54 protein-coding genes and 2 other annotated features (1 of these 56 running past the window's edge) are annotated in these 57,671 nt (G+C 36.7%); of the genes, 42 read left to right on the top strand and 12 right to left on the bottom strand.

Annotation, left to right across the window (positions count from 1 at the left end; genetic code table 11):
- Nucleotides 1-159, top strand: a binding site (T-box leader) (it extends 75 nt beyond the left edge of the window).
- 269 nt (nt 160-428) lie between these two features.
- From BCR23_RS08340 to BCR23_RS08290, 11 genes are all read left to right on the top strand, one after another.
- Complete coding sequence (locus tag BCR23_RS08340; RefSeq protein WP_141706719.1) at nt 429-2,105, top strand: peptide ABC transporter substrate-binding protein; 1,677 nt, start codon at nt 429-431, stop codon at nt 2,103-2,105.
- Nucleotides 2,106-2,128: 23 nt separating this feature from the next.
- A complete protein-coding gene (gene pepT, locus BCR23_RS08335) occupies nt 2,129-3,367 on the top strand; it encodes a peptidase T (protein WP_069635033.1) in 1,239 nt (412 codons plus the stop codon).
- Between the two features lie 67 nt (nt 3,368-3,434).
- Nucleotides 3,435-3,662 (top strand) — a binding site (T-box leader).
- A gap of 323 nt (nt 3,663-3,985) precedes the next feature.
- Nucleotides 3,986-5,350, top strand: a complete 1,365-nt coding sequence (trpE, locus tag BCR23_RS08330; RefSeq protein WP_069635032.1) for an anthranilate synthase component I — start codon at nt 3,986-3,988, stop codon at nt 5,348-5,350.
- Complete coding sequence (locus BCR23_RS08325) at nt 5,347-5,940, top strand: anthranilate synthase component II (protein ID WP_069635031.1); 594 nt, start codon at nt 5,347-5,349, stop codon at nt 5,938-5,940. Before trpE ends, BCR23_RS08325 begins: the two co-directional genes overlap by 4 nt.
- Nucleotides 5,924-6,937 carry an anthranilate phosphoribosyltransferase gene (trpD, locus tag BCR23_RS08320; protein ID WP_069635030.1) on the top strand — a complete coding sequence of 338 codons (1,014 nt, stop codon included), beginning with the start codon at nt 5,924-5,926 and terminating at the stop codon, nt 6,935-6,937. Before BCR23_RS08325 ends, trpD begins: the two co-directional genes overlap by 17 nt.
- Complete coding sequence (gene trpC / locus BCR23_RS08315) at nt 6,938-7,696, top strand: indole-3-glycerol phosphate synthase TrpC (protein WP_069635029.1); 759 nt, start codon at nt 6,938-6,940, stop codon at nt 7,694-7,696. It begins immediately after the preceding gene.
- Complete coding sequence (locus BCR23_RS08310) at nt 7,693-8,286, top strand: phosphoribosylanthranilate isomerase (RefSeq protein ID WP_069635028.1); 594 nt, start codon at nt 7,693-7,695, stop codon at nt 8,284-8,286. The genes trpC and BCR23_RS08310 overlap by 4 nt, the downstream gene beginning before the upstream one ends.
- Nucleotides 8,279-9,472, top strand: coding sequence for a tryptophan synthase subunit beta (trpB, locus tag BCR23_RS08305; protein ID WP_069635027.1), 1,194 nt, complete (start codon nt 8,279-8,281; stop codon nt 9,470-9,472). Before BCR23_RS08310 ends, trpB begins: the two co-directional genes overlap by 8 nt.
- A complete protein-coding gene (trpA, locus tag BCR23_RS08300) occupies nt 9,469-10,242 on the top strand; it encodes a tryptophan synthase subunit alpha (RefSeq protein ID WP_069635026.1) in 774 nt (257 codons plus the stop codon). Before trpB ends, trpA begins: the two co-directional genes overlap by 4 nt.
- 76 nt (nt 10,243-10,318) lie before the next feature.
- On the top strand, nt 10,319-10,888 hold the full coding sequence (locus BCR23_RS08295) for a GNAT family N-acetyltransferase (protein WP_069635025.1): 570 nt from the start codon (nt 10,319-10,321) through the stop codon (nt 10,886-10,888).
- Between the two features lie 32 nt (nt 10,889-10,920).
- Nucleotides 10,921-11,535 carry a DUF1054 domain-containing protein gene (locus tag BCR23_RS08290; RefSeq protein WP_069635024.1) on the top strand — a complete coding sequence of 205 codons (615 nt, stop codon included), beginning with the start codon at nt 10,921-10,923 and terminating at the stop codon, nt 11,533-11,535.
- Nucleotides 11,536-11,636: 101 nt separating this feature from the next.
- Here the strand turns inward: BCR23_RS08290 and lepB are convergent, their stop codons facing one another.
- Complete coding sequence (gene lepB / locus BCR23_RS08285; RefSeq protein WP_069635023.1) at nt 11,637-12,182, bottom strand: signal peptidase I; 546 nt, start codon at nt 12,180-12,182, stop codon at nt 11,637-11,639.
- A gap of 180 nt (nt 12,183-12,362) precedes the next feature.
- Here lepB and BCR23_RS08280 point away from each other — a divergent pair, with 180 nt between their 5' ends.
- Nucleotides 12,363-13,448, top strand: coding sequence for an ABC transporter permease (locus tag BCR23_RS08280; protein WP_069635022.1), 1,086 nt, complete (start codon nt 12,363-12,365; stop codon nt 13,446-13,448).
- A 17-nt stretch (nt 13,449-13,465) separates the two neighbouring features.
- The gene (locus tag BCR23_RS08275; protein ID WP_069635021.1) at nt 13,466-14,137 is read left to right on the top strand and encodes an ABC transporter ATP-binding protein; all 672 of its coding nucleotides are present in this window, start codon (nt 13,466-13,468) and stop codon (nt 14,135-14,137) included.
- A 234-nt stretch (nt 14,138-14,371) separates the two neighbouring features.
- Here BCR23_RS08275 and rpsD read toward each other — a convergent pair whose 3' ends face one another.
- Complete coding sequence (gene rpsD / locus BCR23_RS08270; RefSeq protein ID WP_069635020.1) at nt 14,372-14,983, bottom strand: 30S ribosomal protein S4; 612 nt, start codon at nt 14,981-14,983, stop codon at nt 14,372-14,374.
- Between the two features lie 286 nt (nt 14,984-15,269).
- Nucleotides 15,270-16,604, bottom strand: a complete 1,335-nt coding sequence (locus BCR23_RS08265) for a TPM domain-containing protein (protein WP_069635019.1) — start codon at nt 16,602-16,604, stop codon at nt 15,270-15,272.
- A 417-nt stretch (nt 16,605-17,021) separates the two neighbouring features.
- Between BCR23_RS08265 and BCR23_RS08260 the strand changes: the two genes are divergently transcribed.
- From BCR23_RS08260 to BCR23_RS08250, 3 genes are all read left to right on the top strand, one after another.
- On the top strand, nt 17,022-17,819 hold the full coding sequence (locus tag BCR23_RS08260; RefSeq protein WP_069635018.1) for a formate/nitrite transporter family protein: 798 nt from the start codon (nt 17,022-17,024) through the stop codon (nt 17,817-17,819).
- Nucleotides 17,820-17,919: 100 nt separating this feature from the next.
- Entirely contained in the window at nt 17,920-18,567 is a 648-nt protein-coding gene (locus tag BCR23_RS08255) for a DNA alkylation repair protein (protein ID WP_069635017.1), read from the top strand.
- 22 nt (nt 18,568-18,589) lie between these two features.
- Entirely contained in the window at nt 18,590-19,366 is a 777-nt protein-coding gene (locus BCR23_RS08250; protein ID WP_069635016.1) for a Cof-type HAD-IIB family hydrolase, read from the top strand.
- Nucleotides 19,367-19,428: 62 nt separating this feature from the next.
- Here BCR23_RS08250 and def read toward each other — a convergent pair whose 3' ends face one another.
- Nucleotides 19,429-19,992 (bottom strand): peptide deformylase, encoded by a 564-nt coding sequence (gene def, locus BCR23_RS08245; protein WP_069635015.1) that lies wholly within the window; start codon nt 19,990-19,992, stop codon nt 19,429-19,431.
- A gap of 284 nt (nt 19,993-20,276) precedes the next feature.
- On the opposite strand from def, the gene rpsO reads away from it, so the two are divergent.
- The 6 genes from rpsO (at nt 20,277) to BCR23_RS08215 (ending at nt 27,591) form a co-directional block, all read left to right on the top strand.
- Complete coding sequence (gene rpsO, locus BCR23_RS08240) at nt 20,277-20,546, top strand: 30S ribosomal protein S15 (RefSeq protein ID WP_010761818.1); 270 nt, start codon at nt 20,277-20,279, stop codon at nt 20,544-20,546.
- A gap of 211 nt (nt 20,547-20,757) precedes the next feature.
- A complete protein-coding gene (pnp, locus tag BCR23_RS08235; protein WP_069635014.1) occupies nt 20,758-22,872 on the top strand; it encodes a polyribonucleotide nucleotidyltransferase in 2,115 nt (704 codons plus the stop codon).
- Nucleotides 22,873-23,058: 186 nt separating this feature from the next.
- Nucleotides 23,059-23,919, top strand: a complete 861-nt coding sequence (gene mreC / locus BCR23_RS08230; protein WP_069635013.1) for a rod shape-determining protein MreC — start codon at nt 23,059-23,061, stop codon at nt 23,917-23,919.
- Between the two features lie 7 nt (nt 23,920-23,926).
- Nucleotides 23,927-24,436: a rod shape-determining protein MreD gene (gene mreD / locus BCR23_RS08225; protein WP_069635286.1), complete on the top strand. Its 510-nt coding sequence runs from the start codon at nt 23,927-23,929 to the stop codon at nt 24,434-24,436.
- Nucleotides 24,437-24,674: 238 nt separating this feature from the next.
- Nucleotides 24,675-26,003 carry a PcsB-like coiled-coil domain-containing protein gene (locus BCR23_RS08220; RefSeq protein ID WP_069635012.1) on the top strand — a complete coding sequence of 443 codons (1,329 nt, stop codon included), beginning with the start codon at nt 24,675-24,677 and terminating at the stop codon, nt 26,001-26,003.
- A gap of 286 nt (nt 26,004-26,289) precedes the next feature.
- Nucleotides 26,290-27,591: a coiled-coil domain-containing protein gene (locus tag BCR23_RS08215; protein ID WP_069635011.1), complete on the top strand. Its 1,302-nt coding sequence runs from the start codon at nt 26,290-26,292 to the stop codon at nt 27,589-27,591.
- Nucleotides 27,592-27,694: 103 nt separating this feature from the next.
- Here BCR23_RS08215 and BCR23_RS08210 read toward each other — a convergent pair whose 3' ends face one another.
- Nucleotides 27,695-29,503, bottom strand: coding sequence for a M3 family oligoendopeptidase (locus tag BCR23_RS08210; RefSeq protein ID WP_069635010.1), 1,809 nt, complete (start codon nt 29,501-29,503; stop codon nt 27,695-27,697).
- A 114-nt stretch (nt 29,504-29,617) separates the two neighbouring features.
- On the opposite strand from BCR23_RS08210, the gene BCR23_RS08205 reads away from it, so the two are divergent.
- Nucleotides 29,618-30,121, top strand: a complete 504-nt coding sequence (locus BCR23_RS08205; RefSeq protein ID WP_071870072.1) for a VanZ family protein — start codon at nt 29,618-29,620, stop codon at nt 30,119-30,121.
- A 127-nt stretch (nt 30,122-30,248) separates the two neighbouring features.
- Nucleotides 30,249-30,458, top strand: coding sequence for a hypothetical protein (locus BCR23_RS08200; protein WP_069635009.1), 210 nt, complete (start codon nt 30,249-30,251; stop codon nt 30,456-30,458).
- A 46-nt stretch (nt 30,459-30,504) separates the two neighbouring features.
- On the opposite strand, the gene BCR23_RS08195 is transcribed toward BCR23_RS08200, so the two are convergent.
- From BCR23_RS08195 to BCR23_RS08185, 3 genes are all read right to left on the bottom strand, one after another.
- Nucleotides 30,505-31,698 (bottom strand): MalY/PatB family protein, encoded by a 1,194-nt coding sequence (locus tag BCR23_RS08195; protein ID WP_069635008.1) that lies wholly within the window; start codon nt 31,696-31,698, stop codon nt 30,505-30,507.
- Between the two features lie 11 nt (nt 31,699-31,709).
- Nucleotides 31,710-33,263, bottom strand: coding sequence for a maltose/glucose-specific PTS transporter subunit IIBC (gene malX / locus BCR23_RS08190; protein ID WP_069635007.1), 1,554 nt, complete (start codon nt 33,261-33,263; stop codon nt 31,710-31,712).
- Nucleotides 33,264-33,397: 134 nt separating this feature from the next.
- Nucleotides 33,398-34,168: a MurR/RpiR family transcriptional regulator gene (locus BCR23_RS08185; RefSeq protein WP_141706716.1), complete on the bottom strand. Its 771-nt coding sequence runs from the start codon at nt 34,166-34,168 to the stop codon at nt 33,398-33,400.
- 150 nt (nt 34,169-34,318) lie between these two features.
- On the opposite strand from BCR23_RS08185, the gene BCR23_RS08180 reads away from it, so the two are divergent.
- The 3 genes from BCR23_RS08180 to BCR23_RS08170 all read left to right on the top strand — a co-directional run bounded on the left by BCR23_RS08180 (nt 34,319) and on the right by BCR23_RS08170 (nt 36,069).
- A complete protein-coding gene (locus BCR23_RS08180) occupies nt 34,319-35,044 on the top strand; it encodes a YebC/PmpR family DNA-binding transcriptional regulator (protein WP_069635005.1) in 726 nt (241 codons plus the stop codon).
- Between the two features lie 86 nt (nt 35,045-35,130).
- Nucleotides 35,131-35,655, top strand: coding sequence for a GyrI-like domain-containing protein (locus BCR23_RS08175; RefSeq protein WP_069635284.1), 525 nt, complete (start codon nt 35,131-35,133; stop codon nt 35,653-35,655).
- Nucleotides 35,656-35,670: 15 nt separating this feature from the next.
- Nucleotides 35,671-36,069, top strand: a complete 399-nt coding sequence (locus BCR23_RS08170) for a DUF1801 domain-containing protein (RefSeq protein ID WP_069635004.1) — start codon at nt 35,671-35,673, stop codon at nt 36,067-36,069.
- A 72-nt stretch (nt 36,070-36,141) separates the two neighbouring features.
- Here the strand turns inward: BCR23_RS08170 and BCR23_RS08165 are convergent, their stop codons facing one another.
- The 3 genes from BCR23_RS08165 to BCR23_RS08155 all read right to left on the bottom strand — a co-directional run bounded on the left by BCR23_RS08165 (nt 36,142) and on the right by BCR23_RS08155 (nt 38,396).
- Nucleotides 36,142-37,068, bottom strand: coding sequence for a LacI family DNA-binding transcriptional regulator (locus BCR23_RS08165; protein WP_069635003.1), 927 nt, complete (start codon nt 37,066-37,068; stop codon nt 36,142-36,144).
- 21 nt (nt 37,069-37,089) lie between these two features.
- Nucleotides 37,090-37,377, bottom strand: a complete 288-nt coding sequence (locus BCR23_RS08160) for a hypothetical protein (protein WP_069635002.1) — start codon at nt 37,375-37,377, stop codon at nt 37,090-37,092.
- Nucleotides 37,378-37,454: 77 nt separating this feature from the next.
- Entirely contained in the window at nt 37,455-38,396 is a 942-nt protein-coding gene (locus BCR23_RS08155; protein ID WP_069635001.1) for a 1-phosphofructokinase family hexose kinase, read from the bottom strand.
- Nucleotides 38,397-38,592: 196 nt separating this feature from the next.
- Here BCR23_RS08155 and BCR23_RS08150 point away from each other — a divergent pair, with 196 nt between their 5' ends.
- The 6 genes from BCR23_RS08150 to lacD (BCR23_RS08125) are packed head-to-tail and all read left to right on the top strand — an operon-like array spanning nt 38,593 to nt 43,540.
- Complete coding sequence (locus BCR23_RS08150; protein WP_069635000.1) at nt 38,593-39,360, top strand: DeoR/GlpR family DNA-binding transcription regulator; 768 nt, start codon at nt 38,593-38,595, stop codon at nt 39,358-39,360.
- Between the two features lie 14 nt (nt 39,361-39,374).
- The gene (locus BCR23_RS08145) at nt 39,375-39,818 is read left to right on the top strand and encodes a PTS sugar transporter subunit IIA (protein WP_240482538.1); all 444 of its coding nucleotides are present in this window, start codon (nt 39,375-39,377) and stop codon (nt 39,816-39,818) included.
- A gap of 18 nt (nt 39,819-39,836) precedes the next feature.
- On the top strand, nt 39,837-40,115 hold the full coding sequence (gene gatB / locus BCR23_RS08140) for a PTS galactitol transporter subunit IIB (protein WP_069634999.1): 279 nt from the start codon (nt 39,837-39,839) through the stop codon (nt 40,113-40,115).
- A gap of 16 nt (nt 40,116-40,131) precedes the next feature.
- Nucleotides 40,132-41,487: a PTS galactitol transporter subunit IIC gene (locus BCR23_RS08135; protein ID WP_069634998.1), complete on the top strand. Its 1,356-nt coding sequence runs from the start codon at nt 40,132-40,134 to the stop codon at nt 41,485-41,487.
- Nucleotides 41,488-41,489: 2 nt separating this feature from the next.
- Complete coding sequence (locus tag BCR23_RS08130) at nt 41,490-42,530, top strand: galactitol-1-phosphate 5-dehydrogenase (protein ID WP_069634997.1); 1,041 nt, start codon at nt 41,490-41,492, stop codon at nt 42,528-42,530.
- 11 nt (nt 42,531-42,541) lie between these two features.
- Nucleotides 42,542-43,540, top strand: a complete 999-nt coding sequence (lacD, locus tag BCR23_RS08125) for a tagatose-bisphosphate aldolase (RefSeq protein ID WP_069634996.1) — start codon at nt 42,542-42,544, stop codon at nt 43,538-43,540.
- Between the two features lie 476 nt (nt 43,541-44,016).
- Here lacD (BCR23_RS08125) and BCR23_RS08120 read toward each other — a convergent pair whose 3' ends face one another.
- Nucleotides 44,017-44,724, bottom strand: coding sequence for a GntR family transcriptional regulator (locus tag BCR23_RS08120; protein ID WP_069634995.1), 708 nt, complete (start codon nt 44,722-44,724; stop codon nt 44,017-44,019).
- Between the two features lie 178 nt (nt 44,725-44,902).
- Here BCR23_RS08120 and BCR23_RS08115 point away from each other — a divergent pair, with 178 nt between their 5' ends.
- From BCR23_RS08115 to ald, 9 genes are all read left to right on the top strand, one after another.
- Nucleotides 44,903-46,675 (top strand): glycoside hydrolase family 35 protein, encoded by a 1,773-nt coding sequence (locus BCR23_RS08115; protein ID WP_069634994.1) that lies wholly within the window; start codon nt 44,903-44,905, stop codon nt 46,673-46,675.
- 17 nt (nt 46,676-46,692) lie between these two features.
- Nucleotides 46,693-47,169: a PTS sugar transporter subunit IIB gene (locus tag BCR23_RS08110; RefSeq protein WP_069634993.1), complete on the top strand. Its 477-nt coding sequence runs from the start codon at nt 46,693-46,695 to the stop codon at nt 47,167-47,169.
- A 271-nt stretch (nt 47,170-47,440) separates the two neighbouring features.
- Nucleotides 47,441-48,328, top strand: coding sequence for a PTS mannose/fructose/sorbose/N-acetylgalactosamine transporter subunit IIC (locus BCR23_RS08105; RefSeq protein WP_069634992.1), 888 nt, complete (start codon nt 47,441-47,443; stop codon nt 48,326-48,328).
- Nucleotides 48,315-49,124 (top strand): PTS system mannose/fructose/sorbose family transporter subunit IID, encoded by an 810-nt coding sequence (locus tag BCR23_RS08100; RefSeq protein ID WP_069634991.1) that lies wholly within the window; start codon nt 48,315-48,317, stop codon nt 49,122-49,124. Before BCR23_RS08105 ends, BCR23_RS08100 begins: the two co-directional genes overlap by 14 nt.
- Before the next feature lie 16 nt (nt 49,125-49,140).
- Nucleotides 49,141-49,545: a PTS sugar transporter subunit IIA gene (locus tag BCR23_RS08095; RefSeq protein ID WP_069634990.1), complete on the top strand. Its 405-nt coding sequence runs from the start codon at nt 49,141-49,143 to the stop codon at nt 49,543-49,545.
- Nucleotides 49,546-49,563: 18 nt separating this feature from the next.
- Complete coding sequence (locus BCR23_RS08090; RefSeq protein ID WP_069634989.1) at nt 49,564-50,742, top strand: SIS domain-containing protein; 1,179 nt, start codon at nt 49,564-49,566, stop codon at nt 50,740-50,742.
- Between the two features lie 22 nt (nt 50,743-50,764).
- Nucleotides 50,765-51,757 (top strand): tagatose-bisphosphate aldolase, encoded by a 993-nt coding sequence (lacD, locus tag BCR23_RS08085; RefSeq protein ID WP_069634988.1) that lies wholly within the window; start codon nt 50,765-50,767, stop codon nt 51,755-51,757.
- 158 nt (nt 51,758-51,915) lie between these two features.
- Nucleotides 51,916-55,878 (top strand): endo-alpha-N-acetylgalactosaminidase family protein, encoded by a 3,963-nt coding sequence (locus tag BCR23_RS08080; protein WP_069634987.1) that lies wholly within the window; start codon nt 51,916-51,918, stop codon nt 55,876-55,878.
- A 254-nt stretch (nt 55,879-56,132) separates the two neighbouring features.
- A complete protein-coding gene (gene ald, locus BCR23_RS08075; RefSeq protein WP_069634986.1) occupies nt 56,133-57,245 on the top strand; it encodes an alanine dehydrogenase in 1,113 nt (370 codons plus the stop codon).
- Nucleotides 57,246-57,671: the final 426 nt, after the last annotated feature.

Genomic DNA, 57,671 nt, shown 5'->3' with positions numbered 1-57,671 from the left:
ATGAGGAAGAAAATGGCCTTTGAACAAATTGATCGAACACGTTAAGATCAATTCAGGTGCGCCTGTTATAGCGCCTCAGTATGTTTGTACTGAAAGAGTGGACTTGATTTTAAGTCAATTAAAGGTGGTACCGCGAAAGTTTAGGCTCTCGTCCTTTTATAGGATGAGGGCTTTTTGTTGTGAATCACTACGAATGGCTTCGCCAGAGTAGATGATGAACAATACTTGGCGACCAGAGGGAGCGAAGTCCCCGAACTAGTGAATCACGCCCTGTTGTTTGGATTACATCAAATTCTAAGAGTCAAAGCTCAAAAAATTGAATGACTACCACTGGCTTCGCCAGAGTAGATGATGAACAATACAAGGCGTGCAAAGGGAGCGAAGTCACAGCTTTTCTGAAATTCACACAAACAAGGTAGGAGTAGTTAATGTATACAGTTATTGAAGGGAGAAATAAAATGAAGAAAAAATTATTCGTCATAAGTGCAGTATTAACGGGATTGTTACTAACAGCATGTGGGGGCAATGAAAAAAAAGAACCAACGAAAACCGAAAATACAGGAATCGCAGCAAGCCAAAAAATCAAGATTAGTTCACCAGCACCGCTTTCAACCTTAGATACAACACAAACAATGGACAAAAATACCTTTACGATCGTCCAACATCTGTTTGAAGGATTGTTTCGTTTTGAAGATGATAGTACACCGATTCCAGGTTTAGCGGAAAAAGTCGATATTAGTGAAGATGGTTTAACTTATAAATTTACATTGAAAGATGGCATAAAATGGAGCAATGGTGAGCCAATCACAGCAAAAGATTTTCTTTATTCTTGGAAAAAACTAGTGACACCAGCAACAATTGGTCCAAATGCTTATCTGTTAGATAATGTGAAAAACAGCAAAGCAATCCGTAACGGTGAAAAATCGATTGACGAAATCGGTCTTTCAGCACCAAGTGATAAGGAATTTGAAGTAACGTTGGAACAAGCACAACCATCATTTTTAACTGTTGTTTCAATTGGTTGGCTTGCACCGCAAAATCAGGCATACGTTGAAAAACAAGGGAAAGACTATGCTGCAGATAGCGAACATTTGATTTACAGCGGTCCTTTTATCTTAACAGATTGGGATGCTTCATCAGATTCTTGGACGTTGAAGAAAAATACAGCGTATTATGAGGCAGATAAAGTAAACCTTGAAGAAGTAAAAGTTACTACGATTAAAGAAGAAAATACAGGTATTAATTTGTACCAATCAAATGAATTGGATCTTGCTCGAATCAGTGGTCAGTATGTTCAACAATATAGTGATGACGATGGTTATGTGACGCATTCTGATGTAGCGAATTACTACGTAGATTTCAACAAAAAAGCTGGGACAGCTCCAGCCAATATTCATTTGCGAAAAGCAATTGCTCAAGCAATCGATAAAGATGCCTTAACAAAAAGTGTATTAAATGATGGTTCTAAACCATTAAACGGTTTGATTCCAAGAAACTTGTATAAAAACCCCGAAACTTCTGAAGACTTCAGAAAATTTAGTGGTGACCATTTAGTTTATGACGTGAAAAAAGCACAAGGTGAGTGGGAAAAAGCCAAAGCGGACTTAGGGGATAAAATCAAACTATCACTGTTGGTCTCAGATGATGACAATGGCAAAAAGATCTCTGAATATGTGCAAAGTCAACTACAAGAGAACTTAAAAGGCTTAGAAATCACGATTAATGCGCAACCTAAAAATAATCTTCTGCAAACACGTAAAGATAAAAAATATGAATTGTCACTCTCTGGTTGGATTGCAGGAAGTAGTGATTTAGATTCCTATTTTAACCTGTATGCTGGAGATTCTGCGTATAACTATGGTTCATACAAAAGTGATGCGTATGATAAGCTGATCACGGATGCACGGACAGTCAATGCCAATACGCCAAATAAACAATTTGATGATTACAAAGAAGCAGAAGATATTTTATTAGATCAAGATGCAGCACAAGTACCCCTTTACCAAAGTGCGTCTAATTATTTGATTAATCCAAAACTCAAAGGAATTAGTTATCACTTGTACGGTGATTATTTCAATCTGAGAACAGCCTTTTTAGAAGATTAGTATTTGAATTTAGGAGGTAAATAATGACCCAACTATTAGAACGATTTATTCGTTATGTTAAAATCAATACTCGCTCAGATGCAGCTAGTCAGAGCGTCCCTACAACCAAAGGACAAGTTGGTTTTGCACGAATTCTTGAAAAAGAATTACAGGAAATCGGCCTTTCTGATATCTATTATAACGAGGAGAATGGTTTCTTAACAGCTGTTTTACCTGCAACAACAAATGAGGATATACCAACAATTGGTTTTATCGCCCATTTAGATACAGCAGATTATAATGCAGAAAATATTCAGCCAAACATTTTTCCAAACTATGATGGTCAAGACGTTGTATTGAATGAAAAACTAGGAATAATAATGGAAACAGAAGAGTTTCCTAATCTAAAGGATTATGTCGGTCAAACATTGATTACAACCGATGGTACGACGTTGTTGGGAGCAGATGACAAAGCTGGGATTGTGGAAATTTTAGAGGCAGTTGACTATTTGTTGAAGCATCCTGAAATTCCTCATGGAAAAGTGCTAGTGGCTTTTGGCCCAGATGAAGAAATCGGACGTGGGGCAGATCTTTTTGATGCACCAAATTTTCCTGCATCATTTGCTTATACAGTTGATAGCGGTAGAGTAGGTTGCTTTGAATACGAAACGTTTAATGCCGCTCAAGCTGTAATCACAATTGAAGGAACAAGCGTCCATCCAGGGACAGCTTATGGAACAATGGTCAATGCGATTAAAGTAGGTGAGAAACTAGATGCTTTGTTGCCTAAAGAGGATGTTCCTGAAAAAACTCGTGGTTATGAAGGGTTTTATTTACTAACAAAATTCATCGGAAGTTTGGATCATGCTGAATTGACGTATATCATTCGAGATCATGACAAGGAACTGTTCCAAAAAAGAAAACAACATCTTCTTGAAATTGTTGATGAACTAAATGCTTCTGCCGACAAAGACCGACTTACCATTGACTTTCTCGATCAGTATTACAACATGAAAGAAATTATCGAAAAAGATATGACGCCAGTAGAGCTAGCGGTTACAGCGATGGAAAATCTTGGGATCAAGCCGGATATTCAACCTTTTAGAGGCGGAACAGATGGTTCGAAAATTTCATTTATGGGTATTCCAACACCTAATTTATTTACCGGTGGCGAGAATTTTCATGGACAATATGAATTTATTACACTGGAATCAATGGAAAAAGCAGCGCAAACGATTGTAGAAATCATTAAAGAAAACGCGATAAAATCACTGAATAGATAACAAATTAAAATATCCATATAAAAAATAGTTGACAATATTAAAATTTTCTAATATGATTATCAACAATAGTAAAGCTTTGAGAAAGAGGAGTAACAACACTGGAACTTTTCAGAGAGCTGATGGTACTGCGAATCAGTAAGGGATGGGTTGCGAATGGACTTTCGAGCAAAATGTTGAATCGTAGTAGGCATTTTCGGGAACTCCCGTTATAGAGTAAGGTCGTTGATAGACGACTGACAAGAGGAAAGATTTTCTTTCAAACTTGAGGTGGCACCGTGAATATTTCGCCCTCAAACCACAGATTTTTGTGTGGTTTGAGGGCTTTTTGTTTTGAATCATGAAAAATAAAGTGATTCGATGATGAAACAATACTTGGCGACGATAAGGAGCGAAGTTACCTTACTAGGAATTATCAAAATCTACAGATAAGGTATAAATATAACGGTATAGGATACCTAAAAGTATCCCACACATAGAATTCCAAGTTTATTAAAAAGAAACTATCTTTTCATTGAGGTGGTACCGTGGATACTATTATTCGCCCTCACAAAACAGCTAAATGTCTGTTTTGTGAGGGCTTTTTACTGTCTCATCAAAAAATGGAAAAGAGGAAATCACATGCAACTAATCAAAGAAATCCAAGCAGATTATTTAACAGCTGTATCAGCATTTTTAAGAATCCAAGGAACAAACAAATGTCTCTTAGAAAGCATTCCTAGGGATAAAAGCAAAGGGCGTTATTCGATTATTGCTTGGGATGCAGTTTCCGAAATTTCTTGTTATGGTCATCAGCTAACAATTGATGAACAAATGATGACTGTAAAAGATCCATTAAAAGAAATTGAAAAATATGTATTGAGAAAAGAAGAGTCAATGAAAGATCTCCCTTTTCAAGGGGGAGCAATCGGTTATGTTGGTTATGACGTCATTGCTTGTTACGAAGATTTAGGTCAGTTGCCATTTGATGAATTGAATGTTCCTGATATCCATTTTTATCTTTTCGATTCTTACTTGATTTTTGATCACGTCGGCGAAAAAATTCATTTGGTTGAAGCTGACACTTACTCAAAACGTGGAGAAAAACAATTGCAAGAAGCTATGAAACAAAAAATAATGGAACTCCAAACCCCAAACCAAGAAGAACAAAAAGAGATCCATTTAAAAAATATGAATTACCAAAGCAACTTTACCAAAGCAGATTTCCAACAGGTAGTTAGCAAAGTAAAAAACTACATCAAACAAGGAGATCTGTTTCAAATGGTTCCTTCACAACGGTTAAGCGCTGATTTTGAAGAGGAACCCTTTGATTATTATCGACGACTACGTGTGACCAACCCTTCAACCTATCTCTATTTTTTAGATTTTGGAGAGACCTATGTTGTTGGCTCTTCCCCAGAAAGTTTAGTTAGTGTGAAAAATCAAGTTGTAACAACTAACCCGATCGCAGGCACTCGTAAACGAGGACAGACACCAGAGCAGGATTCTATTTTAGAACAAGAACTGATAACCGATGAAAAAGAACGAGCAGAGCATTTAATGTTGATTGATCTTGGTAGAAATGATGTAGGTAAGGTCAGTGAAATCAATTCTGTGGAGGTTCCTGTTTATATGACAGTAGAAAAATATCGATTCGTTATGCATTTAGTATCCGTTGTTACTGGCAGGCTAAAAAAAGGATTATCTGCAATGGATGCGTTAAAAGCCACATTACCAGCTGGAACGGTGAGCGGCGCACCTAAAATTCGAGCGATGCAGCGCATTTATGAAATAGAGCCGGTCAAAAGAAATATCTATGCAGGAGCAGTTGGTTACTTATCAAAAAATGATCAAGCCGATTTTGCAATTGCCATTCGAACGATGGTGATTCATAAAAATAAAGCATATGTACAAGCGGGGGCAGGAATCGTTTATGATTCTGATCCTGAAAAAGAATATGAAGAAACACTGCAAAAAGCCAAAGCACTGTTGGAGGTGGAGAAATGATTTTACTGATTGATAACTACGATTCATTTACCTATAATTTGGCGCAGCTGATTGGAGCAGAACAAGAAGTAATGATTACACGAAATGATGATCCTGATGTGTTTCGATTAGCAAAAAAGGCAACAGCAATTGTTCTTTCGCCTGGTCCTGGCACGCCAAAACAAACAGGGCATGTTAGGGAAGTCATTCAACAATTTCATCAGCAAAAACCAATATTAGGAATTTGCTTAGGTCATCAAACAATTGGTGAAGTATTTGGTGGGCAAGTCGTTTTAGCAAAGGAAATCAGGCATGGTAAACAATCGGAGGTCACGATCAATGAAAACAATCGTCTCTTTCGTGGAATAACTAAAAAAATCGCTGTAATGCGGTATCACTCGCTGGTAATCAAACAACAAAGCTTGCCAAAAGACTTTATGATTACAGCAATTACCGATGATGATCAGGAAATCATGGCAATAGAACATCGAGACCATCCGATTTTTGGTCTTCAATTTCACCCTGAATCAATTGGAACGCCTGATGGGGCAATGATGATTAAGAATTTTATTCAACTAACGGAGGACTACCGCAATGGAAAAATTATTTGAAAAAGTGTTTGGAAACGAACATTTAACACGTATAGAATCACAACAAATAGCAGAGAAAATTTTTGAAGGTCAAATGACGGATAGTCAAATTGCTGCATTTTTGACCGCCTTGAAATGTAAAGGAGAAACTGCTGAAGAAATTGCGGGAATTGCTGAAACGATTCAGCGAAAGGCTGTAATGATTGATTGTCAAAAAGAGAATGTTATGGATAATTGCGGCACTGGTGGGGATCAGTCCGGGAGTTTCAATATTAGTACAACAGCAGCCTTTGTTTTATCAGCAGGTGGAGTGACAGTTGCCAAGCATGGCAATCGCAGCATTTCTAGTAAGTCAGGGAGCGCGGATATTTTTGAATGTTTAGGTGTAAATATTGCTCTTTCGCCAGAAAAGATTAGCACGATTCTTAACGAGGTTGGTTTGGCTTTTCTATTTGCTCCTCACATGCATCCAAAGATGAAATATGTTATGAAGGTTCGAAAAGAGTTAGGTACGCCAACGATTTTAAATTTGATTGGACCATTAACGAACCCAGTGTTGTTAGAGTCGCAATTAATGGGAACGTATCGTCGTGATTTATTGGAAGAGACGGCAAAAACCTTAGGTGAACTGGGACGTAAACGAGCTGTGGTGGTCAATGGAGCAGGTGGTCTAGATGAGGCAACGCTTGCGGGCACAACCCATTTCGCATTGCTAGAACAGGGACAAATCTCTATGCATACAATTGAGCCAGAGGAAGTTGGATTTGCACGTTTACCATTGGCGGCTATTCGTGGCGGTGATGCGAAACAAAACACAGAGATCTTGCTTTCTATTTTGAAAAATCAAGCTAGCCCTTATTTGGATACAGTTCTGTTGAATGCAGGGTTAGGATTTTTCAGTAATGGGAAAGTGTCGACTGTTCAAGAAGGAATTGTTTTGGCTAGAGAGTGCGTTGCAAGTGGTGGCGCTTTTGATAAATTACAACAACTGATTCAAATTCAAAAGGAGGTAGCATAGATGGATTTTTTAGAGAAAATAATCAATGAAAAGCAAAAAGAAGTAGCGTTAATGCCTATAGAGGAACTACAACCACTGCGCCAGACTGCTTCTTTTTATCAACAAGTTAAAGAACACCCTGAAAAAATGCATATTATTGGAGAAGTTAAACGAGCTTCACCCTCTAAAGGAGCAATCAATTTATCGGTGAATGTAATCGAACAAGCCCAAGCATATGAAAAAGCGGGGGTTACAGCTATCTCAGTTTTGACAGATGAGGTCTTCTTTAAAGGTTCTATTGAAGATTTACGGCAAGTTAGTGAACAAGTAACCGTTCCAGTTTTATGTAAAGATTTTATTATTGATGAAAAACAGCTTATTCGTGCCCGTAATGCAGGAGCCACTATAGTTCTTTTGATCGTAGCGGCTCTTCCTCAACGAAAACTAGCAGATCTATACAAGAAAGCAACGTCACTAGGCTTAGAAGTTTTAGTGGAAGTTCATGATGAACAAGAATTAAAAGTAGCGGAAGCATTATCAGCTAAATTGATCGGGGTAAACAACCGTAATTTAAAAACTTTTGATGTTTCCATTTCGGTTAGTCAAAAACTAGGAGAAAAGCAAACAACTGAGGCAGTATATATCAGTGAATCCGGTTTTTCTGGTAAAGAACAGGTAGGTCTGGTGAAAGATGCTTACCAAGCGGTTTTAGTCGGTGAAGGTTTGATGCGTCAAAGTGATCCTAAAGAAAAAGTTAAAGAATTGCAGGTGCTTCGATGAAAGTAAAGATTTGCGGATTAAAAACAAAAGAACAAGTGGATGCAGCTGTCTTTCATGGCGCAGATTATCTTGGATTTGTTTTTGCAAAAAGCAAACGTCAACTATCGCCAGAAAAGGTCAAAGAGATGACTAGAGATGTTCCAAAAGGAGTAAAAAAAATCGGTGTGTTTGTTTCCCCTAGTCAATCAACGGTTGAAACAATTATTCAACAAGCAGATTTAGACATGGTGCAAATACATGGAGAATTACAAGCGGCGAGCTATTCTGTTCCTTTGATTCGAGCTTTATCGGTAGAGGATACGGTTGTTCAACCAATGAGTGCAGAGTATGTCCTTTTTGATGCGCCACCTAAACAATTTGCGGGTGGAAACGGGGAAGTATTTGACTGGGAGAAGTTAGATTTAAGTCAGTTGGAAGAGAAAAAAATTATTATTGCAGGCGGACTGACTGCTGAAAATGTGCAGCAGGTCAAAAAAATACTAGATCCCTATGCTGTTGATGTTTCTAGTGGCGTCGAAACAAACGGAGAAAAAGATCTACAAAAAATCAGTGCTTTTCTAAAAAAAGCTAAGGAGGAATTAGATGTATAATCAACCAAATAATGGATTTTATGGAAATTACGGTGGGCAATTTGTTCCAGAAACCTTGATGTATGCTGTGAAAGAATTAGAGGAAGTTTATGAAGCGTCCAAAACGGATCAAGCATTTCAGGAGGAACTTAACTACTATTTGAAGCAATATGTTGGAAGAGAGAATCCTCTGTATTTTGCTGAGCGTTTAACTAATTACGTAGGCGGAGCTAAAATTTACCTTAAAAGAGAAGACCTAAATCACACTGGTGCCCACAAAATAAATAATACGATCGGTCAAATTTTGCTAGCGAAAAAAATGGGCAAGAAAAAAGTTGTCGCAGAAACAGGAGCTGGCCAACATGGTGTAGCCACCGCCACGGTAGCAGCTTTATTCGGAATGGAATGCACGATTTTCATGGGAGCCGTTGATGTGGCTCGTCAATCTTTGAACGTTTTTAGAATGGAATTATTAGGTGCGAAAGTCGAAAGTGTTACCTCAGGAAGTGAAACACTAAAAGATGCAGTGAACGAAGCCTTACGTTTTTGGGTGGCTAATGTTGAAGACACCCATTACGTGATGGGTTCTGTTTTAGGACCCCATCCATTTCCTGAAATCGTCCGTGACTATCAAAGTATTATTGGGATTGAAGCCAGGCGCCAATTTTTAGAAGTAGAAAATAAACTACCAGATGCAGTTGTTGCTTGTGTAGGCGGCGGCAGTAATGCGATGGGGATTTTCTATCCGTTTATTAATGATGATGTAGCTTTGATTGGTGTTGAGGCTGCTGGACTTGGATTAGATACACAATCTCATGCGGCTTCCATCAATAAAGGGAAAACAGGTGTCCTTCATGGCGCAATGATGAAATTGCTGCAAGACGATGATGGGCAAATTTTAGAAGCGTTCTCCATTTCCGCAGGCTTAGACTACCCTGGTCTTGGACCAGAGCATTGTCATTTAAACGAAACTCAAAGAGCAAGTTATGAATCCGTGACGGATCAAGAGGCAGTAGCGGCATTCAAAATTTTGTGCCAAACAGAAGGAATTATTCCAGCTTTAGAAAGTTCTCATGCCATTAGTCATGCGCTGAAAGTTGCAAAAGAGCTTGGGGGAGAGAAACAAATCATTGTTTGTCTTTCAGGTCGTGGTGATAAAGATGTCCAGCAAATCAAAGAATTATTCCAACAGGAGGAAAACCAATGAAAACGTTGACGAAACAGCTGACAAAAAAACAACAAGCGAATGAAACTATTTTTGTTCCGTACATCATGGCAGGAGCGCAAGGGCTAGAGCAACTAGCAGAAGAAATTCAACTGTTGACAGACGCTGGAGCAAGTGCGATCGAGTTGGGGATTCCTTTTTCAGATCCAGTTGCAGACGGTCCTGTGATCCAAGCTGCGGGTTTGCGAGCATTAGGAAAAGGTGTGACGTTGGGAAAAATAATCCAGCAATTAAAACAAATCAAAACGCCAACGCCACTAGTGTTGATGACGTATTTCAATCCGGTTTTCACCTATGGATTAGAAAAGTTTATTCAAGAATTGGCTGAAACGAATGTTTTAGGTTTAATCATTCCAGATTTACCGTATGAACATCGGGAGTTATTAATACCGTTGTTAAAAAATAGTGATATTTCATTGATTCCTTTAGTTGCCTTGACTACACCGAGAGAACGAATCCCAGAATTAGTGAAAGCTGGGGAAGGATTTATTTACGCAGTAGCAGTCAATGGAGTAACTGGAGCTGGGCGGAATTACCAAGAAACATTAGATGAACATTTAGCCTACATCCAAGAAGTCAGTGACAAACCTGTTTTGGCAGGATTTGGCGTATCATCTAAAGAGCATGTGGAACGTTTTAGAAAAAGTTGTGCAGGCGTGATTGTAGGCAGTAAAATCGTTCAGTTATTAAGTGAAGGGGAAAAATCAGAAGTCACAACTTTCATCGAAGAAGCAGTTAGTAACGAATTTTAGATTTCTTATTTTTTTATTGTTCCCCTTGCCTTGGAATCGTTCTTTCTGTAAAGTAGTATAAAAAGCAGGTGGGAGTATGGAAATTGTCATCAATCGAAAGTTGATTTTTGCTGAGAATCAATATTTAGAAACGGAGCGCTTAAAGTTACGTCCTGTAACGTTGAGTGATGCTAATGATATGTACGAATATGCCTCTGATGAAGATACGGTTACCTACGTTTTTCCAATCCATCAATCATTGAAGGATACTAAAGAAAGTATTGCAAACTATTTTATGTCAGCTCCCCTTGGGAAATATGGCCTTGAGTTGAAGACAACTGGTAAATTCATTGGAACGATTGATCTTCGTGTTGTAGACCAACATAATATTGCTGAAATTGGCTATTCTTTAAACAAAGCATTTTGGGGTCAAGGGTATGTCCCAGAAGCAGCAAACGAATTGCTTCGTTTGGGTTTTGAAGACCTCCAATTGATGCGGATTTTTGCGATGCACGATATAGACAATCCTAAATCAGGTCGAGTGATGGAGAAAATCGGCATGAAAGTAGAAGGAGAAGTTCCGAATGCCCGTATGTGGAAAGGAAAAGCTGTTACAGATATCTTGCGAGGCATCACTTTAGAGGAATGGCAGCACCTGCATAATTAAACTACGAAACAACTCAGAGGAGAAATGACTACATGTTGATGTTTACTGAAAAAGATTTTGATGTATTTACAATAGAAGGATTAGATCCAAGAATGGAAGGGATTCGTTCAATCATCCAGCCAAAATTTCAAGAGTTAGATGATTATTTTGCTGATCAATTAGGGGAAAAGCTCGAAACAGAATTTTTCGTTCATATTGCTCAACATCGCCGCCGAACGGTTTATCCACCTGAAAATACTTGGTCTGCATTAAGTCAGAAAAAGCGTGGCTACAAAATGGAAGCTCACTTCCAATTGGGAATTTGGCCGGATTATTTATTCATGTGGCTATCGCTGATCGATAATCCTAAAAGCGAAAAAGAAATAGCTCAGGTTTTTTTAGACAATCAAGCGTTGTTTGATCAGTTGGACGATGATTTTTACTTATCGATTGATCATACACAACCAGAGATAGAACGGTTGAATGAAACTGATTTGGAGAAGCATTTGATTCGCTTTCGTGATGTAAAAAAAGGTGAATTTCAGATCGGTCGCATCATTAAAAAGACAGATGATTTGTTGAATGATCCAGAAAAAGCCCGTGACTATATGTTGAAAACCTATGAAGAGTTAGTGCCGCTGTATCAGCTGGCTATTGAGTTACAATAAGCAGATTAAAAACGCTCTAATCAAACGAATGTGATAACTAAAAAAAGAAGTGATAATTTATCGCTTCTTTTTTAGCTATCAAAGTGACAACAGTTAATAAACTACTGCACACCAATCTTATTTAATGGATAATACCGAAAGTAAACAACCCCGACAATATCCTCTTTATCCACAAAACCAAAATAACGACTATCATCCGCTTTTCGGCGATTATCTCCTAACACGAAATATTTCCCAGCTGGAACCACTTTCGCTGATCCAACAGCGATCGTTTCTAAACTAAAATCAGCAGTCAAAGGAGAACCATCTGTCAAATCCTGTTTAAATTCATCAAGGTAGGGTTCGTCATATTTTTTATCGTTGATATACAATTGATCATTCTCCATCCGAATAGTGTCCCCAGGTAATCCAACGACACGCTTAATAATCCGTTTCCCACTACTAGGGCTAGGAAATGTTGCTATGTCAAACCGTTTTGGACGAACTAAAGACGTCTGCCACAAGCGATCAGATTCATGATAGGTTGGCTCCATTGAAACTCCAACGACTTCTACAGGTGTTAAAAAAAAATTTCTCAAAAAAAGTGTAAACAGCAAAATCAATGTAAACTGCATGATTGTATAGAATGTCCCTTTTTTTTTCTTCATAAATAAACTCCTTTTTTGCATTTTTCTTTTAGTATATCAGAACAGCGCTTTTAATTTAGAAGATAAATAGAGAAATGTATGAAATTTTATAGAACTTAAAAAGCAGATATTTTGTTGGGATCTCGAAAATTTGCTATACTTTTTACAAAACTTATCAATTGATAAGGAGGAGAGAGGACTATGTTTTTAGCTTGGAATGAAATAACTCGATCAAAATTACGCTATGCATTGATAATCAGTGTAATGTTTTTGATATCGTATTTAGTCTTTTTTTTGACAGGTTTAGCGTATGGGTTAGCAGAAGATAATCGAACGGCTGTGGATAAGTGGCAGGCGGATGGTATTGTATTATCGGATGAATCGAACACCAATATTAATATGTCGATGATTCCAGTGAAATCAAAGGATAAGATTGAAGCAAAAGAAAAAGCAACCTTAGGGCAAACGCCAGCTGTAATCCAATTGGATAAAAAGAATGCCGAAAAAATCAATGCTAGTTTTTTTGGCATTAATAAAGATGAATTTTTAATGCCAAATATCGTTGAAGGAAAAGTATTTACGAATGAGAATGAAACGATTGTGGACAACAGTTTAAAAAAAGAAAATGGTGTTAAGCTTGGAGACACACTAAAACTAGCTGGCAGTACTAAGAAGATAAAAGTTGTGGGTTTTACAGACAATGCTAAATTTAATGTTGCGCCAGTACTGTATGTATCCACAGATGCTTTTCAGCAAATTCGCTTTGAAAGGTCAGATACCTCAGAAAACGCTCGAGTGAATGCGATTGTTTTCCGCGCAAAAGATGAATCCTTAAAAAATGTTCACTTAAAAGAGGGCGGACTGACTAGTTATAATATCAATAAATTCATCAATGAGTTGCCGGGATACAGTGCACAAGTACTGACTTTTGGATTTATGATTGGATTTTTAATCGTGATTGCAGCCATTGTTATCGGAATTTTTATCTACGTCTTGACTATGCAAAAAGCAACAATTTTCGGAATAATGAAGGCTCAGGGGATCTCTGGTTTTTATATTGCAGTATCTGTGATTGTTCAAACGTTTGTGTTAGCATTTTTGGGGATAACGATTGGTTTACTTGGCACTGTAGGAACATCTTTGGTATTACCTACAGCCGTTCCATTTCAGAGTAATTGGTTGTTTTTCTTATCAATCGGCGGAGTGATGCTGGTTATTGCGGTATTAGGTGCGTTATTCTCGGTTCGGACAATTGTGAAAATTGATCCACTGAAGGCGATTGGATAGAAAGGGGAGAGTTTAAAGTGAAAGCTATCGAATTTTTATCTGTGGATAAACGATTTTTAGATGGGGATACAACTATTGAAGCATTGAAACCTACGAATTTTTCTGTGGATAAAGGGCAATTAGTTGCGGTGATCGGTCCAAGTGGATCGGGGAAAAGCACTTTTTTGACCCTTGCAGGCGGATTGCAAACACCTACAAATGGTGAGGTTAAAATAAACAATGAAGCATTTAGTAAAGAAAATGAAAAAAAACGATCTAAGATCCGCTTTTCAGAAATAGGTTTCATCTTACAAGCATCAAATTTAGTTCCATTTTTAACTGTGGAAAAACAACTAAGATTGGTGGACAAGGTGAAGAGAGAAAAGACTGATGTGGATAAAGTCAATAAGTTATTAACAGAGTTAGGTATTGAGAAACTAAAGAAAAAATATCCAGATGAAATTTCTGGAGGAGAACGCCAACGGGTGGCAATTGCCCGAGCCTTATACAATGACCCCTCTATCATCTTGGCGGATGAACCAACAGCAAGTTTAGATTCTGATAGAGCTTTTGAGGTTGTAAAGATATTGGCCAGAGAAACAAAAGAAAAAAACAAGGCCACGATTATGGTAACTCATGATCGGCGCTTGATTGATTTTTGTGATAAAGTATTTGTTATGGAAGATGGTGTATTAGAGGAACAAGGGTGATAATGGCAGGAGATGGGATGGGCGTGCTTAGCTTTTATAAGTTGATGTGGTTGAAGTAAAGTACAGTCTGTTATCGTTTCACTATTTTTTGGATTTTAAGGGTCTGAGGTATAACTCGAAGAGTTATACCTCAGACCCTTTTTTGTATAGAAAAAAACCTTGTTCGTAAGAACAAGGTTTCCAAAGTAGATTGATATGGAATGGAAGCTGTAAGGCTTGTCTTCCAATCGAATCTTAAAGTTTTTGGTTGTAGTATTCAACGACAAGAGCTTCGTCGATATCAGGATATAACTCATCACGTTCTGGTAAACGAGTGAAGCTTCCTTCTAATTTTTCAGCGTCAAAGCTTACGAATGCTGGACGTCCAACAGTTGCTTCAACAGCTTCTTTGATTGTTACTACGTTTTGAGATTTTTCACGAACAGAAATCACTTGACCAACTTCAACGTGGTATGAAGGGATATCTACGCGTTTGCCATCTACTGTAACGTGACCATGGTTAACTAATTGACGTGCTTGACGACGAGTAGTTGCAAGACCTAAACGGTAAACGACGTTATCTAAACGTTGTTCTAGTAAGATCATGAAGTTAACCCCGTGTTTACCTTCTTTGATCTTGCTTGCTTTAACGAACAAGTTAACGAATTGACGTTCGTTCATACCGTACATATGACGTAATTTTTGTTTTTCAGTTAATTGCATACCGTATTCAGAAACTTTACCACGGCTGTTTGGTCCGTGTTGTCCTGGTTTGTATGGGCGACGTGCTAGTTCTTTACCAGTTCCTGATAGAGAGATACCTAGACGACGAGAGATTTTCCATGATGGTCCTGTATAACGTGACATTAAAAATTCCTCCAATAAAATAAGTTTTTTTGGAGTAAAATAATCTTTTGAAAAATTCATATTCGTTCAGTTCATTCTTCAACCTTCGCCTTTGCAGCCGTGGTTACGCAGTTGAACCTGAAAAGAAAAGCTGATAAAGTTTTTTAACCTTAGAAGCTAGATATCCAATCAAGGCAATGAATTGTTGACGAGTCTATTATTTTTCTGCTGCATTATTTTACACAAAGTATAGTATAGCGCAAAACAAGGGATAACTCAAGCTTTTTATTGAGCTATCCCGAATAAACTACCAGCCGCCAGAAGCGCCTCCTCCTCCTGAAGACCCGCCACCAAAAGAGCCCCAAGAAGACCCGCCGCCACTACCAGAAGAATCATCATCTGACCAGTTACTAGAATTATAGTTAGACGCTAAATAAGCAGTCGTTAAGATATCACCATTATTTGAATAAAGGGTATCACCGATTAAAATTCGACCAAATGCTTTTTGTTGAGCGGCTGGATTTCGTAACAATCTCCCTCTGGTAATTGCTCGACGTAAGCCTTTCTTAGATAGGATTAAAAAAGTTCCACTTAGCAGAATATAGTAAAAATCCGTTTGCTTTATTTTTTCACGCAGTAATTTGGGGTCATTTTGATCGATTGCTTTAGAGTAGACCGACAACTGCTCTTGGTACATATGGTAAGCTTGTTTTACTGTCTTTTTGGCACGAATTAATTTGATGATAAAAAATAAACTAGTGATCATGAGGAACAGTAACAAGATGAATGATCCCCAGTGAGAAAACTTAGTGGAACGTTGTTGTTCTTTGACTTGGTTGATTTTTGAATCCACCAACGCAGTTTTTGTATTCATCAATGCGAAGACTTGGTCTACTACTTGATTTACGCCAGCAACGTATCGTTCCTCTTTAAAGGCGTCGACTACAGTATCATCATTAATAATGTTGTCTGCTGTTCCATCGGGAATCAAGCCTTCTAGTCCATAGCCAACTTCTAAGCGGAATTTTCGATCATCTAATACAATCAAATATAAAATGCCGTTATTTTCATCTTTATTGCCGATTCCTAGTTGGTTAAAAATTTTATTCGCATATGATTCGACATCTTCACCATTGGGTAAACTTCTGACTGTTACTACTTCTAGTTGAGCACCATTAGTACTAGCAGCTAATAGTTTATTCAGATCGTAGATTTTTTTCTTCATTGGACCATCTAACATAGCTGCATTATCTGAGACAAAGATATTATTTTTGTTGATGATTAGATTACTATTCGTTCCTTCAATTGTAATAGAATAATTATTTTTTTGTTGAGGATATTCTTTTAAGTTGTCTAGATTTTCTTGTAAAACTGTGTCAAAAGATTTTGTTGCTACATCAGTTTTACCAGACTGAATATCTGTCCGTTCTTGTTGAAGCGTATACAATTGTTGATTATAAGAAGTCATTTTCGCAGGATAACGATTATCCGCTATAAAAAATAAGGTAAAAAGAAAGCCGCAAGACAAAAGAACCCACAATAGAATCACGGTGAAAATCTCATTTCTTCTTTTTAATGAACGATAATGATTAGTAATTCGTTGACTTAATGATGGACGATCGTTTTGGATGGATCTAGACATGATACTCCCCCCCTTTAAAGTAAATCCCAACAACTGACAAAAATTTGCTCTTCTTCATCCCGCATACAACTCCTTTTATAATAATCACAACACTAATACTTATTATTTTACCACTAGAGAAATAAAATTCATCCTCCTTTAGATGGATTTTTCGTTTCAAAATTGAACAGTTAGCATGCATAATTTTAGTGAAGGAACAGGAAATAGCTGGAATTTAAATCTATTAATAGGATATTCAAAAGTGGAGTGATGGGATGTTTGTCTATGTGGAATTCTTGCTTTTAATTTGTTATGTTATGAAAAAAAGTGATATTTTCGATGAAAAAGCACTAGACAAAACACCCGTTGGTCTTTAAAATAGTAAAGGATGTTTTTTGAAAATATAAATATGAAAACAAATTGAAAAGGAGAAATAAAATGAAACCAGTATCGCCATTATTTGAGCAGATCGACAAATCAATCAGTAAAAAAATGAACTTATTCCAAAGTAGTTTTATGCGTTATGCTTTTCGTGCTATTCTTGCGTGTATGTTTTTGACATTAGGAACAGCAGTAGCTTTTGCCATTGCCATGAAAGGTGAAGATATGGTACACGGCTTAGGTAAAATCCTTTACGCATTTATGTTTAGCTGGTCACTGGTTATGATCCTTTATATGAACGCTGAGTTAGGAACATCGAATATGTTATACATGACAGTTGGTGTATATCGTAAAAAGATCAATTTATCATTTGCAGCGAAAATTTTAGTTGCCTGTATTTTCTTTAACTTAGTTGGCGGTGTTCTTTTTGGTTACTTGATTTCATTGACAGTTCCTTATCAAGATCTAGCATCAGATAGTTTCTTTTTCACATCGATTGCTGGAAAATTAAATAAAACGACCACACAAATTTTAGTAGAAGCGATATTTGCAAATATCGTGGTAAATACAGCGGTGTTGGTAAGTATGCGTATGAAAGATGATGCTGGTAAAGTTGCGGCGATTGTTTTTATCATCTTTATCTTTGCCTTCTTGGGTTACGAGCACGTTATTGCTAATTTCCCTGCATTTAGTTTAGCGTATTTTGCTTCTCAAGGGACAATGGCGGCAATGACAGTTGGTAGTGTAGCGCACAACCTGTTCTTTGCTTTGATTGGTAACTTTATCGGTGGTGGCTTAGTAATAGGTTTAGGCTATGCATGGTTGAATAATGCGGATACGACATATTTGGATTAGATAAATCAGAGGCTGAAACGAGTACTTTCGTTTCGGCTTTTTTTGCCGTCTAAAGTTATTTGAAGTAAGATAGAGGAAAGAATAAAAGGAGAGCAATAGAATGGATGAAATAATTTTTCCGAAGAACGAAGAAAAAGCAGAGCAAATGGCTGCCTATATGAAAAATTTATTTCCTTTTGCAGGTGTTGCGGCACCTGAAAGAGCGGTGCTAGAGAAAGAACTTTTAAAATCTAGTAAAAAAATGTCATTTGAAGAGTTGTTCGATTTGGTTGTTTTTTACTATAATAAGCCTGAGCGAGAATATCAATATGTAGCAATTGATTTAGCTACAGTTAATGTCAAAGCTTTCTCCTTTGAAGAAGTATTGAGATTTAAACCTTTTGTGATAGAAAAAGCATGGTGGGACAGCGTAGATTCTTGGCGAAAGTTTTTTGGTCTTTGGGGATTTCATCATTTAGATGAAATGCCGCAGCTGTTTGAAGCATTTTTTGGTGAAGAAGATTTTTGGCATAGACGAATTGCAATCAATCTGCAATTATTATATAAAGAAAAAACAAACACTGTGTTGTTGAAAAAAGCGATTATTTATGATAAAACTACAGATGAGTTCTTTATTCAAAAAGCGATTGGCTGGTCCTTGCGTCAATACAGTAAAACTGATCCAGATTGGGTCCAAATGTTGATCAAGATGACCGACTTAAGCCCATTGGCCGTTAGAGAAGGCAGCAAATATTTGCCAAAAACATAGAAAGCGAGCGACTTATTACGCTATGAAAAGAAAACTTTTTGCATTTGATATCGATGGAACATTGCTAGGAACGGATAGACAACCGTTAGAAAGTACACGAGAAGCACTACGGATGTTGCGCAAACAAGGACATCTTGTCACGATTGCTACCGGACGCAGCCGATTTATGGCTCAAGACATTATCTTAGATTTAGATTTTTCCAATTATGTTCTTTGTAATGGTGCAGCTGCATTTTTAGACCATGAGCAGTACTATCAAAATCTATTAGATCAAGATGAATTACATCGCTTTGCCTCAGAAGTAGAAAAAAGAGAAATTGGACTTGCTTATGTTGGTTTAGACGAAGTGAAGAAAAATAATCACCACCGTCGTGAGCAAATGGTTGAAGCAATGGGCTCTATTGATTTTGAAGCACCAGAGTATGATGTGAACTTTCAAAAAGAAAATGATGTGTATCAAGCATTGGCTTTTTATGACAAATCTGTTGAAGGCATGTTTGATAATGAATTTTCTAAATTCCGTTTTATCCGCTGGCATTCTGAAAGTGTGGATATTGTACCGAAGAATGGTTCTAAGGCAGCAACTTTACTTAATTTAGCAGACCGCGTTGGGATCGAGCGGGAAAACATCATCACGTTTGGCGATGGTGAAAATGATAGAGAGATGCTACGGGAAGCAGGAATTGGTATTGCGATGGGCAATGCATTGCCTCATGTTCAAAAAGAAGCAAAAATTGTGACAGATACTAACGATAACGATGGTATTTGGAAAGCATTGAAAGAATTAAGAGCAATTTAGATAAAAATAAAGAAGGGATAAAACATACACCATGTTTTATCCCTTCTTTGCTTACTTTAAAATTATTCAATCACCAATACGCCGTCTTTTAAGGTGAATGGGTTCTTTTGATTGATATGATCATAAAACATTACACCATTCAAATGGTCGATTTCATGTTGAACAACGATTGCTTCATAATTTTTCAAGCGGATTTTTTGTTTTTCACCCGATGCATCAACATAAGAAAGAGTGATTTTGCTGTGACGTACCACATACCCTGGCACTTCACGGTCAACAGACAAGCAACCTTCGCCTTCGCCAAGACAAGCATCTTGTACGGAATGGCTTAAGATTTTAGGATTATACATTACGGCACTCAATACCGGTTCAGGATTTTCCAAATCGCCACTTGGCACGTGAACTGCTATGATTCGTTTAGAAATATCTAATTGTGGCGCAGCTAATCCTACACCGCCTCGTAATTTTAATTCTGCTGCTTTGACGGGGTCTTGGCTATTTTTTAAAAACTCCATCATTTCTTCCCCTAACTTAATGTCATCTGCAGAAAGCGGTAAGGCAACTTCTGATGCAACTTCTCTAAGGGTCGGGTTTCCTTCACGGATAATATCCTCCATGGTGATCATGGGATAATTCCTCCTTCAACTATTTTACAAATATGGATTTAACTTATTTGGAAAGCAATCCCATTTAATTGTGTATTTCTTCGCTTATTTAGTTTATCATAAATGCTTTAAAAAAGGGGATAAATTGTTCAAAAAACATGCAGATATTTAAGCTTAGTCTTGCATTTATGGATGCTTTCCTGTAAAGTATACCTGTGTGGAAACATACCGTCTTTTACTTGGTTGTGCGAATCACCAACGCATTACTCAGTAAGAAGATGACTAATTAAGAAGAGGTGAAAAACATGGCAATGTCAAAAGAAAAGAAAAACGAAATCATTAGCGAATACGCTCGTCATGAAGGAGATACTGGTTCACCAGAAGTACAGATCGCTGTATTAACTGCTGATATCAATCACTTGAACGAACACGCTCGCGTTCACAAAAAAGATCACCATTCTTACCGTGGACTAATGAAAAAAATTGGACACCGTCGTAACTTGTTAGCTTACTTACGTAAAACTGACATCCAACGTTACCGCGAATTGATCCAACGCTTAGGATTACGTCGTTAATCAAAAAAGGAAAAGCGAGATTCTTAATGAACCTCGCTTTTTAGCTTATTTAAAAGCGAAGGTTAAGTATCCTTAAAATACTAAAAATTAATCATCTTTGGAAAGTTTGAATGAATCTACTAACCAAATAAAAGGACTCAATTCTTTTGAATCTTTTCATTTGTTTAGTAGTAGTCTAACTTTTCCGAAGAAAAAAGGAGAAGATAAGTAGATGACAGAAAAAAAAGTGTTTAAAACGACTTGGGGCGGACGTCCCTTACAAGTTGAGATTGGCCAGTTAGCCAAACAAGCAAATGGGGCCGTATTAGTTCGTTACGGTGATACAGTTGTCTTAAGTGCAGCTGTTGCTTCAAAAGATGCGAGAGATTTCGATTTCTTTCCATTAACAGTCAACTATGAAGAAAAAATGTACGCTGTAGGTAAAATCCCAGGTGGGTTTATTAAACGTGAAGGACGTCCAAGTGAACGTGCTACGTTAACTGCTCGTTTGATCGACCGTCCAATTCGTCCAATGTTTGCTGAAGGCTTCCGTAATGAAGTACAAATCACTAATACAGTAATGAGTGTAGAACAAGATTGTACGCCAGAAATGGCGGCAATGTTTGGTTCATCTCTTGCATTAGCGATTTCAGATATTCCATTTGACGGACCAATCGCAGGTGTTGATGTTGGTCGTGTAGATGGCGAATATGTCCTAAACCCAACAGTAGAACAATCTGAAAAAACAGATATCGAATTAACCGTTGCTGGAACGAAAAAAGCCATCAACATGGTTGAAAGTGGTGCCAAAGAAGTATCAGAAGAAGATATGCTTGGTGCATTACTTTTCGGTTTTGATGCAATCAAAGAATTAGTTGCTTTCCAAGAAGAAATCGTTGCCGCTGTCGGTAAAGAAAAAATGGAAATCAAATTATTGCAAGTAGATGCTGATCTGAAAAAAGAAATCTTCGATGCTTACTACGCTTCAATGAAAGAAGCTGTTATGACAGAAGAAAAATTAGCTCGTGAAGTCAATATCGATGCTATCAAAGATCAATTGAAAGAAGCATACGCTGAAAAATTTGCTGGTCACGAAGATGAAGAGCAAGTAGCTAAAGAAGTGAAACAAATCGCTGAAGATCTAGAAAAAGACGTGGTTCGTGAGTTGATCACAATCGACAAAATCCGTCCTGATGGTCGTAAGTTAGATGAAATTCGTCCATTAGCATCAGAAATCGGTATTTTACCGCGTGTTCATGGTTCTGGATTATTCACTCGAGGACAAACACAAGCATTGTCTGTTGTAACACTAGCACCACTTGGTGAACACCAAATCATTGATGGTTTAGGGGTAGAAGATAGCAAACGTTTCATTCACCATTACAATTTCCCGCAATTCTCTGTTGGTTCAACAGGTCGTGCTGGATCTCCTGGTCGCCGTGAAATTGGTCATGGTGCCTTAGGTGAACGTGCAATGGCGCAAGTTATTCCAAGTGAAGCAGATTTCCCTTACATGATCCGTGTAGTATCAGAAGTCTTAGAATCAAATGGTTCTTCTTCTCAAGCAAGTATTTGTGCTGGGATCTTGGCATTGATGGATGCCGGTGTACCGATCAAAGCACCAGTTGCCGGAATCGCTATGGGACTTGTTAGTGATGGTGAAAACTATACAATTTTAACAGATATCCAAGGTCTAGAAGATCACTTAGGCGACATGGACTTTAAAGTAGCTGGAACAAAAGACGGAATTACAGCTTTACAAATGGATATTAAAATCCAAGGGATCACTGAACAAATCTTAACAGAAGCATTGACACAAGCTAAAAAAGCTCGTATGGAAATTCTTGCTGAATTGACATCAACGATTGCTGAGCCGCATTCAGAGTTAAGTAAATACGCACCGAAGATCGAAATGATCCAAATCGCTCCAGCCAAAATCAAAGATGTTATCGGTAAAGGCGGAGAAACAATCAATGGAATCATCGATGAAACTGGCGTTAAGATCGATATCGATCAAGAAGGTAATGTAAGTATTGCCTCTGCTGATGCAGATATGATCAAAAAAGCAATTAAGATCATTGAAGAATTGACAAAAGAAGTGGAAGTTGGACAAGTTTACCTTGGTAAAGTCGTTCGTATCGAAAAATTCGGTGCGTTTGTTAACTTAATCAAAGGAAAAGATGGTTTAGTTCATATTTCTCAATTAGCCAATGAACGTGTAAACAATGTAGAAGATGTTGTAAAACTTGGCGATGAAGTTCTTGTAAAAGTGACTGAAATCGACAAACAAGGTCGTGTCAATGTTTCACGTAAAGCGTTATTAACGGAAGAAAATAAAGAAAAATAAGCAAACAAATTTTGCTTTTGATTTAGATGTAAGTAAAGCAGAGTAAGGCATTCAGCCTGCTCTGCTTTTTTATGAAAATAACTTTATTTAATAAAAATAGGTAAAGACGCACCACAGCTCTTTTGTTTGTCTGGAATTAGTGGTAAAATTATTGCTATCAGTCTAAAGATTATTCGGGGTGTCAATGTGAAAAAATTTAATCCAAATAAAAATATAATTATCACACTGATCGTAGTTATTATCGTAGTTACGATTATTAGTTTGACCGCAGCTAAAAGAGCAACTAGTGGAAAAAATAATCTGGGTCAGTCAGCGGTCAATGACAGTGTGGGATTCGTCGACAAAGTAATTTCTTTTCCAGCCAAGGTAGTTGGCAATAGTATTTCATCAATCAGCACACTTTTTAAAACATATGATGAAAATGAACGCTTAAAAGGAAGAATTGATGGTTACGGTGAACTATCCATTCAAAATGATAACCTAAAAAAAGAAAATGAAGCCTTAAAAAAAGAATTAGATTTGAACCAGACATTGGGCAATTACGAAAAAGTGACAGCAACTGTTATCACGCGTTCTCCTGATATGTGGCAAAATTTACTGGTTGTTGATCGTGGATCAAATGACGGTATCGAGCCTAATATGGCAGTTATGGCACAAAAAGGATTGATTGGTCGTGTAATAGAGGTGAGTGCCACATCATCTAAAGTGGAGTTGTTGACTTCTAAAAATCAAAACTCAAATCACTTTCCTGTGCAAATCAATTCAGAAAAAGGCGATTCTTATGGCTTGCTAAAGAGTTATGATGATAAAGAAAACACCCTAATCATCAGTCAGTTAGTCGGAGACATGGACATCAAAGAAGGCGATATTGTTCAAACTTCCGGTTTAGGTCAAAATTCACCAGCGAATCTGCCAGTCGGTGTGGTTCAAAAAGTGAAGCCAGACAGCTATGGTTTGGATCGAGAAGTTTATGTGAAACCTTATGCTGAAATGTATAATATTCCCGTTGTGACGATTATTAAGAGACTAGCTGGAGCGGGGGAGTAAGATGCACATAATACGAAAAGAAAATGTTAAATACTATGCGCCAGTAGTTTTCTTTTTATTGATGCTGGTCGATGGTCAATTAACTTTAGCAGCAGGAAATTTAACAGACAATGTCTATTTTGCAAATGCTCATTTTATGCTGTTGGCTTTTTTGATGGCTGTACCCAATTTATCTAAGCGCTATTTGTTGATTACAACTTTAGTTTTGGGGCTAGTTTATGATAGTTACTATATTGGTATCATCGGGATTTACACGGTTGCATTAGCTGCGACAGTGATGATGATGTATCGATTTCAACGAGTAGTCCATACCAACTTGTTGACTGCCTTTTTTGGAATGATTATTTTTGTGACCACGTATGAGTTGATTTCGGTGAGTTTACAAATTATTTTTCATTTATCAAATGTAGCACCATTATTATTTATCACGAAAGTTTTAGGGCCGACATTGCTCTTTAATATGTTGATATTTGTTATTTTTTCTTATCCATTGAAAAGATTATTCGCTAACGAATAATCTTTTTTTATAGTTTTAGTACACTTCGGAATTTTGTTTTAGTTTTTTTTAGATAGTTAAAGAATGAATGATTAAAATATGGATGTTATTTTATTCTGCTGTATGAAACAATTTTGTAATATCCTGTTTATCTGTGTGTCATACTGCTATGGTACAATTATCTCATTGTCAGAATACATAAGACCGAAACAATACTCAAATTACAAAGGATCTAAAGTAAATGTCGGAGGAATATAAAGTGAAAAAAAGTATATTATCAGCATTGATGGTTTGTTCAGTTACCCTTACCACAATTGCTTTGCCTGTTGCTGCAATCGCAGATGACTATGATACAAAGATCGAACAACAAGATCAAATTATCGACGGGCTAAAAACAAAAGAATCAGAAGCTGCATCGAAGTTAGCGCTGATAGAATCAGATATGTTGACTACAGCAGCAAAAATAGATGAATTAACAGATAAGAAAAAAACACTTAAAGATGAAATCACAAAATTATACGGTGAGATTTCTGATTTGAATGTTCGCATTCAAAAAAGAGAAGTACAGATGCGTAATCAAGCAAGAGATGTTCAAGTCAGCGGATCAAGCACTAGCTATTTAGACGTAATCATTAATTCTGAATCAATTTCAGATGCAATTAGTCGAGTTCAAGGGATTACAACGCTAGTTAAGGCGAATAATGATCTATTAGAACAACAAACTTCTGATAAAAAAGATGTAGAAAAAAAGACGAAGTCAGTAGAAACACAAATTTCTGTACTAGAAACGTCTACAAAAGAATTAAATGCAAAAAAAGCTTCTTTAGACACGTTGAAATTGCAACAAGAAATTGCTAAAAATGATTTAGAAGCACAACGTACAACAGAAGAAAATAAAAAATCTGAGTATGTTGGTCAAAAAGCAGCAGCTCAAAAGAAACTAGAAGAAGAACAAGCAAAACAAGCCAAAGATCAAGAAGCACAACGCAAAGCAGAAGCAGAAGCAGCGGTTAAATTAGCCGAAGCGCAAGCTGCAAATCCTGGTCTTGCTAAAACCAATATTGTTTCAGAAAATGGTACAACGAGCCAAGCGCCTTCAGCACCAGTTTCAGAAACACCAGCAGGTAAACCAGGTACTGGCGGTGGCAGCAGCATCGGTACCGGCAACGTGTCAGCAGCTAAGAAAAGAGCGGCACAAATTGCGTTAAACGCTGTTGGGCAGACCAATCCAACGGGTTGGGGTCAAAGCGGTGAGTGTATTGTAGCTGTACAAAATTGGCTGAATGCAGCAGGAATTAGATTCTCACCAGGAGGTCCTCATAGTGGGTACACTCAATCAGGTGCGGTTCAAGTATCTTGGTCTGATGTTCAAGTTGGTGATGTTGTGCAATACGAAAATTCACTTAGCCCAGATGCATGGTTAGATGGTGTTCACACAGTTTTAGTCGTGGGTGTTAATGGTAGCTCAGTTCAAATCGTTGAATCTAATAATCCAGCAGGTTCTGGTTATGTATCAACAACAACTGGTTGGACGCCAAGTCCATATGCAGCAAACTTCAGAGCTGTTGTATGGCGCTTTCCAGGATAATTAAACTAACAAATTTCAATAACCTACAGCAAAATTCATTGAGTTTTTTGCTGCAGGTTGTTTTTTTATTAGTAAGCTAGTAATAACTGCTTGGAACGTATTAAAAAGAGCAATTTTAAACTGTCATTTTTCATCATCTAAAATGAAATACTCCTGTAACATTATCTTTATATTTATGACATGTGAGTATGATACAATGATCTCGTTGTTAATAAAAGAATGAAAATTACTCAAACATTTAGATGAACAAATATATTAAGTAAGCAAAAAGTCGGAGGAATGAATTGTGAAGAAAAGCGTATTACCGTTATTAATGGTTTGTACATTAGCCCTTACACCTGTAGTAGCACCGGTAGTTTCATTAGCAGATGAAGTGGACTCGAAAATTCAACAAAAAGATCAAGCAATTTCTGGATTGAAATCAAAAGAAGCGGACGCACAAAGCCAAGTGGCTGCAGTACAAAGTCAAGTAGCTTCTATTAACGAAAAAGCAGAAACTTTAATCGCTGAACAAGGTAAATTAAGAGAAACTTCTGCAAACTTAGAAAAAGAAATTACTCAATTAACAAAACGTATCGAAAAACGTGAAGGTGCTATCCAAAACCAAGCACGTGACGTTCAAGTTAACGGTAACAGCACTAGTTATATGGATGCATTATTAAACGCAAAATCAGTTTCTGATGCAATCACTCGTATAACTGCAATGTCTACAATCGTTAATGCAAACAACCAATTGGTAAAACAACAACAAGAAGATAAAAAATCAGTAGAATCTAAAAAAGCTGAAAACGAAGAAAAAGTTCAAGCACTTCAAGAGAGTCAAGTAGAACTTGAAGCTCAAAAAGGTGATCTTGTAAAAGCAGAAGCTGAATTGAACGTATTACAAACAACTTTAGCTGCTGAAAGAGCAACTGCTGAAGATCAAAAAGCTGGCTTAGTAAAAGAAAAAGAAGCAGCAATCGCAGAACAAGCACGTATTGCTGAGCAAGAAAAAGTAGTTGCTGCAAATGCTAAGAAAGCAGCAGAGGAAGCTGCTAAAACAACAGCAAGCTCAACGTCATCATCTACTGAACAAACTACAAGTGGTTCAGCAGAAGGCACTGGAACTGGTGAAGTAACAACACCTTCTACTGGTGGCGGCAGTGTAACACCACCAAGTAACAATGGCGGTGGCGGCGGTCAAGTAACACCACCTAACAACGGCGGTGGCGGCGGTCAAGTAACACCACCACCAGCAACTGGCGGTTCAGCAATCTCTATTGCTGCAGCACAAGTTGGTAAACCATATGTTTGGGGTTCTAAAGGACCTAACAGTTTTGACTGTTCTGGTTTAGTCTACTATGCATTCATGAATTCAACTGGCCGTAATGTCGGTGGTTATACAGTAGCTCAAGAAAGTGCTGGCGTACGTATTTCTGTAGCTGAAGCACAACCAGGAGATTTATATTTCTGGGGTAGCCCAGGCGCTTCTTACCACGTAGCAATTGCTACAGGTGGCGGCGGTTATATCCACGCTGGTAACGAAAGTACAGGCGTTGAGTACAGCAATGTTGGTTCATTCACACCAAGCTTTGCAGTACGTATGTAATCTAATTAAACTAACTAATTTAAGAATCAGACATCTGTCTGGTTCTTTTTTTGTACAAATATAAAAAGAAGTTTCAACTTTTTCAGTTGAAACTTCACTTATTCTATTTAATATAATCTTCCGTTAATTCCATAAATTCATTCACATCTTTGATAACTTGATCAATTCCTGCTTGCCAAAAGTCTGGTTTTGTTAAATCTACACCTAAATGTTTCTTAGCTAAATCTTCTGAAGTCATTGCTGCAGTGTCTCTAAGCAAAGCAATGTATTGGTCTTCAAAGTCACTGCCTTGTTTATTTGCATAAGCATAAATTCCCATACTGAACAAATACCCAAATGTGTAAGGAAAGTTATAAAACGGCACGTCATCAATAAAGAAATGTAATTTGCTTGCCCAAAAATGAGGGTGGTAGGTGCCTAAACTATTTTGATAGCTCTCTTTTTGCGCCTCAAACATCAATTCTGTAATCGCATCTTCACTAAGCAGTCCTTTTTGACGAGCTTCATAAAAGCTGTTTTCAAAAATGAAACGAGAGTGGATATTCATAAACATCGCAATTGCATTTTGCATTTTAGTATCTAACAAATTGATTTTTTCTTCTGGTGTTTCAGCTTTTTTGAGTGTGGCATCTGCAACGATCAATTCTGCGAATGTACTAGCTGTTTCAGCTACGTTCATAGCATATTCTCGATCAAGTGTTGGAAGATCCCACATCACGCTACTATGGAAAGCATGGCCTAGTTCGTGAGCAAGTGTTGCAACTTCATTGATTGAATTCCCAAAAGTCATGAATATTCTAGATTCCTTGGTTTCAGGCAATTCAGTACAGTATCCACCTGGACGTTTATCAGGACGATCTTCCGCTTCAATCCAGCTCTTTTCAAAAGCTTCTTTAGCAAATGTAGCCATCTTAGGACTGAATTTTTCGAAATTTTCTAAAATAAATTCGGCCGCCTCGTCAAAAGGATACGTTTTTTCTTTCAAATCACCTAAGATAATTGGTGCATCTTGATCTTGCCAGTCCATTTTTTCTTTTCCAAACAATTGGGCTTTACGTGTTAGAAAGTCAATAAAGGGTTGTTTATTTTTTTGAATTGTCGCCCACATAACATCAAGTGTTTCTTTTTGCATGCGGTTATAATTTAATGGTTGTTCTAAGAAATCAGTGACACCGTGTAACTTGTACTGATTCAAACGGAATCCGTCTAAATGATTCAAGGTATCTGCTAATAAGGGTGCTTTATCACTCCAAGCTTTTTCCCATTCTGTGAATAATTCAGATCGAACATCTGGATTAGGATCACTCATCATACGATTAAATGCTTGTCCAGCTGAAAGTAATGTTGTTGATTGATTATCTTCTTTAAAAGGAATCGTGATGCTAGCGACGATTGTGTCGTAATGACTGCTCCAAGCGTTCAGCCCATCTAAAGCCAGAGTATTAATAATATTTTCTTCCTGTTCAGAAAGTAATTGTTTACCGTCACGACGAATCTCATTTAGGCGAAAGGCGATCGACTCAAAAGCAGGGAGAGCTGTTAACTTTTGCCAATGCTCATCAGAAATTGCTGTTAATTTTTTGCTGAAAATGGTTTCAGCTAGTTGAATTGCAGGTAATAAAGCCAAAAGATCACCAGATAAAATTTTAGCTTTTTTATCTTTTGTATCTGCAGATAGTAAAGCCGTGATAAAGCTATTGCATTGTGAAAAACCATCACTGATGATTCCTTGCAAACTTAAAATTTCTTTTAATCCTTGATAATCAGTATCATTTTCTGGTTTCCATTGATTAATCAACTCATGATAGTTGTTGCTTTGTTCATTTAGTTCTTTCATTCGTTGTTCAAGTTGTGCTGAGTGGCTGCCGCCAGGAAAGATGCTGTCTAAATCCCAAATGAGCGAATAAGTCATGTACGATTCCTACTTTCTTAAATTATTTATTCTAGTATAGCATAATAAAAAAGATTGAGTGATTGTTTATTTTCATAGAAAAGGCTACTATAGTATAAGAAACGAGGTGACGGATTGAAAAAACAATTGAAAAATAGTAAATTTTATATCGTTGTAGCATTTTTGATTATGGCTGTATTATTTTACAGTTCTTCTCAAACCTATGAACAGCAATCTCAAGTTGGTTCACTAGGGAAATTATTAAGTAACCATCCCTTTGAAGAACAATTAAAAGGAATTTCATTTGGCTATGCTGGGAGTGAAGTCAGCATGGAAGCAAAAGGATACATAAAATTCATTGAGTTCTTTATCCGTAAAGGTGCTCATTTTGGTACGTACTTTTTATTGGGCGGTAGTTGGTTTATAGGCTTGAATATGAAAGTAAAGCAACCACTTCTAATAGGCGTTGTTGCTTGGTTAGCCGCAACAGGTTATGCAGGGTTAGACGAATATCATCAGATGTTGACTGGTGGTCGAACACCGTTGTTTCAGGATGTAATGCTTGATTCTATCGGTGCGTTGACTGCAGTTGTCTTTTGTTTGGTTGTAATTGGTGTTAAAAAAATACGGAAGAAGTAGAGTTGGAATGTATCTAATCTAGATGATTTCTTCTATGAAGGAAATCAGTAAGAGTTGTTTTATTTTTTGAAACACACCTCCACCTCTTCAACATTTTCTTATATAATAATGTTAAGGAGTGTTGAATATGGACAGACTAACGATCAATAAAAATAAAATAAGAGATACCGCAACAATAGCTAGTTTAGGTATGCTTGCGTATCGCATTTTTCCAGATACAGAGTGTGTCAATATCCAGTTGTTAAGCGGAGAACAAGAAGAGTGTACGATTCCTTTTAAAGAAGATGAGATTTTTACATTACGTAACGTCTCCCTTAAACTAGCTATTGTTGATTAAGAAACAGGTAAAACAACTACTGAAAATGTTGTTTTACCTGTTTTGTTTAATTGAGTTTTAAAAATTGAATGCTCTTTCTTAATCGGTGTAACCCATCAAGAAGTTTTTCTTTAGAGCAGCCAATATTTAATCGTAGATAATACTGACCTGCTTCTCCGTATGTTATGCCAGGCATAATAGCGACCTTTCCGTGATGAATCAATGCGTCTTGAATGGAATCCATTGAAAACGGCAGTTTCGAACAATCAATCCAAAGTAAGTAAGTTGCTTGTGAGGCGACAAGTGTCAGCTCAGGTAAATATTCTTTGATAAAGTCTTCGGTTAATTGAACATTTTGATCCAGATACTCATTCAACTGACCTAGCCAATTTCCACACTGATTATAAGCTGTGATGGTACTTAACATCCCGAAAATACTTGTGGAAGAAAGTCCGTCGCGATATTTCAACAGACTCAAAAATTCTTCACGAAGAGCAGGATCTGGAAGCATTAGATACGAAGCAATTAATCCAGGTGTATTGAAGGTCTTACTTGCAGAGGTGCATAAAGCAAGATTCTTTTGATTCATTGCATAGGTAAAAATTGGCGAGTGCTGTTGTCCTTTACGTAAAATATCCATATGGATTTCATCAGAAATCAGAAAGACTTGATATTTTTCGCATAACTGAATCATTTGTGTAAGTTCTGCTTTCGTCCAAACACGACCAGTAGGATTATGCGGACTGCAAAGTAAGAAGATTTTACAAGACGGATGTTTCAACTTCGACTCTAAATCATCGAAATCTATCTTGTATTGCTTATTTTGAAATAGTAACTTTGTTTCGATTAGTGTTCGATGTTGAGCTTCGATCAGTTTGAAGAAAGCGTCATAGGCAGGCGTTTGAATAACAACATGCTCCCCTATGTCTGATTTTAATTCAATCAATTTTGAAATCGAGTAGATAACAGAGGGACTATAAATAATCCAATCGCTGTCAAGACAATAATCAAAGCGAGTCTTGTACCACTTCTGAATACTTTTTTTAAACGTATCATGATTCCAGCGAGTGTAGCCGAAAACTGGATGATTTAATCTTTGTTGAAGTGTTTGGATGATCTCTTTTGGTACCGAAAAATCAGTATCAGATACAGTAAATGGCAGTAAATCTGCTTCACCAAAGCGATCAGCTACATAATCCCATTGGGTACAAAAGGTTCCTTTTCGATTGATGTGTTCATCAAAATTTATTTTATCATTCATTTATTCTCATCCTACTCCATCAAATTTTCCAACTCATTTTTTACCGAGGCAACTTGCGTACCGATAATGACTTGGAGGTTGTTTGCATCTAATTTAATCACACCTATGGCTCCTTGTTTTTTCAATTCTTCTTCATCCACAACAGATATATCATCTACAACCAAACGTAGACGTGTGATGCAATTATCTAGAGAAAGGATATTCGCTGTTCCTCCTAAAGCATCAAGAATCAAAGGGCCATTATAATTTCCTTTTTTCGTGTAGGTTCTTTCTTGTTCAGTAACGTCTTCTTCAACTAATTCTCGACCTGGAGTTTTTAAATTGAATCGCTGGATCGCAAATTTGAAAACAAAATAATAGATCGCAAACCAAAGTACACCAACCAGTAAGACCAGATACCATTTTGTATAGGTTCCTTGCAAAACTCCGAAAATCAGAAAGTCCAATACGCCGCCATCAGTATTCCCAATGACTACTTTTAATAAAGCCATAATCATGAAGCCTAAACCTGTCATGATTACATGGAAACCATACAAAGCAGGAGCGATAAACAAGAATAGAAATTCGATTGGCTCAGTGATTCCTGTAACAAAGGTAGCAATCACGCCAGAAATCAATAGACCTTTGATTTTATGACGATTTTGCGGTAATGCTGTCCGATACATCGCCAAGGCAGCAGCAGGAAGACCAAACATGAAAGTCGGCATTTTTCCCTGAGATAAAAATGCTGTTGCTGATGGACTGATTGGTGAACCACTTTGCAGTTGAGCGTAGAAAATATTTAGTGCACCTGAGACGCTTTGACCATCAACAACTTGTGTTCCACCAGCTTCTGTAAAACGAATCATAGAAACTAAAATATGATGTAGGCCAAATGGGAGTAATAACCGCTCGCCAGAACCAAATAAAAATGGACCGAAAATTCCAGCTTTTTGAATCACCAATCCCACACTGTTGATTGCTAGTGCAAATACTGGCCAAATAATTGGGATTAAGACACCAACAATCGCCATTACTAAAGATGTGATGATTGGAATAAATCGTGCACCGCCAAAAAAGGCAAACGCATCGGGTAATTGAATCGTGTAAAATTTACTATGAAGCAAGTAAACAATGATCCCCACAATAATACCGCCTAGAACGCCCATTTCCACAGATTGCATGCCTAAAACCATACCTTGTCCTGCTTCACGTAGATGTTCTGGGTCTGCAAGTTTGCCAGTTTCAGTCAAATAAAAATGAATGGATAAGTTCATAACTACGTAACCGACAAAACCAGAAAAGGCAGCTACTCCTTTTTCATTACGAGCTAAACCGAGAGGAATCGCCATCGCAAATAATAATGGCAAATACGTAAAAGCAAAACCTCCAATAGTGGTCATAAAGCGGAAAATTACTTGTAACCATGGTTGATCTAAAAAGGGGAGGGTGGCGATAGTGGATGGACTGGAAAAAGAACTACCAATCCCTAAAATCAAGCCCATAAAAGCCAATAATGCAACTGGCAACATAAATGTCTTACCTATCCCTTGAAAAAATTCCCAAAAACTAAACTTTTTCTTCATGTGATTTCTCCTTTCAAATAAGAAAAGCTAAACGATTCTTTCAACACTAATAACAGGTTTAGTGTACGATTCTACAAGTGTATAAACAAGCGCTTTCATTTTTTTGGAAGAAGTTACAAAAAATGTACGACCGTTCAAATTTCTACATAGGTTTCGATATAATGAAGAATTAATAGTTCTAAAACAAGATGCATCGGAATTCTAGAACTCATATCAATATTTCCGTAGTAACCGTTTGATACGTTAACATGAAAAACTAGCGTGGCTGATTTTTCGAGTGGACTATTTTTAGAACCGACGACAGCAATGATTGGAACATTTCTCTCTTTTAAAATAGCTACGTATTCTAATGGCAGAATCGTTTCACCACTATAACTAACAAGAATCGCTACATCATCCGAAGTCAAATGATTGGCCACAATCCTGAGTTCATCCCAATCTTCCCTGGCGCTGGAAATTCTGCCAGCAAAGGTCAATTTTCGAGCGGCTTCAAAGCAACAAGTATAAGAACTACCTACACCAAAAAATTCCACACGTTGACTATTGGCAAGCAATCTTGCACCTAATTCTAGCTTTTCTGGCTGGATGGCTTGTAGGGTTTTGCTCATTTCATTTTGTATACGTGTTGTTAATTGGGTGAAATTTTGTGAAGGTTCATAAGTTGTATGTTGTTCTTCTTCCAAATGATGGATTAAAGTGTATTTTAATTCTTGAAAGCCAGAATAACCAAGAGCTTTACTCGTACGGCTAATCGTTGCTGTTGATACATAAATTTTCTTTGCGACATCATCGATTCGACTTTTGGCAATTTCTTCGGGATGATCAATGATATATGCTAAAACCTGCTGTTCTAAACGACTGAGCTTATCTTGCTGTTTTTGTAGTTTCTTAAAAAAGATATTCACTATTGATCCTCTTTTCATTTGGGATTTGATTTATTCATTTAGTATAGCAAATGGCCAGAATAAGAGTAAAGGTTGCAACTATTAAGAAGCATAGTAAAATAGAAGGTAAATGAACGTTATAGAAAACGTATTATAAGAGGAGGAATTCTAATGGCAGGACATAGTAAATGGAAAAATATTCAGGGACGAAAAAATGCACAAGATGCGAAACGAGGAAAGATTTTTCAGAAATTATCTAGAGAAATCTATGTAGCAGCAAAAGCAGGAGGAACTGATCCAGCAGTCAATGCGGCGTTAAGATTGGTGATGGATAAAGCAAAAGCGGCTAACATGCCAAATGACAATATCGATCGTGCGCTTAAAAAGGCAGGTAGTGCTGGCGAAAATGAACACTATGATGAGATTACTTACGAAGGATATGGACCAGCAGGTGTGGCGATTTTAGTGTATGCTTTGACAGATAATCGTAACCGAACAGCGACAAATGTACGAGTGGCTTTTACTAGAAATGGCGGATCTTTAGGTGAGACAGGTTCTGTGAGTTATATGTTTGATCGTAAAGGCTATATTGCAATTGAACGTACAGGACTTTCTGTTGACGAAGATACAATGTTTGAAAACGTGTTGGAAGCAGGAGCAGAAGATCTAGAAACATCTGAAGAAGTGTTTGAAGTGTATACAGCGCCAGAAGATTTTACTACAGTTAGAGATACGCTAGAAAAAAAGGGTTATACTTTAGCTCAAGCAGAATTGACAATGATACCGCAAACGTTAGTAGAACTGACAGGGGATCAACAAGAACAGTTACAACTCTTGATTGATAAACTAGAAGAAGATGATGATGTATCCGAAGTTTTCACCTCTGCAGATATGTGATTTTCTTATAAAAAATTAAATACTGACAAAAAGGTGTCATCATTTGTATGTTAATTTATAGTCATCAAATGAATGGAGATGTTACTATGGATTATCAAATTACAAAAAAAGCTGCTTTTACTATTACTGGATACACAAAGAAGATGATTAAAATCGAAAAGAATGAAAATTTTTATGATATATCCCGTTTTTGGTCAAATTTGACAGAAGAAAAAATTACCAAGCTTTTGTCTGTATCAGATGGACAAATCCCAGCCTTGTTAGGTGTTTCAGATAATAACAGAGGAGAATTTTCTCAATTTAATTATACGATAGGAGTAGCTTCAAATCAGGGGAAAGTAGTTAAAAGTGAGTTGATCGAAACCAAATTTCCTGAGTCCGATTGGGCTATTTTTGAATGTATTGGTGCAATTTCTGCAGGCGTTGAGGCAATAGATGAAGGTCAATCATTTGAACCCAATGTTTTGATGCAGTTAAAAAATAGAACGTATTCCCCTTGGAGCGATGCTGCAATTAATGAAAATATAGCTATTCCTAGAGTAGAGTTTTACCCGCTTGGGAATATGGAAGCTGTGGATTATCGGTGTGAATTATGGGTTCCCATAAAATAACGAAAGAGGGATAAGATGAAAGGAATCTCAAATGTAAATGTAGCGACTATTTTTGCAAGTTATCCTGAGCGTTATCAACAGCCATTGTTGCAAATACGGGAACTTATTTTTGAAACAGCAGCGAGTTTAGTCGTTGTTGGTGAGCTTGAAGAAAGTTTGAAATGGAACCAGCCTTCTTATGCAACCAAGGTGACAAAATCAGGTAGTCCCATACGTATTGATCGTTTTGGTTCTGAAAAAATCGCCGTTTACTTTCATTGTCAAACAACATTAGTAGAAGAATTTAGAGCTTTGTTTGGTGAGGTCTTCGAGTTTTCTAAGAATCGAGCAATCGTGCTTGATCCTGAACAGGAATTACCAATTAAAGAGTTGACGTTTTGCATTGAACGGGCACTGACGTATCATAAAAAATAACGTCCATTGTATGTATTTAAGGGTCTAGAAATAACTGTTAAGTTAAAATTCTAGACCCTTATTTAATGTGTCTTAGATTCGTTCAATAAATGTATATGGCATGATTTCCGTTTTGATTTCTTTTCTTAAGAGTAGTTGAAAAGCTGCCTCTCCACAATGATCTAAATGGTGATCAATCGTGGAAAAGTTTAGAAGTGTACTGGATAATAAATTTTCTTCACCAATAACTTTTACCTGATCTTTTGACAGATGCTGAAGAATTCCTGCTGCAACGTCATCTCCATTAGTGACAATTACTTCGAGCTTTTTTATAGTTGAAAAATAACGTCCTGCTTGTACGCCGTCTTCATATAGGTAGCAGTTTCTAAATACCATTGATTCATCTAGTACACCGAGGATCTTTTTATATGTTTTTAACACTAAATCAGTACTAGCACTTTCGTTTTCTGTTCGCCCTACTGTCAATCCAATATGCTGATACCCTTGTTTTTTCAAACGAGTAAAAAGATCAATATATGATTGCTCCCGTTTAATAGAAATACAGGGGATTGAAAACGAACCTGTGTCTTCACAGCAAACGATAGGTGCATATTTTAAATAGCCTTCAATTCGTTCAAAAGAAATTTTTTTTGATGTAATGATCATACCATCCCAAGCTTTAGCAGCTAAGTCGTCTAGGTATTGCTTTTCAACTGTAGGATTATAATTGGTTGGTAACAGAGTTACTTTGTATCCATCATTAAAAGCTGCACGTAAGATACCGCTGACGATTTTGTCAGTATAAGGATGATTAGTGTATGGAATCATCACAGCAATGTGTGTTGATTTTCCACGGCTCAAATCTCGTGCTTTAGTGCTTGGAATGTAGTCAAGGTCACGTATGATTTTTAGGATTTTATTTCGTTTTTCCTCGGCTACGTAGGGATGATTATTCAAAACACGGGACACTGTAGTAACAGAGTAACCAGATAAAGTGGCAATATCACGAATCGTTGCCATAACTAACTCCTTTCCAAACGATTAATGACTCCTTAAAGGAAATAAAATGTTTTTCAAAAAAGGGAACAAGTAGTTTCCATAATCAACAAAATGATAATGCTCATTTTCATAATCAAAACAAATAAAATTAAATTGCCCTTCTTTTTCACTGATGACTCCTTTTATTTCAGCCAAATTTACCGCTTTATCAAGGGGCTTGCAATAGTCATTTAGGCTTCGAACGATTAAAGTCGTATTTTCAAGTGATATAGAAACGAAATAATAATCTAATCCTAATCGATCTGTTAATTCAAGCATACCGTTTAACATATTTTGATTCCTCCTGTCTTTTTTCAACTATAAAGTATGAAACGCGTATCAGGTCAAGAGGAATGTGTGAGCTTCAGTTACGATAAGTGTTCAACTATAATGTGTTGTTGAATATAATCGATATCGTCTTGTTTCATCTCAGGAAACCAATTTAGCGCATTAGCTGTTGAGTAGCTGATCGCTTTTTTTAATACATCAATATCATCTAATTGCCCCAATGTTAAATATTTGACTAAGCCACCCAAGAAGAAATCACCACAGGCAATTGGATTTTTTGCTTTTATCGGAGGGACAAATAGATGATAAATTTGTTTATTTAACTTCGCTACAACACCTTTAGCTCCTAGTGTGATAATGAAATAAGGAATAGCTTCGGCCGTTTTCGATTTTAAAAACTGGATGTAATCATCTAGTTCATTAAAGGGCTGACCAGGAACTAAATCACATAATTCTTCATTATTGATTTTTATAACATCTGGAGTCCCTTTGTAGGCTTCAATTAAAGCTGTTCCACTAGTATCAATGAAAAAGTGAATATTTTTTCCGATTAATTGATTTTGGATTTGGTTAATGTAGTCAGCGGGCATCCCCTTCATCAATGACCCAGAGAAAACAACTGTGTCATTGGGCTGGATAGATTGTAAGAGTTGTTGTGTAAATTTATTTAATAAATAGGTATCCAAAACAAAACTATTTTCATAAACAGGATAGATTTTGTCATTCTTGGTATCTACAATAATATTGCAATATCGAGTGTTAACATCCACTGTAGTTGTTTCCAATTGAATCGCTCTTTTTAAGGCTAATTCTTTTAAGTAATCACCATTTCTTCCGCCTAAAATTGTATGGATACAATAAGGAACTGTTGAATCTTCAAAATCCATAGCATAAGCGACATTAAAGCTTTTTCCACCAGCAAATTCTTTTACTTCATAAGGTCGATTGGGGACTTCGGCTGTAAAATTTTCTGTTAAAAGTGTACGATCAATAGCCGGATTGGGACAAATTAGATGTATCATATTTAGTCATCTCCTTCAATTTACTGAAATAATAGCATCAAAAAAGAAAATAAGCAATAATGAGAATTTTGCTTTTTGCTAAAAAAGCCAAGTTATTTAACATAAAGCAAAAAATTAGCAAAAAAAGTATTGCATTTTATTTGGCAAATGCTATTATAATGTTAACGATTACAAAGATGAAAGTAGGGAAATAAAGATGAATGCACAGGAAAGAAAAGAGTATATTTTGGATATTTTGAAAAAGAATCATTCTGTTAAGATTTTGAAACTAAGTAAAGAGTTGCGTGTAACAAGAGAAACGATTCGCAAAGATTTATATGAATTGGAAAAAGAAGGGGTAATCAAGAAGATTCATGGAGGCGCTGTTTTAGATAGTTCAAATCAAGAAACGGATTACGAACGAAGAAAAGGAGAGTATCTAGAAGAGAAGCAAGCTATTGCAAAGGAAGCCGCAAAACATATCGAAGAAGGCGATACAATCTATTTAGATTATGGAACGACAACATTAGCCCTTGCAAAAGAAATCATGAATTTTGAAAATATAACTGTAATCACAAACACCATCCCAATTATTAATGTACTTTTACACAGTGAAGGGATTAATCTTTTGATTCCAGGTGGGATGTTACGAAAAAATGAAGATTCACTGTATGGACCATTTGCTTCAAACAACCTTCAAAATATTTTTGTTGATATAGGTTTTTTTGGTTGTGGTGGCATCGATGATAACATAGGCATTACGAATCATCATATGGGAGAAACGATTATTTCAAGAGAAATGATTCATCACAGTCAGACATCAATTATTTTAGCTGATCACAGCAAATTTGGCAGTATAGCATTTAATCGCACGGCCACTTTTGATGAGATAGATATTATCATTACGGACGAAGATTTATCTTCAGAGACGTATGAAAAAATTAGTCAGAAAGGAGTTGAAATTTACTGTACGGACAATAAATAGAAAGGAGGAGAAAAGTGAAAGAAGTATTAATGTACCACCAGCTAGCTGTATCTACACAAGAAGAACTATTTGAAAGATTAAGCAAAGAATTGAATGGAAAAAATATCGTAGAAGAATCATTTTTAGCAGCTTTAATTGAAAGAGAAGCAGAATTTCCAACAGGATTACCTTTAAAAATAGGTGTTGCTATTCCTCATACTGATGGCACATATGTTAAAGAAGACTGCATTGTATTTGCTACTTTGAAACAGCCTATCGTATTTAATGAAATGGGTGGAGAAAAAGAGGACGTGATCTCTGTATCAGTCGTAATAATGTTAGCTATTAAAGAAGGTAAAAAGCATTTGGACATGTTGCAAAAATTGATCGAATCCATTCAAAAAGCTGGGTTTATTGAAGGGTTATCCAAAGCCAAGAATACAAAAGAAATGGAAAATCTTGTGTCAACATATTTATAAATGAGGAGTGACGTTGTTATGAAAAAAGTTATTGTTGCATGTGGTGGAGCAATCGCGACATCAACTGTTGCGGCCAATAAAATTAAAGAACTTGCCCAAAGAGAAAATATTCCGGTGGAAGTTGTTCAGTGTCGGGTAAATGAATTAGACAGTAAAAAAGAGGGAGCAGATTTAATTGTTACAACCGCAAAGGTCAAAAAAGATTATGGAATTCCAGTCATCCATGGTGTTGCTTTTGTATCAGGAGTAAATATTGCAGGCACTGAAAGCAAAATATTAGATGTACTAACTCAGTAAGAGAGGGGGAAAAGTGATGGCTGTTATTCAATATATTGTCGATCTCGGAGCAAGTGTAATGTTACCAATTGTGATTATGGTTTTGGGCTTACTTTTAGGACAAGGAATAGGCAAATCACTTCGATCGGGAATAACGATTGGGATTGGTTTTGTAGGTATTGGTTTAGTCATTTCATTATTAACAGATAATCTTGGGGCAGCAGCTGAAGCAATGGCGAAAAATTTTAATCTGGGGTTAAACGTCGTTGATCTAGGTTGGCCAGGGACATCTCCAATGGCTTGGGGTTCTGATCTTGGTTTAATTGCAATTCCTATAGCTATTGGCGTTAATATTGTGATGCTTGTATTCAAAATGACTAAAGTTGTAAACGTTGACATTTGGAATATTTGGCATATGGCATTCACTGGAGCGATTGTTCAAGTGGCAACAGGTAATTTTTATTTAGGTGTTTTAGGTGTTATTGTACACGCTATAATTGCATACAAACTAGGAGATATGTTTGGTCAAGTAACAGATGATTATTTTGGGCTAGAAGGGATATCAATTCCTCATGGTTCCTCGGCCTATATGGGGGTATTTGCAGCACCAATAGATGATCTAATTGAAAAGATCCCAGGTGTAAATAAAATTAATATCACTTCAGAAAAAATTGAAGAAAAATTAGGTGTACTTGGGCAACCAACAATTGTTGGAGCGACACTTGGATTCATTATTGGGCTTTTAGCCAAATACACGGTCGCCGACTCTTTACAATTATCCATCCAAATGGCAGCAGTGATGGTCTTGATGCCTATGGTAGTGAAGTTAATCATGGAAGGACTCATACCGATCTCAGAGGCTGCTAGAAAACTATTGGATAAGCATTTTAAAGGCAGTGAGTTAAAAATTGGTTTAGATCCTGCGTTGTTACTGGGAGATTCTCAAGTTATTGCGGCAAGTTTATTGTTTGTCCCGTTGACTATTTTAATTGCTGTAATTGTACCTGGAAATCAAGTGTTACCATTCGGTGATCTAGCAACAATGGGCTTTTTTATCGCAATTGCAGTTGGTGTTCATAAAGGAAATCTATTTAGGACATTGATCTCAGGATCGGTAATTATGTACGTGACGATTTGGATTTCAAATCAAATGATATCTCTACAAACACAGTTAGGTCAGCAGGTTGGGTTAGTAGCTAAAGGTGAGCGTGTTTCCTCTTTAGATCAAGCAGGAAGTCCGATTACCTATTTGCTAGCAAAAGGAATTACGCTTGAAACTGGCTTAGGCTTTTTTATTATCTTAGTAATCTACCTCTTTTGTTTTGTTTATACATTCATAAAATATAAAAGACAGATGCTATATATCGAAACTGGTGGAGAAGGAGTGTCGTAAATTTGAAAGCATTGGAAGTTGTTGGAGAAACAAAAATGATTTTAAGCGAATTGGAAAAACCGCAACTGGCAACAGATAAAGTACGAATCAAGGTAGCCTACTGTGGCGTTTGTGGTTCCGATTTACCAAGATATTTTGCTGGTGGAGTACACTCATTTCCTCAAGTATTGGGACATGAATTTTCGGGTGTTGTTGAAACTGTTGGTGCTAATGTAACAGAAATGATTAGTGGTGATCGTGTAGCTGTAGCCCCTTTGATCCCTTGTGGAGAATGTGATGCTTGTCAAAAAGGTGAACCTGCCATGTGCAGCAATTATAGTTTTATTGGCTCTAGAGAACCAGGTGCAATGGCTGAATATGTAACCGTACCGGCAAAGAATTGTGTAAAAGTACCAGAAAAATTGTCATTAAAAGAAGCAGCGTTATTAGAGCCTTTAACGGTAGCGATTCATGGGATTGAAAGGATTAATTTAAAAGCAGGTGTTAGTGTCTTAGTGTTAGGCGCAGGGACAATTGGTTTATTAACAGTGTTAGCCTTGCGGGCAAGAGGCGTGGGTGAAATCACAGTTGCTGACTTGAATACAAAAAAATTATCTATGGCTCAAAAAATTGGAGCAGATTATATTGTTGATCCCAATGAACAACCTTTAGAAGAGTACTTTAAGGATCGTGAATTGCCAGAGGTAGTTATTGAAACAGCAGGAAGTGCATTTACTCAGGTTCAAGCCATTCAACTCGTAAAAAAAAGAGGAAAAGTCAGTTACGTAGGAACATGTACAAAAGAGGTAGTTTTTTCACCAGAAGATTTTGAAAAAATCTTACGAGGAGAATTAGAAATTACAGGCTCATGGATGTCCTATTCTGCACCATTTCCAGGCTATGAATGGTTGGCAGGGTTACGTTATATGGCAGAAGGAGAAATTGATGTAAAGCCGTTGATTACAGGTATTTATTCATTGACTGACAAGGAGAAACCATTTGATGCCATAAATAAAAAAGATTCTGAACAAATAAAAGTACTGTATGAAATCCATCCAGAATGAGAGGTTGTTCTATGAAGAAAGTTAGTCAAAAAAAATATGAAGCGTTACAACGAGTGTCAGATAAATCAGGAGTAATCAGCGCATTAGCTATCGATCAACGAGGCGCTTTGAAGAAAATGATTGAAAAATATCAACCAGAAGTAGCGACGTCCAAACAAATCATTGCATTTAAAGAAATCGTATCAAAAGAGTTAACACCGTTTGCTTCATCAATCTTATTAGATCCAGAATATGGACTGCCAGCGGCTGATAAGCGAGCTGAAACAGCAGGATTATTATTAGCATATGAAAAGACAGGTTATGATACAACCAAAGCTGGACGTTTACCAGATATTTTAGATGAGTGGTCGGTTAAACGCTTAAAAGAAGCAGGAGCGGATGCATGTAAATTTTTGCTTTATTATGATGTGGACGAAGCTATTGAAATTAATGAGCAAAAGCATATTTTTATGGAGAGAATAGGGTCTGAATGTCTCGCTGAAGAACTACCATTTTTCTTAGAAGTCGTTTCTTATGATGCTAAAGGGTTAGAGCCAAATTCAATTGAATTTGCTAAAGTAAAGCCACATAAAGTCAATGACATGATGAAAGAGTTCTCAAAAGAACGTTATAATGTGGACGTTTTAAAGGTGGAAGTCCCAGTGAACATGAACTATGTGGAAGGATTGGGCGAAAAATCATGTTATACACAAGAAGAAGCGTTGACTTACTTCAAAGAACAAAGCCAAGCGACACAATTACCTTTCATTTTTCTTAGTGCTGGAGTAAGCGCAAACTTATTCCAAGAAACACTAAAATTTGCTGCTAAAGCAAAATCCACTTTTAATGGTGTCTTATGCGGACGAGCAACATGGGCAAATGGCGTGGAACCATTTGTTGAAATAGGTGAGTCGGCAGCGATTGATTGGTTGAATACAGATGGTCGTCTGAATATCAACGAACTAAATGATGTGTTACAAGCAACTGCTACTTCTTGGTATAACAAAATCGAAAAAGAAGAGAAAAAATAAACGTTAATCCAAACTCTCACACCTGAATGACGTTTGTCTTAATCTCTACTTTGTTTTACTATACAATAAAAAGAAGCAATTAGAAAGAAAATCTGCACAGCAATTAAGGTGACAAAAGTCGTTTAAGCTTGAGCAACCAAGTAGGGAACTAATAACTCCGTTTTAGAGGGTGAGACAAAAGTGCTTTTTACTTTTGTCTCACCCTCTTTTAGGAATCTGGCAAGTAGACCATATCATCAAATGACTTTGTTCTTTGTGTTCAAAAAAAATTGGCGAAGTCTTCCAGTTTTAGAAATCGATTGGTTTGAACTGATGTAAAATGTCTGACTTTTTTACACCAATTCTTCGTTCTTTGTGACGTTGATGAAACTCATAGAGTCAATGCGTAGTTAGTCCTACTATATGTAAAGAGACTTCTTATTTACATTGCATTTTATAAATATAAAAGAGAGTATCAACGACTGGTTTGAAAGTGATTATTGTTGGAATGTTGAAAATTCAATCTTATAATAGTCCCATTTTTTAAAACTTTCAGCATATTCAGCAACAGTTCCGTCTTGTAATGTCGTCTTTTTTTTCTGAAAGACAACGGCTTCATTTTCTGGCATGGCTAAAAATGAAGCAATTTCAGCAGGTGTAGGAAATATGATTTCATTTGTTTCAGTTGAGTATTCGTCGTACATGTGAATCCCAAACTCAGTTTTAAATCGTTCATAAATTGAATCATAGTAGCTGAGCTCTTGATGTTCATTTTTGATGAACTGATTTGGAATGTACGTATAATGTAAAATATACGAAGTATTATCTACTTTACGAATACGTGTAATTTTTCTATATGTTTGTGTCGTGCTTAGGTTAAGTTCTTTAAGTATTCTTGGATCGGATTCCTCTAAAACGCTGATGACCTCAACTGTTTCAATTTTTCCAGCAAAAACTTCAATGTCTGTAAATTCCACAAGTTTTCGTTTTCTCGATCGTGAAACATAAGTACCTTTTCCTTGATAACGTACGAGGTATCCTTCAGAAGCTAGTTCTTGTATTGCACGAATCACTGTGATTGAACTGGCATCATATAATTTAACTAATTCATTTTCACTATAAAATCGATCCCCATGTTCAAATTCGCCAGACTTTATTTTATTTAGTAAATCATTTTTGATTTGTTGGTATTTAGGGATTTTCATCTTATCACCTCCTGTTTACTCTTGTTTACATAGTAAGACAAAGACAAAAAAATATCCACGATTTTTAGGCTGTATTAATAAATTTAATTTGGCAAGAGTTATTCTTTGACAAATATTGAAGAGTCAAGTTAGTATGTTCATATATTAAGTGGAAACGCTTTAAAAGGAGAGCATAAAAATGCATACGTTCGAAGTAAAAGAAGATTTTTTATTGGATGGTAAACCTTTTAAGATTATGTCAGGAGCTATTCATTATTTTAGAGTAATGCCAAATGACTGGTATCATTCGCTATACAACTTGAAAGCTCTTGGATTTAATACTGTGGAGACTTATATCCCATGGAATTTGCATGAACAAGAAGAAGGTAGATTTGATTTTACCGATGAAATAGACTTAGCTAAGTTTGTAAACATAGCAAAAGAATTAGGGTTATTTGTTATTTTACGACCGTCACCTTATATTTGTGCAGAGTGGGAATTTGGTGGACTACCGGCATGGTTGTTAAATTATCGTGATATACGTGTTCGCTCGTCAGATCCTCGTTTTATTGAAAAAGTAGCGAATTATTACCAGGCATTATTCGAAATCATTCGGCCGCTTCAGGTAGATCGAGGTGGACCTGTCATTATGATGCAGTTAGAAAATGAGTATGGTTCTTACGGTGAAGACAAAGAGTATCTTAGAAATCTATATGACTTGATGCTAAAAAACGGTGTTACGGTTCCACTATTTACTTCTGACGGTGCGTGGGAGCAAGCCCAAACAGCTGGAACGCTCATGGAAAAAAATGTCTTAGCGACAGGAAACTTTGGCTCAAAGTCGAAAGAAAATTTCGCTCAGTTGAAACAATTTCATGAAAAACATGAGAAAAAATGGCCGTTAATGTGCATGGAATTTTGGGACGGTTGGTTTAATCGATGGGGAGAAGAAATCATAAAACGTGATCCAAAAGAGCTGGCTGAAGAAGTTGGAGAAGCGTTAGAAATCGGTAGTATCAACTTATACATGTTTCATGGCGGAACGAACTTCGGTTTTATGAATGGCTGTTCAGCTAGAGGACAAAAAGATTTGCCGCAAATAACTTCGTATGACTATGATGCATTATTAGATGAACAGGGGAACCCTACTGAAAAATTTTTCTCGGTACAAAGAAAAATACATGAATTATTCCCCGAAATAGAGCAGTTAGAACCATTAAGAAAAAACGTAATGGAGCCAAAAGTTGCTTCCTTGAAGGAAAAAGTAAGTTTATTTTCTGTAATTGAATCGATTTCTCGCCATCAATGGAGTAAATATCCTGAAACAATGGAACAGTTGCAGCAAAATTATGGATACCAGTTATATCAGACGAAGGTGCCAAAAAGTACGACTGAAGAGTATTTCCGTGTGATTGATGCAAGTGATCGCGTTCATTTTTTCTTAAATAATGAAAATATTGTTACTCAGTACCGAGAGGAAATAGGCAGTAAAATTTTTGCTAAACCTGACAAAGAAGAAAATCATTTAGCTATTCTAGTTGAAAATATGGGGCGTGTGAACTATGGACACAAATTATTTGCGGATACACAACGTAAAGGGATTCGCAGTGGCGTTATGTCAGACTTACATTTTATTTGTGAGTGGGATCAATATAGTATCGATTTTACAAAAATTGATTTTATTGATTATACGCAAACATGGATCGAAGGTACACCAGCATTTTATCGTTATGAATTAATTGTTGGAAATACTGGAGATACATTTATTGATTTACAAGAATTTGGTAAAGGAGTGGTTATTATTAATGGTGTTAACTTAGGCAGGTTCTGGAATGTTGGCCCGACACTCTCGTTATATGTGCCAGGATCTATTCTGAAAGAAGGAGTAAATGAGATCGTTATTTTTGAAACAGAAGGAAAGTGGTCTTCAAAAATCAGATTGGAAGAACAAGCAATATACAAAGACATGTAGGAAGGATCGTGAAGGAAATGAGTATTATCGCTGTAAGAATTGATGGGAGATTGATACATGGACAGGTAGCGAATCTATGGACAACTAAATTAGATATTAGTCGCATTATGGTTGTAGATGATGAGGTAGCAGAAAACGCAATTGAAAAAAGTGGATTAAAATTAGCAACTCCAGCTGGCGTAAAATTAAGTGTTTTACCCATAGAAAAAGCTGCTGCGAATATCTTAGCTGGAAAATATGACTCACAAAGATTATTAATCATTGCAAGAAAACCAGATCGACTTTTAAAGTTAGTAGAACTAGGCGTTCCAATCAAAGAAATAAATGTCGGTAATATGTCTCAAAGCGAGCATTCAAAATCGATTACTAAATCAATTAATGTCTTAGAACAAGATATTGAAGCGTTTAAAAAATTAGATGTTGCAGGTGTAAGTTTAGTTTCTCAAATGGTGCCAAGTGATAAAACAGAAGACTTTATGAGTCTGTTGAAATAAACGTGACGAACTCATTCGACGTTTAATGTTATCTAGTTACATGAGTTAACTCTTCAGGAAAAAGCTAAAAATGGATTGAGACAAAAGCGTCTCAATCAAATTTTCTTTTAGAGCAGAGCTAGCTACACGTTTAAAATTATCTAGCTTCACAGGTTAAACTTTCGGAAAAAGATAGAAACTGATTGTGGCAAAAAACGTTACCCTCACTTTTCCCTATATTTCTGTCAAGGTTACACGAGCCTGTTCAGCTTTTAAATTAGGAGGAATAACAATGGCAATTCAATGGTGGCAAATTTTATTATTAACGCTTTATGCAGGGTATCAAATTTTAGATGAGTTACAGATTTATTCAGCATTTAGCCAACCTGTTTTTGCTGGATTGGTTACAGGAGCCATTATGGGAGACATGACGGCTGGTTTGATTATTGGTGGCAGTATGCAGTTGACGATTTTAGGTGTAGGAACATTTGGTGGCGCTTCCAGAATCGATGCTAATTCAGGAACAGTTTTAGCTACAGCTTTTTCAGTTGGTTTAGGGATGAACCCAGAGCAAGCGATTGCTGCAATTGCAGTACCAGTAGCTAGTTTAATGATTCAAATGGATATTTTGGGTCGTTTTACGAATACATTTTTTGCACACAGAATAGATAGCGATATAGAAGCAATGAATTATAAAGGAATCGAACGCAATTTCTTACTAGGTGCTTTACCTTGGGCGCTTTCAAGAGCGTTGCCAGTATTTTTCGCCCTTAGCTTTGGTGGTGGTTTTGTTGATAATGTAGTTGGCTATTTGAATACAGATTTAAAGTGGTTAGGTGATGGATTATCAGTTGCAGGGGCTGTTTTACCTGCTGTAGGTTTTGCAATTTTATTAAGATATTTACCAGTAAAAAAACACTTAGCTTACTTAATTTTAGGATTTGTACTCACTGCACTTTTAACAACTGTATTTGGCAACATTCAATTACTAGGCGTAGCTGTTGCTGGCGTAGCGAAAGATTTTGCTCCGGCATTTACTAATTTACCAATGCTTGCGGTCGCTTTAATTGGTTTTGCTTTTGCATTAAATGAATATAAAAAATCAGTTGCACAACCTATGGTTATGAAAGATCATTCAGAAGATACAAGTGAAGGAGAGATCGAAGATGACGAAATCTAACTATAAACTAACAAAAAAAGACTTCAATCAAATTAATAAAAGAAGTTTATTCACTTTTCAGTTGGGGTGGAACTATGAAAGAATGCAAGGTTCGGGTTACTTATTCACAATTTTACCTCAGTTAAGAAAAATGTATGGTGATGATACGCCGGAGTTAAAAGAAATGATGCGTACTCATGCACAGTTTTTTAATACGAGTAATTTTTTGAATACAATTATTACAGGTATTGATTTAGCTATCGAAGAAAAAGAAGGTATTTCTGCAAAGGATTCTGTTGCTGGGATCAAAGTTGGATTGATGGGGCCATTTGCTGCGATCGGTGATTCTATTTTTGGGGCTTTAGTACCAACAATCTTTGGTGCTTTAGCGGCTAATATGGCTGTTAATGGTAATCCGATAGGTGCATTTATTTGGATGGCTGCACAAATTGCGATTATGGTATTTAGGTGGAAACAATTGGAATTTGCATATAAAGAAGGAATTTCTTTAGTAACTACAATGCAAAGCAGACTGACAGCGATGACTAATGCAGCAACATTAATGGGGGTTTTCATGGTGGGCGCATTAGTTGCAACCATGATCAATGTACATTTTGCTTGGGCTCCTTCAATTGGAGACTTGACGATCAACGTGCAAAATAATGTAGATATGATCATGCCTCGATTATTGCCTGCTGCAATTGTTGGCGGTGTGTATTGGTTACTGGGAAAGAAAAACATCACTTCAACCAGAGCGATCTTTATTGTATTAATTATTTCAGTAGCACTATCTGCTCTTGGTGTCATTTCAAAATAGTTGGGAGGAATAAGGAGTGGATAATTTAATATTGGTTAGTCATGGAAATTTTTGTACTGAATTAAAAAATAGTGCAGAGATGATTATGGGTACACAAGATAGCATTTATACGGTTCCTTTATTGGCTGAAGAAGGAGAAAGTGAGTTCTTAGCGAAGTTTGAAAAAATTGCGCAATCATTAGACAATTTTATCGTTTTTTCAGATTTATTAGGAGGGACACCTTGCAATATATTATCGAAAAAATTAATGAATGGAGAGTCATTTGAATTATATGCAGGAATGAGTCTACCAATGGTCATTAGCTATGTCAATGCAAATTTAGTAGGCACTGAAAGTGATTTTGTCGCAGAAGCAAAGGAAAGTACAATAAAAGTTAATGAATTATTAGCATCAGATGTGTTTGATGAAGAAGATGAATAGATAGGAGTAAACGCTGAGATGGAATTATTTAAAGAAACAAAAGCAAACCTTGAAAAACTTGGAGCCGCAATCACAACACAAGAAATAAAACAGCAACCTGTTTTATGGAAAGAAGCATTTGATAATTATCAAGATCAGCAAAAAAAAATAGACCAGTTTATTTCATCTATTGTAGCAGAGGAAAAAGGAAAAAAAATCCGTGTGATTTTTACTGGAGCAGGAACATCAGCTTATGTAGGAGACTCCATTACGCCATATTTAAATCATAAAGGGGATCATACCAATTTTATGTTTGAAAGTATTCCAACAACTAATATTGTCTCTAATCCCTATGATTATTTACAAGCGGAAGTACCAACGATTCTAGTCTCTTTTGCTCGTAGTGGTAATTCACCAGAATCAGTAGCAACGGTGAAATTGGCGAAACAGTTAGTGAAAAAATTATATCAGATTACCATTACATGTGCTAAAGATGGTCAACTTGCTCAAGAAGCTTCAGGAGATGGACATAATTTATTGTTGCTTATGCCAGAAAAATCAAATGATTTAGGCTTTGCAATGACAGGTAGCTTTACGTGCATGCTGTTAAGTGCGCTGTTGATTTTTGATGAAAGTACGTTAGCAGAAAAAACATTGTTTGTTCAAAAAGTAATCCAGATGGGAGATGAAGCTATCTCAAGAGAAAAAGAAATTGACGAGTTGATGGCAGTTTCTTTTGATCGAATTGCTTACCTTGGATCAGGAAGTTTGGCTGGTTTAACAAGAGAAGCCCAATTGAAAGTTCTTGAATTAACTGCTGGGAAAGTTGCAACTATTTTTGATTCTTCTGTTGGATTTAGACATGGTCCAAAATCATTCATCGATGAGAAAACCATTGTTTTTGTCTTTGTCACAAATAATGAGTATACAAGAAAATATGATCTAGATATCGCAGAAGAAATCAAAGCGGATAACATTGCTGCAAAAATTGTAACGCTAGATGTAGATGGAGCGGATAATTTTTCTGGTCAGCGTTTTGCTTACTCTGAAGGAGTGGAATTGCCAGAAGCCTATCTCGTATTACCCTATGTTTTATTTGCTCAAACGGTTGCAATTCATAGTTCCATAAATGTTCAAAATAAACCAGATACACCGTCTGCTACAGGTACGGTTAATCGTGTGGTAAAAGGCGTTAATATTTACGAATATCTTGACTAAAATAAAAAATAAGGAGAAAACAATGTTAAAACTATCATCTGCAAAAAAAGCAGCAATGGATCGTTTATCAACCGATAATGGAATAATTGAAGCCTTGGCAATTGATCAACGAGGCGCATTAAAAAAAATGATCCAATCTTTAGGTGAAAATCCCACTGATCAACATATCATTGATTTTAAAAAAATAGTTTCAAAAGAACTAACACCCTACGCATCTGCTATTTTATTGGATCCGGAGTATGGGATACCTGCAGCAAAAGTTAGAGATGAACAAGCAGGGTTGTTATTAGCTTACGAAAAAACGGGATATGATGCTAAAACTCCTGGACGATTGCCTGATCTTTTGGAAGATTGGTCTGTTGAACGTTTGAAAGAAAACGGAGCGGATGCTGTTAAATTTTTACTTTATTATGATATAGACGAACCAGAAGAAATTAATCATTTGAAACATGTTTTTATTGAACGGCTGGGCAGTGAATGCTTCGGTGAGGATCTGCCATTTTATTTGGAGTTAGTGTCATACGATGCCAAACTTACAGATGCTTCATCTAGTGAATATGCTAAAATCAAACCTGAAAAAGTCATCAAGATGATGAAAGAATTTTCAAAACCACAATACAAGGTAGATGTTTTAAAAGTAGAAGTTCCTGTAAACATGAATTATGTGGAAGGAATCGGATCAGAACAAGCTGTTTATTCACGTTCGGAGGCACTAGCCTATTTTAAACAACAGAGTGACGCCACCCATCTGCCATTTATTTTTTTAAGTGCAGGGGTTTCAGCGGAATTATTTCAAGAGACATTGTTGTTTGCTAAAGAAGCAGGCTCTACATTTAATGGTGTTTTATGTGGACGTGCAACTTGGAAAGAGGGGGTAGCACCATTTGTTGAAAATGGAGAAGAAGCTGGTTGCCAATGGCTTCGTACTGAAGGAAAAGAACATATACAGCAATTGAATAAAGTGATTGAAAAGACAGCAAGTTCTTGGCATGATAAAGTGGAAGTAATAGATTGAAAAAATAAAAAAGATGCAAGGAAAGTGTAAAAAGCGGAATGAGGTTTTTACAGACCTCATTCTGTGTCTTGTTGAAAATGGTGGCTGTGTGATAGGAAGTATCATTCTTTTGGAAAGAAATGATAGCGTATTCAAAAAAAGAAGGAGCGTGCCAACGAATGAAAAGAAGATGGATTATGTCGATTAGTACCTTAGCTTTAATGACGTGCACTAGTGTATTTGTACCAGTTGATGTTTTGGCTGAAGAAAATGGGGATAACAACCAAACGCAATCGCAAGATACTGCTGAGCCGAAAGCTGCAACAACCTATTGGCAAACAAATTTTCAAAGTGGTCAGTTAGGGAACTGGCAGGACTTGGTTGGGGGCATCAACAAGACGTTAAATAATAATGTTTTAGATATTTCTCGTAAAGAAGCTGCCGGGAATAATGCAATATCTATTAATTTGGATTCTCCTCAAAAAGCAGATGGTGAAATAGAAACATCATTTAAATTTAGTGGGGGAGAAGGACGGACAGGTGTAATTGTTAGAGGAGCCACAAAAGATAGCTGGGTTTTTGTTGGTTATAACGTAAATGGAAAGTGGGTTATCGAAAGTCCAACATCATGGAATGATACCATTTCAGGTCCAAGCTTAGCTGCGAATACACCTTATGTTTTAAAAGTTCGTTATGTTGGAACAAAAATCACTATTTGGCTCAATGGGACACAATTTTACGACGGGGAACCTGTATTAGCCAACGGCTCTAAAATTCCAACAGCAGCTGGACGTGTTGGGTTCAGAACGTGGTATGACCAAAAAACGGTGAGCTATCAAAGTTTTAAAAATGGTGATAATGGCACTCTCCCTGAGTTAGTACCAGAAATTACTGAAATAGCCCCTATTAAAATCTTTACCAAAATAGGCACGGCACCTGCTTTACCTACTACTGTGAAAACAACATATAATACTGGAATTCAAAAAGATGAAAACGTTACATGGGACAATATAACTCCAGAAATGTATCAAAAAATTGGAAGCTTTGACGTTTTAGGTACTGTAGCAGGAACATCGGTAAAAGCAAAAGCGACTGTGACCGTCACTGATGATGGAAGTGTAGAAGCTGGAGATAAGATTTCATCGGCTGATATTAGGGTTGTTTTAGACCCGAATTTTCCAAGAGTAATCCGTTATGAAAACCCAAGCGATAATAAAATGATTTTTAAAGGACAACAAGAAAAAATTAGTCAAGTTCTAGTGGATGGAAAAACCTACGAGGCAACTGCGGTGAAAGAGGCTATTTCTCAAAATAGTGCAACCTATCAAGTGACGGTTCCATCGCTTAGTTTAAGTTTTAAAGTCACTTTTACAGTTTCTGATGGACAAGTTCTTTCTATGAAAATAACAGACATTAAAGAAGGAACAACAAAAATTCATACACTTTCTATTGCAAATCAAGGTCTACTTTCTGTGAATAGTACCGATGCAGGAGCAGCTTTTGCAGGAACAGTCATGAATACTGGGACTAATGCGAACAACAATAATAAAAATGGTGATACATTCCAAAACTTAGTAACATCTAATGAAGTTGGAACAAAGCCATATATGTATGGATTTTTAAATACAGATGCTTATGCTGCTAGTTTTTGGACGAATGCATACGGAGACAGCACTGTTGATAACAGTGATAGTAATCGGATATACAAGCAAACAAAAGAAACAACAACAGGATATGTTACATCACTGTGGAGTGGAGCGTGGACGTATCGTCCGTTCGATGCACCAGATGCCTATTTAACTGGAGAGATACCAGAGGTGAAAATTAAATTTTCAAATGATTTGAATGGCGACAGTAAAGTGGACTGGCAAGATGCAGCCATCAATTATAGAGCAATTATGAATAATCCAATTGGTGCGCAAAAGGTTCCAGAATTGGTTAACCAACGTATTCCCTTCAACTTTGCAAGTCAAGCTACAAATCCATTTTCAGTGACTCTAGACGAAACAAAGCGTGTATATAATCTGACAGATGGTTTAGGACAAATGAATTTACTCAAAGGATATCAAAATGAAGGGCATGATTCAGCCCATCCAGATTATGGAGATGTTGGCAAACGTCAAGGCGGTGCAACTGACTTAAATAAGTTAATTGATGAAGGGCATAAACTTAATTCAATTTTTGGTGTACATGTCAACGACACAGAGTCTTATCCTGAAGCAAAAACATTTAACGAGAACTTAATTGATCCAACGAAACGAGGGTGGGATTGGCTTGACCCGTCTTACTCTATTAGACAACGACCAGATGCACTCAGTGGCAATCGACTAGAACGCTTTAAAGGATTGAAAATTAACGTACCAAACTTAGATTATATCTATGTAGATGTTTGGGGAAATCAAGGAGAATCTGGTTGGTTAAGTCGACAATTGAGTAAAGAAATTAATGGGTTAGGTTGGATCACTGCCAATGAATTTCCTAACGCATTAGAATATGATTCAATTTGGAATCATTGGTCTGCAGAAAAAGCATATGGTGGAACTTCAACCAAAGGATTTAATAGTAATATTGTACGTTTTATCCGTAACCATCAAAAAGACACATGGGTCATATCTGATAATCCACTGCTAGGCGGAGCGGAATTTGAAGCCTATGAAGGATGGGTTGGAAAAACGAACTTTAACACATATAAAGATAAAACATTTTCAATTAATGTTCCTACAAAATTCTTACAACATTATCAAATCACTAACTGGGATACAACAACAGCTGCGAGCGGTCAAATTTACGGTACAATCAAGTTAGCGAATGCTGGTGACAAGGTAGTTGTGACGAAAAAAGATGTCAATGATCAAAGACGACTAACACTAAATGGTGTTGATGTACTAAAAGGTGATACCTATTTATTACCATGGACGGTCAATGGTTCATTTAAGTTATACCATTGGAATGGAGCTGGCGGCTCTACAACTTGGACACTACCTGAAAAGATGCAGGGCAAAACAAATTTACGTTTGTATGAATTGACGGATCAAGGTAGAAAAGACAAAGGTCCTGCTAGTGTAGCGGGAAATCAAGTAACGATTCAGGCAGAGGCTAAAACGCCATATATTATTGCTGAACCAACAACTACTGAATCTGTGAAGTTTGGAACAGGAACGCCAGTGAAAGATCCTGGGTTTAATGAACCAGATACACTAACGAAAAACTGGCAAGTTATCCAAGGAAATGCCACAGTCGTAAAAGATCCAAATGGTGACTATGTTTTAAATGCTGGCAATGCAGCGATGAATGTTCAACAAGAACTGATAATGCCAAAAGCAGGAAAATATAGCATTTACGTGAACACAGAAACGCATAATAGAAAAGCGAATATAACAATAGACATCGATGGGAAAAAATATACAAAAGAATACAATAATTCTGTTGTTCAAAACTACATTCAAGCAGATATTAATCATACAAGCGGTGCATACCCTCAATATATGCAAAACGCTAGAGTAGATTTTGTTATACCAGAAAATGCTAAGAAAGCAACGCTGAATTTAACGGCAGATGCGGGCAACAACAAAACAATATTTGATGATATTCGGATTGTAGAAAGACAAACAGATATAAGCAACATATCAAATGTAATCATCGTGCAACAAGATTTTGAAGATACACAAGCCATTGGACTGTTTCCATTTGTAAAAGGACAAGCTGGTGGGGTGGAAGATCCACGAATACACTTATCAGAGAAAAATGAACCGTATACGCAATATGGTTGGAACGGTAACAAAGTATCTGACGTATTAGCTGGAAATTGGTCTTTAAAAGCACACAAACAAGGTGCAGGACTAATGCTGCAAACAACGCCTCAAAATGTTAAATTTGAAGCAGGAAAAAGATACACTGTAAGCTTTGATTACCAAACAGATGGGCAAAATGTATTTTCTGCTGGATCTGTGTTGGGAGAATTCAAGACATTACAAGACCTGAATAAAGTTGGATCGATCTTACCAACCTCTACAGATGGAAAAACTAAAAAATATGAAGTAGAGATTGTTGGTGATGCATCTGGCAATACAACATTCGGTATTTACACAACGGGTGGTGCGTATGATTTAATTATTGATAATTTTACAGTAACCGCCAAATAATGTAACTTGCTTAAAGAAAAAAGTTTAGTAGATTTTTATCTAATTAAATAGTCCACTACAACTGAGTAAAAATAACATCTGAAGTAAAACCTTAACGGGTTTATTTCAGATGTTATTTTCAGTTAAGCATTTAGGTTAGCAAGGTTAAAATAAATGTTCTTTATGTATTGCAGATGAACTCTCATTAAACTATAATCTAGTAAGTAGCTTACAAAATAAAATGAACTGTAACGAGTTAGAGAGGGTGCTGAACAATGAAAATTGGTATTCCAAAAGAAATAAAAATTGGTGAAAATCGAGTAGCGTTACCAGCAGCAGGGGTTTTAGATCTCATTAAACATGGTCATACAGTCTTTGTTGAAACAAATGCTGGACTGGGGGCGTCAATCCATGATGATGAATATGTAGCTGTTGGTGCCACAATTGTTCAAACGGCTGAAGAAGCTTGGGCACAAGAATTGGTTTTAAAAGTAAAAGAACCATTAAAAGAAGAGTACCAATATTTAAGAGAAGATCTGATATTATTTACCTATCTTCATTTAGCCGCAAATAAACCATTAGCGGAAGAATTAATGAAGCGTCAGACAAAAGCAATTGCTTATGAAAGCGTTCAACTAAGTAATGGCGAATTACCTTTACTAGCACCAATGAGCGAAATTGCTGGACGTTTAGCAGCGCAAATCGGCGCCCAGTTTCTAGAAAAAGTCCCAGAAGGAAAAGGAATTTTGCTAGGTGGTGTACCTGGTGTGAAAAAAGGCAAAGTAACCATTATTGGCGGTGGGAATTCTGGTTACAATGCAGCTAAAATTGCGCTAGGACTTGGCGCTGATGTAACGATTTTAGATGTTAACATCAAGAAATTACAAGAAATCGATGATCAATTCAATGGCGCAGTAAAAACACTTGTTTCAAACCATTTCAACATTCAAGAACAAGTGAAAGACTCTGATCTTGTTATCGGAGCAGTCTTGATTCCAGGCCGTAAAGCACCAGTTTTAGTTACAGAAGAAATGGTAGCATCGATGCCAAAACATTCGGTAATTATCGATATTGCTATCGATCAAGGTGGAATTTTTGAAACGATCGATCAAGTCACAACACATGAACAACCAACTTATGTAAAACATGATGTAATCCACTATGCTGTAGCAAATATGCCAGGAGCTGTCCCTCAAACAGCAACATTTGCGTTAGCTAATGCGACCTTGCGATATGTAGTAGAGTTAGCGGATAAAGGATTTGAAGCAGCTGTTGAACAAAACCCAGCATTACTAGCGGGTGTAAATACCTTAAATGGTGCAATGACCAATCAAGGGGTTGCAACAGATTTGGATTTGGCCTATTCTTCTGTTCAATCTGTACTATAATTTGCTTATTTAAAAATCAAGCTAAATCAAAAAAAGTTGAGAAGAGCGTAACCAGCCGCTTCTTAACTTTTTTTATTTTTACAATCAATGTATCATCATATTACTTTTGAGACAGCTAAACAAGTCCACACCATTATAAAGAAAATAGTGATGATAATGTTAACAAGAATATTTTTACTAATAAAGGGATTTTCGTATTGTTTAAAGATGAAGATGTGTAATTGTTTCCATATGTTTGTTTTGATATACTTTAAAAACGGATTTAAATACAATAAGGAGAGAAAATATGGGGATAAAAAGTAGTCTATCTGTAGCTGGGAGTGTATCAGCTTCTTTTAGCCAATCAGCCAATGCCTTAAACAACATAAAAGGATCAACGAACATTGCAACCAGAACCAACGTATCTGGCAATGGGAAAGCAAAAGA

It is taken from the genome of Enterococcus quebecensis, assembly GCF_001730365.1.
GTDB lineage: Bacteria > Bacillota > Bacilli > Lactobacillales > Enterococcaceae > Enterococcus_L > Enterococcus_L quebecensis.
The sequence above is the reverse complement of the archived record's forward strand: the minus strand, read 5'-3'. Positions and strand labels throughout refer to the sequence as shown.

Coding starts and splice junctions, on each gene's coding strand:
- BCR23_RS08110 (WP_069634993.1), top strand. CDS start 46,693: ATGAGTATTATCGCTGTAAGAATTGATGGGAGATTGATACATGGACAG.
- trpA (WP_069635026.1), top strand. CDS start 9,469: ATGAAAACGTTGACGAAACAGCTGACAAAAAAACAACAAGCGAATGAA.
- BCR23_RS08165 (WP_069635003.1), bottom strand. CDS start 37,068: ATGGCAACGATTCGTGATATTGCCACTTTATCTGGTTACTCTGTTACT.
- BCR23_RS08250 (WP_069635016.1), top strand. CDS start 18,590: ATGAAAAGAAAACTTTTTGCATTTGATATCGATGGAACATTGCTAGGA.
- lacD (WP_069634988.1), top strand. CDS start 50,765: ATGTTAAAACTATCATCTGCAAAAAAAGCAGCAATGGATCGTTTATCA.
- trpC (WP_069635029.1), top strand. CDS start 6,938: ATGGATTTTTTAGAGAAAATAATCAATGAAAAGCAAAAAGAAGTAGCG.
- BCR23_RS08210 (WP_069635010.1), bottom strand. CDS start 29,503: ATGACTTATTCGCTCATTTGGGATTTAGACAGCATCTTTCCTGGCGGC.
- BCR23_RS08200 (WP_069635009.1), top strand. CDS start 30,249: ATGGACAGACTAACGATCAATAAAAATAAAATAAGAGATACCGCAACA.
- BCR23_RS08135 (WP_069634998.1), top strand. CDS start 40,132: ATGGCTGTTATTCAATATATTGTCGATCTCGGAGCAAGTGTAATGTTA.
- BCR23_RS08340 (WP_141706719.1), top strand. CDS start 429: ATGTATACAGTTATTGAAGGGAGAAATAAAATGAAGAAAAAATTATTC.
- BCR23_RS08115 (WP_069634994.1), top strand. CDS start 44,903: ATGCATACGTTCGAAGTAAAAGAAGATTTTTTATTGGATGGTAAACCT.
- BCR23_RS08290 (WP_069635024.1), top strand. CDS start 10,921: ATGTTGATGTTTACTGAAAAAGATTTTGATGTATTTACAATAGAAGGA.
- BCR23_RS08080 (WP_069634987.1), top strand. CDS start 51,916: ATGAAAAGAAGATGGATTATGTCGATTAGTACCTTAGCTTTAATGACG.
- gatB (WP_069634999.1), top strand. CDS start 39,837: ATGAAAAAAGTTATTGTTGCATGTGGTGGAGCAATCGCGACATCAACT.
- BCR23_RS08105 (WP_069634992.1), top strand. CDS start 47,441: ATGGCAATTCAATGGTGGCAAATTTTATTATTAACGCTTTATGCAGGG.
- BCR23_RS08260 (WP_069635018.1), top strand. CDS start 17,022: ATGAAACCAGTATCGCCATTATTTGAGCAGATCGACAAATCAATCAGT.
- BCR23_RS08255 (WP_069635017.1), top strand. CDS start 17,920: ATGGATGAAATAATTTTTCCGAAGAACGAAGAAAAAGCAGAGCAAATG.
- BCR23_RS08325 (WP_069635031.1), top strand. CDS start 5,347: ATGATTTTACTGATTGATAACTACGATTCATTTACCTATAATTTGGCG.
- BCR23_RS08155 (WP_069635001.1), bottom strand. CDS start 38,396: ATGATACATCTAATTTGTCCCAATCCGGCTATTGATCGTACACTTTTA.
- rpsO (WP_010761818.1), top strand. CDS start 20,277: ATGGCAATGTCAAAAGAAAAGAAAAACGAAATCATTAGCGAATACGCT.
- BCR23_RS08180 (WP_069635005.1), top strand. CDS start 34,319: ATGGCAGGACATAGTAAATGGAAAAATATTCAGGGACGAAAAAATGCA.
- pepT (WP_069635033.1), top strand. CDS start 2,129: ATGACCCAACTATTAGAACGATTTATTCGTTATGTTAAAATCAATACT.
- def (WP_069635015.1), bottom strand. CDS start 19,992: ATGATCACCATGGAGGATATTATCCGTGAAGGAAACCCGACCCTTAGA.
- rpsD (WP_069635020.1), bottom strand. CDS start 14,983: ATGTCACGTTATACAGGACCATCATGGAAAATCTCTCGTCGTCTAGGT.
- BCR23_RS08120 (WP_069634995.1), bottom strand. CDS start 44,724: ATGAAAATCCCTAAATACCAACAAATCAAAAATGATTTACTAAATAAA.
- malX (WP_069635007.1), bottom strand. CDS start 33,263: ATGAAGAAAAAGTTTAGTTTTTGGGAATTTTTTCAAGGGATAGGTAAG.
- pnp (WP_069635014.1), top strand. CDS start 20,758: ATGACAGAAAAAAAAGTGTTTAAAACGACTTGGGGCGGACGTCCCTTA.
- BCR23_RS08150 (WP_069635000.1), top strand. CDS start 38,593: ATGAATGCACAGGAAAGAAAAGAGTATATTTTGGATATTTTGAAAAAG.
- trpB (WP_069635027.1), top strand. CDS start 8,279: ATGTATAATCAACCAAATAATGGATTTTATGGAAATTACGGTGGGCAA.
- trpE (WP_069635032.1), top strand. CDS start 3,986: ATGCAACTAATCAAAGAAATCCAAGCAGATTATTTAACAGCTGTATCA.
- BCR23_RS08090 (WP_069634989.1), top strand. CDS start 49,564: ATGGAATTATTTAAAGAAACAAAAGCAAACCTTGAAAAACTTGGAGCC.
- BCR23_RS08160 (WP_069635002.1), bottom strand. CDS start 37,377: ATGTTAAACGGTATGCTTGAATTAACAGATCGATTAGGATTAGATTAT.
- BCR23_RS08265 (WP_069635019.1), bottom strand. CDS start 16,604: ATGTCTAGATCCATCCAAAACGATCGTCCATCATTAAGTCAACGAATT.
- lepB (WP_069635023.1), bottom strand. CDS start 12,182: ATGAAGAAAAAAAAAGGGACATTCTATACAATCATGCAGTTTACATTG.
- trpD (WP_069635030.1), top strand. CDS start 5,924: ATGGAAAAATTATTTGAAAAAGTGTTTGGAAACGAACATTTAACACGT.
- BCR23_RS08280 (WP_069635022.1), top strand. CDS start 12,363: ATGTTTTTAGCTTGGAATGAAATAACTCGATCAAAATTACGCTATGCA.
- BCR23_RS08295 (WP_069635025.1), top strand. CDS start 10,319: ATGGAAATTGTCATCAATCGAAAGTTGATTTTTGCTGAGAATCAATAT.
- BCR23_RS08100 (WP_069634991.1), top strand. CDS start 48,315: ATGACGAAATCTAACTATAAACTAACAAAAAAAGACTTCAATCAAATT.
- BCR23_RS08170 (WP_069635004.1), top strand. CDS start 35,671: ATGAAAGGAATCTCAAATGTAAATGTAGCGACTATTTTTGCAAGTTAT.
- BCR23_RS08195 (WP_069635008.1), bottom strand. CDS start 31,698: ATGAATGATAAAATAAATTTTGATGAACACATCAATCGAAAAGGAACC.
- ald (WP_069634986.1), top strand. CDS start 56,133: ATGAAAATTGGTATTCCAAAAGAAATAAAAATTGGTGAAAATCGAGTA.
- lacD (WP_069634996.1), top strand. CDS start 42,542: ATGAAGAAAGTTAGTCAAAAAAAATATGAAGCGTTACAACGAGTGTCA.
- BCR23_RS08310 (WP_069635028.1), top strand. CDS start 7,693: ATGAAAGTAAAGATTTGCGGATTAAAAACAAAAGAACAAGTGGATGCA.
- BCR23_RS08175 (WP_069635284.1), top strand. CDS start 35,131: ATGGATTATCAAATTACAAAAAAAGCTGCTTTTACTATTACTGGATAC.